We start from the raw sequence: 57,671 nt of genomic DNA, 5'->3' as shown, positions 1-57,671 counted from the left end.
TTCCGCTATTTTGTTCAGTGTTAGATCTTGTTTAAGTAATTCATTAAAATTAAGTTCCCATACTCGGCCTCGCTTTACTATTCTTCTATGGAAATCCCTTATATCAAAAGGAGATTTTTCCCCTTCCTTAATTATGTACTCAAAACCGCAATTACACTTTATGATACCTTGAATTTTCCTATCTGAATTATTTACTCTAACATTCACATTTTTTATATTCTCTTTTAAATAATTCTTGCAAAACGGGTTCATACAAACCCAAGGTCCTTCACCAAAAGGTTTAAATGAGTTCTCCTTTTCAAAATAATTTTTGGCTGATCCACTTAATAATCTCATTAATAATAAGTGTCTTATCGGATGTAACGACCTATTTTCTTCAATATTTATTAAACTAGGAACCCAAGAAAACTTGTCACTTATCTTGAAAAATGAATCTAATAACTCTAGAAAATCTGTTGGATAATATTCAATTATTAACTTTTGTAAGTATTCTCTTCGCTTTTTAATGGGATATGCAAACCCTTTCTTACCTAATAAATCTACATATTTGCTAATATAATACTCTTCAGAAAACGATTTGTAATTCATTCTAATAATGTATTCAACGTCCTCTGCTAGATCGATCAAATATTTCATTAGTTCCTCACTATAGCTCCTAAGTGGTTCTCTAATATCTTCAATTGTTGGAATTAAATAATTTATAAAGCCCATCTCGGATATTTTTAACGAATACTCTAATAACGGAGTCTTATGCCTAGTACAAACAAAAATCCCTGGAATTTGATGAATCCTGTTCCAAAATCCTTCACCATTTGACTTAAGCTGTTCCTTTAAGCATTCTGCACAATAATATAAATATTTCTTGTTTTTTACATTGTATTTACTGTAACTAAATAAAAAAATATATAAATTTTTAAAATCACTTTTATAAATTTTCTCATTCCATTCTTCACTTTTAAAGGGTTTTACAAACGGTATCACTGTATGCTGGTTAATAAAATACTCTTTAGTAAATTCTTTCGAGAATATATTGATTTGGGATACTAAATGAGCGAGTCCCATTGGTAATTCTAAATTAATATTTACCTTCTTTCCAAATAGTTCTTTATTTGTATGTTTTCTACTCAAGTTACCTACATGAATGTGATAACGAGCTATTATACTGTAATATAGTTCATCTTCATATGGCGTTGGAAAATAACCTATCATATCCTTACTCCTCTTATTTATTACAATGTTTTTTCAGTAAAGCTTTTTTCATAAGTAAAAACGCTACCTAAAGTATATTTCAATTAGTAATGATGTCTGTCATCCCAAATCTGTTCCATAAGTTTGTCCATCCCATTTCCCTTAGTATTTTAAAAAGACTGCTAGCTTTCACTAACAGTCAATTAATTAAACTTTATAGAATTCTCCACATTAGACTTACCTATTTTACATTTGTATTAGGTATGTTGTTTTTCTTATCCCAAATAATATATATGGTGAATGCTATAGGTCCAGTTAAAAAAACACAAATCAACCATATTAAATAACATTGCTTACTAAACTTATTTTCCAGATATTCATGTGTAATATATGATAACATTAAGATAATTAATATATATACTCCCACTATAAATAACTGATTTAACAAAACATATCCCCCCAATTAGCAACATGTATTTGATTGATTGACAAGATTAATACTACATACGCCTGTTTCTGGTAATTCTAATTCAACACGTTTCGACGCTTCTTCATCTCCTGATAAATAAGCTGTTATTGAACGAACCTGTTCGTAGCCGGTTGCCATTAAAAATGTTGGTGCGCGTCCATAACTTTTAGCTCCGACTATATAGAAGTCCTTTTCAGGTTGGCGTAGTATTTCTTCACCATGCGCTCTGACTGTGCCACAACTATGCTCATTAGGATCAATTAGTGGCGCTAATGCTTGCACACTTTCTGTTGCTGTATCAATAGATAAACGCAGTTCATTGTTCATGGTAAAATCAGGTCGATTTCCTGCATTAACAATAAGTTCATCGAATCCTGTAAGTACTTTTTGTTCTCCATTAATAGTACCTACAATATGGATATTCTCTTCTTTTTTCACCTGTGAAATATAGAAAGGTGTTACTACCTCAATCTTTCCTGTATCTACTAATTCATGGATGCGAATACCGAGTGCGCCACGTGCTGCCAACGCATCTTTTTCCTCCCCGCCATAGGCTTCTTCTACAGATCTTTTACGCATAATCCACACAAGCTTTGTTGAAGGATTATCTTTTTGTAATTCAGCCAAAGCTAATAAGGTATTGATCGCTGAATGACCACCACCAATGACAGCAACCTTCTTATTTGCATATCTCTTAGGATTCGTATTTATATCTGGAATACCATACTCAATGTGATCTGCTAATACTTTCTCATTTTTCAGCCAAACACCTGTAGAATTTGCTGGGTTTGGGTTCCCCCATGTACCCGTTGCATCGATAACTGCTTTTGCCTCAATAATATCGATGTCATCCTCTTTTTCAACATATATATTAAAGAACTGATTTAATCGATTTTTTGATTTCATTTTATCATTTAATTGTCTTGAAATACCTACTACTTTTGAGTTCAATCGGATACTAGGTTTTATTTGTGTTAACTCTGCCAAAGGTTTTAAATAAAGATCAATTAACTCATGCCCTGTAGGTATTGTTTCTAAGTTAGGTTCTACCCAATCAGACCCCTCTAATAATGATTTAGCAGCTCTATTGATGTTATAACGCCATGGAGAAAATAATGTGACATGCCCCCAAGTACGAATATTGTGTGCTATTTCATTGCCAGCTTCAAGTAAAATAAATGACTGGTTTTGCTCTACTAAATGAGCAGCAGTAGCTAACCCGATAGGACCTGCACCAATTATGACAATCGGTAAATTCTTATTGGAATTATTAACAGTCTCTTGGACTTCAATGTCCTGAACAGGAGTACAACAAGATTGATTTTGATTGATTACTTTTAGTGTTTTCATATAAACTTCTCCTCTTTTTTCTTTATATAAGCATTCCCTTATATAAAATATATTTTTTACGTCTAGCAGTAAGCTAGACGTAATTTATTTAAGCTTTTGTGATAGTTATGAACACACTTCCATTTCACACATGATTTTATCAATTTCTTTTATAGCTTTTTCAAATTGCAACCATGTAGAAGTGCCGTAACGATCCATATCTCCTTTAAAGAAGAAATCAAAAGCAAACTCTTTAGCCTGTATCAATGTGTATTCTCTACTATTCATTATTAACTTTAAATAAGCGATAAAATAATCTTTAGTTAATTCGCTAGCATGGTTTACTGTCATTATTGCATCCTCCATTCAACGGATTGAATAATTGCTACGACAGACAGTATATTTAGGATCACTTGTTAGCAAGATGTCGGTGAGTATCCAACTAATACTAAACCTAGCTCACCATTCTCTTCTTCTGCATGGATCGTAACATCTGTTAATTGCGGTGCAATATCAGGATGAATTGCGACTTCGATACCTTCAATTGTTTGAATTGCATCTTCTTCTGCTGGTGCTTCTAAGCCTACACCTAAATTAACCCCACAGCAGCCTGCAATACCAAAGAAACGAAGCGTTTTAACCTCTGAATCAGCTAATACCTGTTCTAAATAATTTTTACCTTCTAGACTCATTTTCATTTGATTTTCTCTCCTTTTAATTCATGTAAGCCTTGTGTTCCAACCGGTGGCGTTTTTACCCATGGAATGGCCACAAATTGATTATTGCTGATGGATCTAACTTCTTTTAGCCATTTCGTTTCAGCTTGTTGTTTTTGAATTAATGTTGGACTTGTTGTATAGATAGATGAAAACGTTTGATTAACAACCCACCAATCAACAGATAATCCAGCACGGTGTAAATCTTCTTGTAAGCGCGAAGCTTCATAAACAGGTGTTGCTTCAGGAAGAGTTACAATGGCAACACTCGTATAAGAGGCATCACGCAACCTTGGTAACAGGTTAGAAACAGCTGGAGGAATATCCCCTTGTGAACGGCTTATTTCCCGATGATAAGCTTCTGTTGCGTCTAGTAAAAGCAACGTATGCCCTGTTGGTGCGGTATCAATAATAATGACTTCATCTTGATGATTTTCTACAACGTTAGCAAATGCTTTGAATACAGCTATTTCCTCTGTACAAGGAGAAGCCAAATCCTCTTTCACAAATGCTAAACCTTCCTCATTCATCGTTTCACTTGCCTTTGCAAGCACTTCTGCTTCATAGTTTGCCACTTCTGCTTTTGGATCAATACGACTGATCGTTAAATTATTAACGTTGTCATCTCCGAATGTCCAATCGAGGTGTGCGGCGGGATCTGTTGTAGTTAAATGTACATGAGTATCCTCTTCTGCTAATCGTAATGCAATATAAGAAGCCACAGTTGTTTTTCCAACCCCACCTTTCCCCATCGTAAAAATGAGTTTCGGTTTACGTTCTAAATAATCTGCAATCATTTCTTCTATCTCAGGAATCTTAGTTTCTTCATTTGATTCATCTGCATGTATAACTTCTTTGTCAGTCATCCATGCTTGCATACGCTCAATACTTGATAATGAGTACGGTACAAAAGGTAAGTAGAAATGCTCAAATTGATTTAGTTCTTCAGGAATTCTTGCTATTGCATCAGCTTGACGCGCAATGAAAGCCTCTTCGATATCATCAGTAGAATTGGCATTGCTCATATATCCATTAATTAGTAGAGTCTGATTTTGAATGCCTATTTCAAACAATTCGTGAGAAGCACGTGCAGCTTCCTTTAAAGGATTTTCTTCTGGGCGTGTCACTAACATTAACGTTGTTTGATTAGCATTCTTTAAACGTTCAACTGCCTCTTTATAGACTTCACGTTGTGGTTCTAGCCCTTTTAAAGGACCTAAACATGAAGTGCCAGTCGTGTTATCGTCTAGAAACGTAGACCATGCAGAAGGCAACTGTAATAATCGTAACGTATGCCCTGTAGGGGCTGTATCAAACACCACAGTGTCAAAATTCCCAATCACTGAAGTATCAGTCAATAGTGAAGCAAATTCATTAAAGGCAGCAATTTCTACTGTGCAAGCACCAGAAAGTTGTTCCTCCATATTTTGTAATACCACTTCAGGTAGTTTTCCACGGTACGGACCAACCATTTGCTCTTTGTAATGTTGTGCTGCCTGTTCAGGGTCCAAATTTATCGCAAATAAATTGTCTATGCCTTCAATTTTTGTTGGACTATTAGAAAGCGTTTGGCCAAAAATATCTTGTAAGTTGGATGCGGGGTCTGTACTAATTAAAAGTACCTTTTTCCCTTCCCTTGCAATGGCTATTGATAGGCTACAAGCAACCGATGTTTTCCCAACGCCCCCTTTCCCCGTGAAAAACAGGAATGGGGTGTCAGGGAAATGAATTCTTGTAAAGCGTTCCATCTTACGCATCTCCTTTTAGTGACAAGCGTACTTTTGGCTTTTGTAGTAATTCGTCTTCTGAAAGTCCTGACCACTGTGAAAATTGTTCATTTGTTGGATAGATTCCTTTGCAAAGTAATTCTCCATCCACAAACGTTGCAGGTAAGGCATCCATTCCTTCTGACACTAATAGTTGATTGATTGCTTCGTTTTCTACAAAAGCATTTGGCTCGTTTGTAAGATTAAATCTTTCAGCTTCTATGTTTGTTTTCTTTAAATTATTCATAATAAATGACATTCGCAATAATTCTGGGTCTATAGAAGGTCCACATAAGCCTGTAGAACAGCACATTGCTGGCTCATAGATATGAATTTTTTTCAATTTATTTCAGCTCCTCAGCTACAAATTGTTCAATGCGTTTACCAATTGCATCACGAACATTTTGGAATACAGCCCACTTCTCTTCATCAGTACCTGTCGCTTTCGCTGGATCTTCAAATCCCCAATGCTCACGACGAACGTGAGGAGGTGTCATTGGGCATTTATCAGCTGCATCCCCACATAAAGTGACAACTAATGTTGCATTGTTTAATGTCTCAAAATCAATTAAATCGGATGTATGATTTGAAATATCAACCCCTACCTCCGCCATCGCTTTAGTAGCATTCGGATTTACGCCATGTGCTTCAATACCAGCACTTTTAACTGTCCAATTGGTAGGTAGTAATTTCTTTGCCCATCCTTCAGCCATCTGACTTCGACATGAGTTTCCTGTACATAAGAAATAAAGTGTATTTGTCATAGTAATTGCTCCTTATAATTTAATGGTTTTAAAGTATTTTTTCTGCCAACGTAAGGCAACCCATACAAGTCCAATGAGGACTGGTACTTCCACTAGTGGTCCAATAACAGCGGCAAATGCCACGCCACTATGCAAGCCAAACACACCCACTGCAACAGCAATTGCTAACTCGAAGTTGTTGCTTGCAGCTGTAAAAGAAAGAGCTGCTGTGACAGGATAAGATGCACCTACTTTACGGGAAGAGAAGAATGACACAGCAAACATGATCACAAAGTAAATAAATAATGGAATAGCAATTCGCACTACATCAAGTGGCAGTTCTACTAATTGCTCACCCTTTAAAGCAAACATCAACACAATCGTGAACAGCAGTGCAATTAAAGTAAGTGGTGAAATTTTCGGTAAGAACTTTTCTTCATACCACTGTTTTCCTTTTGCTTTAATTCCTATCCATCGTGTGAGGAATCCTGCTGCAAATGGTATCCCTAAGTAAATTAGAACGCTCTTTGTAATCTCCCACATAGAAATGGATACATTGAAATTCTCTAAACCAAACCAACCAGGTAATACATTTAAGAAAAAGTAAGCAAAAATTGAATACGTCACAATTTGAAAAATGGAGTTAAAGGCAACTAAACCAGCTACATATTCACGATCTCCACGCGCTAAATCATTCCACACAATCACCATGGCAATACATCGAGCTAAGCCAATCATAATGAGTCCAGCCATATATTCTGGGTAATCTTGTAAGAAGATAATCGCTAAAAAGAACATGAGGAACGGGCCGAGTAACCAGTTTTGTAAAAGTGATAGTAATAGCACTTTCCAATCCTTAAACACTCGCCACATTTCTTCATACTTTACTTTCGCTAATGGTGGATACATCATGACAATTAACCCTATAGCAATCGGTATGGACGTTGTTCCAATAGACATGGACTCTAACGCTTCCCCAACATTAGGCATGGTGATACTTAATACAACACCTATTCCCATCGCAACGAATATCCAAAGGGTAAGGTAACGATCTAGAAAAGAAAGCTGTTTTGTTAAAGATTCATTACTCATTTATATTTCCCCCTACATGGCAGCAATCGGTTTCACAATTGCACCCCTTTAAAGGCTGAATTTGTTCTAAAATGCCCTTCATCAGTGGCGTTTGATTCTCTACTAAACGGTAATGTTTCCAAGTCCCTACTTTCCGTTCCGTAATAATGCCTGCCTCCTTTAATTTTCGTAGATGTTGACTAACGGCTGGTTGTGATATTCCTAGCACATCCACAAAATCACATACACATACCTCCCCGTTTTTCATGCATGCAAGTAATTTAATGCGATTCAAATCCGCTGCTGCTTTTAGTTGTTTTTCAATTAGTGTGTTTTCCATTTATCTGCACTCCTTATATAACTGTTTTCTTATATATTATTTTAAATAAAATCACCTCGTAAGAAGGTGACATAATCAGTATATAACTATATTCTTATATTATGATTTAATGTTTTGAATTGCAACAGATATTTACCCATTTTAAAAAAATTTTTATACTTTGTAAAAAGCGTACGTTCAGTTACCTAAACGTACGCTTTAAAAGATTAATTTATCTCCATTAATTTTTCTTTAGTAACGAGTTATGGAGAAGGTGTACAACACAAATTTGATTTAGCCATAGCTTTATTTAAGAGTTCAATTGAACGTAAAACAGTTTCTTTTTCGAAGTCATTCAAATGTGAAAAAACTTCATTTAAATAATTGTTTATCATTTCATCAATTGTAGTAGCGAGAAATGTACCCTCCACAGTTAATGACAAAATGTACACTCTTTTATCTGATGTTAGAGGAGTTTTTTTGACAAGATTCATCTTAATAAGAGTTTGAATCTGTCTACTAAATGTAGTAATATCCATACCTATTGCCTCTGCTATTTGTTGCATAGAAGGATTATTTTGTTTGTCGATCTCATATAGAATATGGCTCTGTATTGGTGTGATGTCAATTGATCCTACAGTACAACATGTTTTATTTAGTAGAGCAAACTTTTGAGTTAAAACTTGAAAAAGTTCACGTTTATTTTCCATTTAATCATCTCCTATAAAGACATATATATTATTTATTTGCAAAATACAACTAAAATATATTTAACTTTTTTTGAAGATGTTTTTCCTACTTCAAAAGTTTCTACTTTTCATGTGGTGAAGTAACTTTTTCACAACATACTCGGCATCTTCTCCCACACCTCTTAAAGTTGCAGATGCAAATGATCGTTGTCCTTCTAGTCCCACAAAATATAATCCAGGGATACTGCTAATACCTGCCTTTTGTAAAGGCATTCCTTCCCCATCTAATGCACCAAGTAATTTCATATAGGGTAAATGTGGTCTGTATCCTGTGGCATAGATAATGGTATCTACAGGCTCCCTTTCTCCGTCCGGCCAAATAACTCCATCTTCATAAAAAGAAGTAAACATTAAACGTTGTTCCGGACTCCCCTTACTAATTCGATCTTTATATCCTCCTATATCATTCACAGCATTTGATCTGGGTGCCGTTTTTCCAAAGCGCCAGAAAGGAAAGGTATCAAAACCAAATACCTTCAACCAATAGTGTATGTCCCGTCCAAGTAGACGTTGTTTTACAAATTTTATTGGCTGTCGTACTGAAAGAGTAGTTTGGCTAACCTTAGACAATTCAACAGCAATTTGCACAGCCGAATTACCTCCTCCGATTACGATTACCCTTTGGTTGTGATATGGCTGTGGATTTCGATATTCTGAAGAGTGAAGTGTTTTCCCTTGAAAGACTTCTCTTCCTTGAATGTTAGGAATAAAAGGATTATTAAATGAGCCTGTAGCATTTATGATTGTTCTAACTTGAAATTTATCGCCTGTGACAGTTCGAACAATAAAACCTATGTTATTTTTCTCAATCATATCTACTCTCTGATTAATTAAAACAGGTAATTGGAACTTTTTTTTATAATCTTGTAAGTATCGAATAACTTCATCCCTTTTCGGATAGAGATTCTGGTTTCCAGGAAACTTCATGCCGGGCATAGAGGAAAACCCTGCTGGAGAAAACAATTTAAGACTGTCATAATAATTTGGCCAAGAACCCCCGATCTGATTACTTTCTTCTAATATTAAAAATCGTAGACCTTTTTTCAGTAAATGATAGCCTGCTGCAAGTCCAGCCTGCCCTCCCCCAATAACGATTGTATCAAGAATCCCTTTCATTTTTTATCCCCCTTCATTATTTGCATTTTGCAAATATAAATTCATTAAAAATAATAGCTGTAATTAATAAAACTAAGTAAAACACAAAAATATTCTATCCTTAATAAATATATATAGCAATTTTATTTGCAATTTGCAACTATTATTCAAACTAATAATTATTATATTCAATAGCTAACCTCTAATTTAATGATCTACATTTCTTTTTCCATACATATCCAAAAAAATTAACTTTTTTCAAGCTTAGGCTTTTGCATATACTTTTCTGGTCAAAAATAATAAATTGCATTAAATAAATAAAACATTCAAATAACTGTTTGACTATTTGAATGTTTAAGTTTATTATAAAAACAATCAAATAATCGTTTGAACGTTTGAATGATAACTGGAGGAAAATATATGAAAGAAATATGTGAAATCACCTGTATTCATGAGGATAAAGTAAACTATGTTCAAGACAAGTTAAAAGAAAAAAAATCAATGGATGTTGCTAAAGTTTTTAAAGCACTTTCGGATGATACACGTGTAAAAATTGCCTATGCGCTAACACTAGAAGATGAATTATGTGTTTGCGATATCGCTAATATTATTGGGTCAACAACAGCAACTGCGTCGCACCATTTGCGTTTACTACGAAATTTAGGATTAGCTGAATATCGTAAAGAAGGGAAATTGGTTTATTACGCTATTCATGACCCATATTTTAAGAATTTAATCAGTGTTGCATTTGAAGAACATAAAGAAGGTGAAATTAATGACTGAGGAAAAACAGGTATTCCGCGTGAACGGTTTCTCTTGTGCCAACTGTGCAAGTAAATTTGAACGTAATGTAAAAGAAATACCTGGTGTTCAAGATGCAAAGGTGAACTTTGGGGCATCTAAAATATCAGTTACAGGCGATGCGACCGTGGAGGAGTTAGAAAAGGCTGGAGCTTTCGAAAACTTAAAAGTAACGCCAGAAAAACAAAAACGTGTTACTCCACCCCAAACAGATACTACCTATAGAATTGAAGGCTTCTCGTGTGCAAACTGTGCAGGTAAATTTGAACGTAATGTAAAAGAGCTTCCAGGGGTTCAAGATGCAAAAGTAAACTTCGGTGCTTCTAAAATTTCCGTAACTGGCGAAACAACTATTGCGGAACTTGAAAAAGCTGGAGCTTTTGAAAATTTAAAAGTATCAATGGATACACCTTCATACAGATCTAAAGCTCCATCTTCTGACAATAGTGAGGGGCAAGTTGAAAAGAAAGTACCATTTTACAAAAAACATAGCACACTTTTATACGCAAGCTTATTTATCGTATTCGGTTATCTATCTCAATACGTAAACGGTGAAGAAAATCTTATTACCTCCCTATTATTTATAGCTTCAATTGTAATCGGTGGTTTCAATCTATTCAAAGTTGGTTTCAAAAATTTAACTCGCTTTGATTTTGACATGAAAACATTAATGACGGTAGCTGTCATTGGTGCTGCATTTATAGGAGAATGGGCAGAAGCATCCATAGTTGTTATCCTATTCGCTATTAGTGAAGCTTTAGAGCGTTATTCAATGGATAAAGCACGTCAATCAATTCGCTCATTAATGGATATTGCACCAAAAGAAGCTTTAATTCGTCGAAATGGTCAAGAAATCATGGTACACGTAGATGATATAGAGATTGGCGATATTATGATTGTTATACCTGGGCAAAAAATTGCAATGGATGGCATCGTGGTTAGCGGTCTTTCTGCAGTCAACCAAGCAGCTATTACAGGGGAATCAGTACCAGTTTCAAAAACAGTAGATGATGAGGTATTCGCTGGAACACTAAATGAAGAGGGTTTATTAGAAGTTAAAATTACAAAATACGTTGAAGATACAACGATTTCAAAAATTATACATCTAGTTGAAGAAGCTCAAGGTGAACGCGCTCCTTCACAAGCATTTGTTGATAAATTTGCGAAATATTATACACCAATTATCATGGTCATTGCAGGGCTTGTAGTAATTGTTCCCCCACTGTTCTTCGATGGTAGTTGGGAAACTTGGGTTTATCAAGGTTTATCAGTACTTGTAGTTGGATGTCCATGTGCGCTTGTTATTTCAACACCAATTTCAATTGTTTCAGCTATAGGTAATGCTGCTAAAAAAGGGGTTTTAATTAAAGGTGGCATTTATTTAGAGGAAATGGGTTCGCTTAAGGCAATTGCTTTTGATAAAACAGGTACGCTTACAAAAGGTGTTCCAGTGGTTACAAACTTTGATGTAATGAATACCCAAAAAGATTCAAAAAAGATTCTAGCCATAATTACGGCTTTAGAATATCGATCTCAGCACCCTTTAGCTTCTGCGATTATTAAAAGAGCCGAAGAAGAAAATGTTTCATTCAAAAATATCAACGTTGATGCTTTCGCAGCCATTACTGGCAAAGGAATAAAAGGTGAAGTAGATGGTACTTTGTATTACATCGGTAGCCCAAAATTGTTCCAAGAGTTAAATGTACCTATTCCAGAGAATTTAGAAGGAAACATCCTTAAGTTACAAAATGAAGGCAAAACTGCCATGATATTAGGAACTGAAAAAGAGATTCAAGCAATCATTGCCGTAGCTGATGAGGTACGTGAATCTAGCCAAGAAATTATTGAGAAATTGCATAACATGGGTGTTAAGAAAACAATCATGTTAACTGGTGATAATAAAGGGACTGCGAATGCAATTGGTCATCATGTAGGGGTTTCTGAAATTCAAGCTGAATTAATGCCTGAAGACAAACTTTCCTATATAAAACAACTTCGAAAAGACTATGGCAATGTTGCGATGGTCGGTGATGGTGTCAACGATGCTCCTGCTTTAGCAGCTTCTACAGTCGGTATCGCCATGGGTGGTGCTGGTACAGACACTGCATTAGAGACTGCAGATGTTGCTTTAATGGCAGATGATCTACGGAAATTACCGTTTACAATAAAGCTAAGTCGTAAGGCCTTAAATATTATCAAGGCAAATATAGCATTTGCCATTTTAATTAAACTAGCTGCATTACTATTAGTTATTCCAGGTTGGCTAACACTTTGGATTGCCATTGTCTCAGATATGGGAGCAACATTGTTAGTAGCATTAAACAGCTTACGTTTAATGCGTGTTAAAGAATGAATTAACGCACTTTATTCAATAGATGGGCTTTTTATATGAAAGTCCATCTTTTTATTTCTAGTACTTTACTTTCTTAAAATAGCACTTAATTCATTATAGAAAGAAGAGATAAAAATGGAACTGGTAAATGTTTTTTCATTGATTCTGTTTGCTTTGTTTTTATTTTCCTATTCATTAAAGCTAGTTATTCTAAATAAGAAATCAGGGATAAAAGCAAATGTGTTAGGAAAAGGAAATAAGGGGACATCCGTCGATTCTTCCGAAATGTTTGTTAAAATTTCAACTTTCGTATGGGGAATTGCATGGCTTTTAGAGTCAATATTTGATAATTCGATTGATAATATTTTACCTAAACTATTCACCAATGAGGTTATGCATTACTTTGGATTAATGACAATTACCATTGGTTTACTGTTTTTTATTTTATCAATGATAACAATGAAAACCTCTTGGAGAGTTGGTATAGATAAAGAAACAAAAACCTCGCTAATCACCAATGGTTTATACAAATATAGTCGAAATCCTGCATTTGTTGGATTCAATTTAATGTTTATAGGTCTATTTTTGACATTCCCTAACTTAGTTACATTAATTATTTGTTTACTAAATATAGTTTCAATTCATAACCTTATTCTTCAAGAAGAAAAACACTTAGAGAATATGCTTAAAGTAGAATATCTCTCGTATAAGAATAAAACCCCACGATACTTATTTTTTAAATCTACATAAGTAAAGAAATTTTAAAGGTGAAACTAAAACAAAGCACAGACTCTTAATGGCTGTGCTTTGTTTCGTTGTTATCCATTATTCAACTATTATCTTTCCAAAATACATATTCATTCCACAATGAAACGTATATATACCCGGTTTTTCTGGTGTGAATTCGACCAAGTTATCACCTTTATCAAGATCTTTTTCTATTTGGAAATCCTCTATTATTAAGTATGATAAGCATCCACCTGAAAAACTCTTTTGAAAATGAAGTTGAACTGGGATTCCAGCTTTTACTTTTACATTCTCAGGTGTATATCCAAATGGCTCTACCATTATGACGGCTTCCTGATAACCGTCTTTTTGCTCTGCTTTTACTTCATTTATTTTTGTAGAAGAATCGTCTGAAACCGGAGTTGTATCACCCAAAAGATCTCTGAAGTAATGAGAAATGGGTTTAAAGAATACAACAGAAACAACTAATAATACGGCAATTACACAAAAAATAACTTTACTCCATTTATTTTTATTTGATATTACCGTTATTGTATCTGTTCCCTTAACTTCTTGTCTAATTAATTTCAATATAAGAATCATGACAATGATAAAAATTGCATCCACAAATATCATCATAACGACAGGATCTTGAGAAAAAACCATTACCCCCAACATTGCACCCATCATGCCGCCCATGATACCTGCTAATAGTCCATCTAATGAAGCCAATAAACTAAAGGGACGCCCAATAACATATCCAATTATCATGCCAAAAAGTACTGAGGAGATTACTGGGACAGTCATTTTCCCTACTAATATTACTCCTAATATGGTTCCTACTACTATGCTAGCCATCATAGAAACAGCCATTGCAATCATCATAGCAGTCATTTCTGATAAGAACGATTTGGCACGATAGGTAGAAAAAATGACGTAACCGGTTAACAAAAAAATAATACTAAAACTAAATATATATATCATAAACAAATTCCCTTCTATCCTATCCAAGCATTTAAAGTTTCGAATAATCCTGACAATATAAAGAAGATTGCAGAAATATTCCTTGATACATTATGGAATGAATACAAAGTCTTCTTCATTGGATTTAATAACCGTTCACTAATAGTCAGTAGTATCACATATAAAATGAGTGGCATTGCTGTTCCAATTGCAAAAAAAATGGGACCTATCAAATTAAATTCTCCATTTCCTGTCGGCAATAACAAGACAAAAAATAACCAAAACAACGTAGGACAGAATAAAAAACCCATAGCCAACCCAAAAGAAAGAGATGTATTTTTCAATTTCAATCCTTTTTGGACTTTTTGGAAGATACGTTGTGATGCAGAGGAATGTACTGAAATATTTCCAAGGAGAGCTAATCCAATTAGAATAAGAGTAAGGCCAAATAATTTACGGAAAAACATTGTTCCAATGAAAGGAATATCAGCAACTGTACTACCGATGAATACAGACATTATGCCTAACAATATGTACACTAAAGATTTGCCTGTAATATAACTCCCTACATTCAACCACCTTTTATTTTTTTCAGTCTCATATGTAATCAAAGCAACAGCAGTAGAATTAGATGTAAGTTGACATGGTGCAGTTGCCCCAACCAACCCTAATAAGAAAGCCTTCATTCCCCATACATCTAGTTTTAGTGCTAATGTATAAATTGGTTCTGCTACTAAATTGGCTAACTGACTTAACCACACATGTATCTGAAGAAGTACCTCATTCATTTAAATTCCCCTCTTCAACTGTTCTTACAGGACAATTTAAGGTGTTGAGGAAATGATTTCATTATTTCGGAAAATGTAAGGACTTTACCTCCGAATCCTTTTACAAAGTTCTCTGCATATTCTTTAGTCTCAAATACCAACACTTGTGGGTAACAACAACGAATATGGACAGTAGTGTCTAAAACAAACCAAGCTAGATGAGCGCTAATCGTTGTCCCTGTTAAAAAATCGGTACAAATTGCTTGTGCTACCTCATCACCTAACTGTCGATGCCGCAGTATTCCACAATGGCTGCAACAAGCATTTTCACGTTCTCCATTTAAAAGAATTATCCTGTAAACCAATCGATCATCACACTTACGATGACAATACACACACTCGTCTTCCTCAACACGATGTATAGATTGATCCCTTATAAGTGTAATCCCACCATATGTCTTCATAATAAGCCCTTCTTCAATCAGAGGTTTTATATCTCGATGTATTGTCATCTCTGATACCTCAAGTGTTTGACTTAATTCTGAGATTTTCAAATTGTGTCTATATAGAATCATGTCACGTATAAGTTGTTGTCTCTCTGAAAGCATAGTTTCCTCCTGAATGTTATAACTTAACAAGATATAACATCATTTTATTACAGCAATTAGAATAATCAATATAAACCTCGGGATATTTTGTTACATAGTTATGTCAATTATCTATAAAATCTTCTGTAGATGCTCCCCCCACATGAATATGAGAGGTTGCATAGTATGTATTGAACTAAAAAACAGAAGCACAGTAGTTTCAATTACTGTGCTTCTGTTGCTAAATAGAAGAATAAATATTGCTTTGATTACAAACTTGTTCACTGTTCAAGTTCTTCTAGTCAATATGATTTGCACAGCATGCAACGTCTTTTTCCAGACAAAAAGTCATCTCATTATGAGCATTGGTGGATGGTTAATGATAGTAATGGGTGTGCTACTCTATTTTGACATGATGACAAAAATTATTGCTTGGTTTACTCCCTTCTTTGGTGGATTCACAGGATTTTAATTTTTCGATTTCAAAGATGAACAACACCATTATGACTACAACAAAAAAAGCCGTGTTTTCAGCTATGAACACGGCTTTTTGGTATCATTCTTTATATCAGAATTTTTGCTTCGCACTTATTATCTGCCTTTTTATTTCTATCTCTAACCCAGAATAAAATCTTTCACTGATTCCTGCTTTTCGCATTATTTTCCAAACTTCAAGTTCTTCATCTTTTAATTGATCTATAGCCCAACTAATACGCCTCTTTTGAAAATTGGTCGTATTTTCTTTAACACTCTCAATATACTTCATCGTATTGGGCAGTTTATTTACTCTTTTTTCTAACAACGATTTATTATTAATCATTTTACCTATACTGCTTACGGTTATTCTAACTGGTTTTTCTTTAGCACTTATATCTTCCACTGCTTTTTTTACCATGCCCAAGATGTGAAGGTCTCTCTGTACCCAATCAACTCTTTTATTAGTAACCCTATTTACTTTAACAACTGGGGAATGTTCCTTTAACCATTCCTTATCATTTCTATAAATTCGCATATAAAGTGATGGGTCTTTTTTTCTAAGTTCTGTTCTTGATAATATGGGGTATTGGTTAATTAAATCAAGCCATTTTTGCTTCAAATCACTTTTAATATGATTTTCCTTGTTCATAGGCTTACTATTTCTTTGCTTAGAATACTTAATAATTGTTTTGGTGTCGACTTTTAATATTTTTGAGCATGCTTTATAACTCAACTGTTCTATTTCAACCAATTGATGGAGTTTGCTCAACCAAGTATCACCTAACATCTTAATACGCCCTATATTTGTTTTATCCTCTTCTGTTTTATCTGGCCCCTTACGAGAATAAACAAAGCCACAGGCACAGGAGAAGGTTCCTACCGGCCTTTTAGTATCATAGCAACGAGTAACCTTTAAATTAGTTATTACAGGCTGTAGAAAGTGTTCTGCCGCAGGATTCAAACATAGATATGGCTCTTCACCAAATGGACTATATCGTTTATTTGCATACTGTTCAATTGTATCAACCGATTCACCTAAAAAATAAATGAACAGTAAATGCCGTACAGGATGAAAAGACTTTCGATGTTTTCTTGTTATTGCCCTTAACCAACACTGTCCTTCTACACCACTTGGAAATGATTGCATCAATATTAAAAAATCGACCTTAAACTTCTTAATAAAGTCTTCTTCTAATCGCCTTTGGTCGATTGTGCCGTTTGATTTTACATACCCTTCGCGATCCAATAGGTAATGATAAATCTCTAATAAATTTAACTGATCAAATTTATAATCCTTTTGATTTAAGTTGCTACTTTCTACAGCAAAATGACGTAGCAAATCAAAGTTTACTTTTGAAACATCACTTTTATTGCCCTTCTCTAAACTGTTTTCAATGTTTGAATAAAAATACGAAGAGTTTCCTTGCCTAATTAAGATTGAACTGTCTACAAGCAAGACAGAATGCTTTAAACAAATAAATACACTTGGTAATTGGTGATATGTCCGCCAATATGTTTCTCCATTCACTTGAATATCTTCTTCAAAGCAGTTAGGACAATAGCGAAAATACATAGGCTCTTTTACTGTCCCAGCCATTTGACCTGTTGAATAATGCAAGGAAGTATTGCCACAGCCATATAACATTTTATTTCGAACACTCTGTTTTATTTCTTTTGAAGTAAAATTTGTATAGTAGTTATACAATGTATGATAATTTATCCATTCATCAATACTCGAATTTAAAAAAGGATTTACTTTTTCTAATAATATCTCTAAATCAGTAGGTAAATCAGGAATAATATATGCTTTCTTTTTTCCAAACAAATCTAAAGTTGAATGTTTATTACTTAAATTCCCTGAACGTTTATGGTATCTAGCCAACACACTATATAATAGTTCATCTTTATAAATTGAAGGAAAAAATGCTAACATCTATTTTATTTACACACCCTTACATTATTAAGTCATCTAAAGGATTTTTAATATATCCTTCTTCACATAATGCCTCATAAGCAGAGCGTTTATTCTTCTTTCCTATATCAACTATTGATTGAAGTTTATTTACTGAAATATTGCCTTTCGCTTCATTTTTCTTTTCTTTCTTTCCCTCAATGTATTGGAGTGATAGAGTCATTAGTTGTGGAATTGTTGACTCAGGTGAATTTTTCAGTGCATATTTAGCAGCGTTTTCAGCAATTTTTTCTGAAACATCTAAATTAATTAAGGATAGGATTAATTTTTCTAGTATTGGAAGTTCTTTATTTGTACGATCTTGTGCCATCTTTTCTTTTTTCGCCTGAACCCTGGCCTTAAGGTCTAATACTGGCAATCTATTTAGAATATAATCTTCAATATCCATTGGAACAATATCTTCGTATTTTGCAATGTCGCTTTGATTTCCGGATTTAAGAGCCTCCAACATAGGTTGAAGAAGTTTCAAATCTTCTTTCACTACCTTTTGTATAAGTTTAGGGGTTATTTTTTCAAGGCCAGAATTGATTGCCCTCGCTTGTGCGAGTAAATACAACTTAACAGCAACATCCACAATTCCTTGGCTCTCTTCGTAAATCGTGTTTAATAATTCTTCTGTCAGTTCCGTATATTCATTCGTCCACTGATAATCCCACATACTTGTGATTAATACTTCCCAATCATCATCTTGTTTCATTTGCTGCCATACCATGTCGCCTTGGCCACTGCTTCTACGTGCTTGTCTGAAATCCTTTTGTAATAATGCCTTGGCTTTCATGGTTCCAATAAACATTACTGGTACTCCTATTTCATTCACTAGCGTTACAAAAAAATTCATCATCATTTCTGATGCAGCACCTGATGCAGATAACGAGTGCTGAACCTCATCAATGATTAGAGCGCCTATTGAGTGTAAACGAGCGACTTGCCCCATACGAGTTACCATTGAACTAACTGAATTTGATGGCTTACCATACTTTTCAAAATAATTAGTACCTGTCAACGAATCAACTTTTTTGAAAAAGTCCATACAAAGAGTTTTTAATGATCCATCATGTGGACAATCCAATTTTAACCATACAATTTGAATCAAATTGATTGGATTTTGATGCAATATTACTTGCGGATAAAGAGATAGTACCCTTTCTATCGCAGATGTTTTACCTATTCCTGGATATCCCATTAAAGTGAAACTTGAAGCAGAAGAACGTATATCTGGCGGTAATCCAATTTCCTCTTTATTAACAAGCTTGTTGTGTAAATCAAGTAATGCTTGAACATGTTTTTTATGTAATGGATTTCGATTAACATATCCATACCTAATGAAACCTGAAAAACGCTGTTCTAGATTTAAGGTTTGATTTATAGGCTGATAAAATCTTGATAATCTTAGTAAAGCATGGTAACGATGATGACTTGATAAATTTCTTTCACTATTATGAAACATAGGTATAAAGCTAAGTTGATCAAACGCTTCTTCTTTAGAGAGTATCGGAGGTAACGCTTCAATAAGGGGATTCCCTTTATAATCAATTATTTCTTGTTCACGATACTCTGCCAATAGAACTTCAATACCACTCTCTAATTCAATTGTCTTCCCATTTTTCATTCCTTCTTCTTCCTTCTTTGCTTTTTAAATAATTCCATTATCGTAGATGTTTCAGTTTTTTCATCTTTCTGCTCAGAAGGTGCAAAAGAAATAATGTTTTTATCATTATCAATCTCAGTTACACCTATTTGAAATGCCTCATACTCTCTTCGTAAACTTTTTTCAACTTCCCGATTTTCTCTAATATTTTTTATTTTTTCCGTTTTAGTGATTTTATTATTTTCATCTTGATTTGGTGTCTTAATTGCCTCATCCACTATTCCTTCAATTTTAGAATAAAAATTAATTTCTTCTTGTAACAAACTATGACTTTCAATTTTATATGTGTTTTGTTCAATCATTAATAATTGTTCAATTTCTTCAAGTACTTTATTTTTGTATCTCTCCTGATGATCTAAAAGGAAGCAACTTTCAAAAAGTGATTTATCATTAATGTGCAGATAAATAATGTCCATGTTTCGAGGATCGTATGAAATATCAACTGTCCAACTTTTCTTTGTTCTAGCTTGTACAAACCAAGATTCCTTTATAGCTGTTTCACAGCTAAATAACCTATTTTTAAACTTTATTCCCTTTGAGGTTACTGTAGCTGTATCTCGTGGCAATAAGTAAAACTTTATAGTATTAGGATGTTCCTTCCTTAGCTTACCTGCTCTATTTTTAATGCCCCAATTCCAGAGTTTAAGAGGAGTCGGTTTTACATTTTCCCGTATCATCTGCTCATCTCTTAGATAATCCTTCATATAGTGATTTTTGTTATAAAATAAAACAAAATTGATTAGAATTTTTGTATATTGATCTATAGTTAACTTAGCTTCTAAACGATAATCACTAGCCCCACGTTCCCTAAAATCACTCTGTATGTAACCTGGTAAGAACGGCTTTATTTTACTTTGTGAAGTATCGAACAATTTTTCCACAATTCCCTTCCAATCTGGTCGAAAAGCAGGATTATTCTCCACTACCAAATCCAACCCTTCAATTAAACTATTCACGTTATATCCCTCCAACTCACCTCTATCCCCTAGAATAATTTCAGGAAGATGCGCAGATGGCCACATTTCATTTGAAATTTCTATACCATATCTACTGCAATATTCCTTTTTATCTGATGCTGCATTTGCTATTGCCATCATCATTCCTGCCCAAGAAGGACCTTCAAATCCGATATACATTCCTGTAATCATATGTGTATATACGTCCACCACAAAATATATAATTGGTTTACCTACAATATAATCAGAATTAAAACTAGATACCAGATACACATTACCAATAGTCGCATCTATTTGATATCGTGATCCTGGCCCCATGACTTCATAAGTTGAAGATCCTAATATTGCTCGATGATCTCGTTCAAATTTTTTCTCACCTTCTCGACTTACTATTTTTTGTTCAATACCAAATTCTTTGTTGTGCCAATATCTAAATTGTCTTAATGAAGGAATTTTATTTTCATCCTGTATTACTATATATTTTGTTCCGTTTTCGTAACGAACTTCATCTGCATAGAACTCCTTTATCATCATTTTATATGCGAATGACAATGAGTTTCTCTTGCTTGTAAAATAGTACCTTTTAATCGATTTACGAAATATTTCCCTTGTTTCATCGGTTACATTTATTCCTACACTGTTAGTGGTTCTAGGTTTTCCCCTTTTCAAAGTACCACTTTTTTTATTTCTTCCCTTACCTCCAGAGTTACTATAATCCGGAAGCAAACTATTCATAGTTTTTCCTCTCTGCCAGTACTTTCTCAAATATTTATAAGCAGTCATTTTTGTACATACTTTATTATTTACAAGTTCATTTATTAGCTGCCCACGTTCTTTTTTCTTATAAATTGAAGGTTCATCATTCACTAAGTTTTTGATAATTGCCCACGCTGTGTCTCTCTTTTGTTTCATTCCCTCAGGTAAATTAATGTGGTTAATTAGTATGTTTGTGTGATCAGATTCGAATTTGGAGTATGAATTTTCTATAAATCCTTGATGTATATCTTTAACTTTTAAAAGGAATGGTAAGGCATTGGAATCTTCTATATCAATTGCATATGTAACGATGTTACTTTCATCAATCCAAAGTAGACGATATACTTTATTACACGTCAAGTCTTTAATTAATTCATTAACTGATATTGTAATCAATGTTATCCTCCTTAGAAACATTCATAATAATTTGATCTAAAGTTAGATTGCTTGGGTTAATTTTCTTACTCATATCAATCGAAATATATTTTCGAGCTATAAAATGTTTTATATAACTTAAAGATGAGCCTGTTTCTAAGTTATAATCCTCATCAAATTTATTACAAACTACTAATAAACTCTCTTCGCTATCTTTTTTTAAAATCAATAAATGCAATAATAAAGTAGAATAGCTTATATCTTCTTCTGCTAAATAATAAGATTTATGTATCCATAGAATATTGTTTGCTAGTTGTTTAGGAATTTCCTTTTCAGTTATGACCCCCCAACTTATTCCTTGTATCTCCCAATACTCTCGTTCAATTTCAAACTTTTCAATTACTCGTTTATCTTCAAGTTGTTCACTTGGTTTTACAGTTCTAGCGATATATTTTCTTTCAGAGTTTTTTACTACTGTTATAAAGAAATCTGTTGTCATATCTATCGGTATACCTGAACTATTATCTTTAGAGTGCTTAATTCCTTTCTCTTCAGCTATACGAATAGTTGTTTCAACATTTAAAGGAAACTGTTCTCTTATGTCTACCACTGTATCTTCCCAATCTAATAAGAGAAAAAAGTCTCTTTCCAAGTTAGACAACAATTCATGCTGTCTCTTCGCGGTCCACCCTATTAATCGAGAAGCATTTCCTTGTGACGATATATCTTGTATTTTAATCCAAGGTATATAATTTGATAGTTCCCCTTGACCTCGTCCTTCTTTAATATAGTCATTTCTTTTTTTCTCAGACCAACCGTATTTCCTTTTAGACATGTAAAGCACCGCCTCGTCGACATAATTATGGTTCAAAAAAATAATTTCTAAAATTATTATAACTTTTTGACTTACTTGTAGTTTAATTTATTCCATTTTATAAAAGTATTTATATTACAATCGTTTACACATAAAAAACGTCCTTTAAAGAGTGGACGTTTGCTAATTTTAGTAAGAAAAATACTATACTTTCTTCGATTCACATTATGTTTTTAACAGCCCTTGATTATATACAATCCACTTCTCCAATTCTCTTTCTACCGCTCGATTTTGCCATTCAAACCAAATCCCAATACACTCACTACAATGACTGTCAACACCGATTTTATTATGCAAATCCTTACATGTAAAAATGGTCTTTTTACGACACTTATAACAGTAGATTTCAATCTCTTTATAAAATTCCATAAATATTACCTTTCATTTTATTTATATTCATTTCCATTAAAGGGACAAAAAATACATAAAATCATTAAGGTATTCTTTTGTATTAACTAAATAAAAATGTTGTTAAGTTGTTAAAAATTTCAATTGAAATTTTAGAAAAAAGATTGAGTATTTCTATAGGGTAGGTTATTTAATATGAACCACGACCAATAACCCTAGATATAAGAGTTATGTAATAGAAACCAATAAAAAAACCTCCATGGTATTTGGAGGTTTTAATAATCTATTTATATTTAATTTACTTCAACTTGCCCCATCATACCATTTTCTTCATGTTCAAGGACATGGCAGTGGAACATGTATATGCCCTTATTATTAAACTTCACTGCTAATTTAACTGTTTGACCAGCTTCAATTGAGACAGTATCCTTCCACCCTTTTAAATTTAAAGGAGGTTCTTGACCATCAATCGACACGATTTTAAATTGAGTGCCATGTATGTGGAAAGGATGTGTCATACCACCCATCATATCAGGTTTATTATAAATTTCCCAAATTTCAGTCTCACCCTGCTTTTGAGTGAAATCAATGCGATTCATATCAAACTGGTTTCCATTTATAGAAACCATTGTCCCCATACCAAATAGTTCAAGCTTCTTAGAAACTGGTAAATTTTTCTCTTCTTCAGTAACACTAAAATCATTTAATTTTTCTGAAATTTTACTTGTACTTGTAGTCTTTTGTTCAATTTTAAATGGTAAAAGGGTAGTACCTTCATCATTTATTAATGCTATATCAGTCTTGTCATCCATTTTTGAAAAGTCCACTATTACCTCTGCTCGCTCACCTGGTGTTAAGGTAATTTCTTTCATATCAGTTGGTTGATTTAAGAAACCACCATCAGTAGCAATTTGTTGGAATGTATCTCCGGTATTCAATTTAAAAGTATAATTACGAGCATTAGAACCGTTTAATAAACGAAGTCTTACTTTTTCTTTACCAACTGTAAGTTTAGGATTCAACGTACCATTAATTAATAAAGTATCTCCAATTGTACCATCTTCATTAAGGACTGCTTGATAATTTAATTGCTTTTCTTCAGTAAATTGTCTATCTTGGAATACTAATGGAAAATCATTCACACCATATTCATTTGGTACATTGATTTCTTGTGAGTTTTCATCATCTATATAAATTAAACCAGCTAAACCTTTATATACTTGCTCTGCTGTAGCACCTTCTGGATGTGGATGGAACCACAGCGTAGATGCTCCCTGATTAACTGTAAAATTTACATCTTCTGTTACACCTGGCTCTAGGACTTGATGTGGGCCGCCATCACCATTTCCAGGGATTTCTAATCCATGCCAGTGAAATGTTGTTGGTTCAGATAAATCATTTTTAGTTCTAAACGTTACCGTTTGATCTTTATTAATACGAATGATTGGCCCTAAAAAGGAACCATTATATCCATATGTCTCTGTTTTAGTTCCCTTAAAGATTTCTGTTGTTCCTTGTTGAGCAGTAATATCAACAATTCCATTTTTAGGTTCAATAATAGGTGGGAGCGCAAGCTCATTTTCCCCATTTGAATTATTTAATGCTAATGGATTGTTATGACTCGCATGACCATTTTCCATGCTACTATCTTTATTATCCATACCCTCCATGTTTTTCATTTCTTCATCACTCATATTGGAATGGTCCATACCAGACATATTAGAATGGTCCATATTTGAATTATTATTAGATTCCGAATTACCCGCACTACATCCTCCAATTATAATAGCGCCTACTAATAATGAAGTAATCAAAAGTTTAGATTTCATTATGTTTCCTCCTTTTATTCTTTACATAGGCACTATAACAAATAAATATGGAGAATTTATGGATTTGAAATTAAATGAGACAAATATTAACCACTCTATCTAAGAAAACTTTGAATAACTTTTTTTATTTCTTAACTTTCCAAATCAAAATGATAATTGAAATTAATAAGATACTTATTACAATTTTCCATATTAAATTTACTTGCATAAAACCATATACTGCACCTGCTTCAAAGATTAAAGCTGGTATTTTTCCAATCGTACTAGCAAGCGTAAATGTGCCTAAAGACACCTTAGAAAATGCACTAGTAAAAGTCACAAGACCTGATGACATAAAAGGTAAAATCCTTAAACTGACAATTATCCAAAATGCATCAGAACCTTCCAACTCCTTTAATTTTAAAAGTTTAGGGTGCAATACGAACGGTCTTTTCCATTTATTGATTCCTTTTCTATATAAAATAAAGCTAATAACTGCACCAATTGATTCACCGATAATAGAAATCAGCAAACCGTTGAATACTCCAAAAAACACAAGGTTAGTGGCTGTAACAAAAACACTTGGTAGTACACCTATAATACTAACCAAAGTATTTATCATTAAACTAACCAAAATTGCAAATAATCCAGATTGTTCTAGTAAATGAAGTAATTTTTCTTCCATGATTAAACGCTATCTTTTTTAACCTATTACTTGCATATAATGAACTATTGTTAATAAACAACAACTGCCTGTTCGCCTAATGCTTCATAACTATTAAAAAATGCTCCCTTATCCAATGTTATAATTCCCTTACGTGGATCCATTACTTCCACAGTAGTATCTCCCACAGATAATAGTACCATTGTATGTAAATTTTGATACATTTGATGGTATTCACCTGTTTCTTCAATAATCCATCCCCCTTTAACCTTTGGTGGTGAGAGGTCCAATGTTACCCATGTAATAACTGGTATTCCCTGTCTAATATAATTTGTTATTTCTTTTATTGTTCTTCCACTAATATTTTTTGCTTGTAAATCTAACTTTCTCTCTGTGATAAAATTATTAGCTGCTTTGACAATTGGTTCGGCAAAAACATATGTACCCGTTTCTAGATTACTTGGCTCGCCGCCATATGCTTGATTAGGATTTGGCCCATACTTTTTTTTCATTTTGTATTCAAAAGATTGTTTAGGTAAATAATTTTGATCCATTTCTAATTTAGATGTTTCTGCACCATAGTAATTAAGTACTGCTGTAAGAGTAGTTATTTCACACCCATTTGGTAGTTCAGGATTTTGTAGAATTACAGGTACTCCAAATCCTTTATTATGATTTACTGCATATGTTTGAACCAATATGGATTGTGTAGATGACGTATACGTAAATTTTTTTTCTGTTAAATACATCCCTGTTGTAAAATTGTCTGGACTCCCTACTTTTACTGTATAAGTTTCATTTGGTTGTAAATTATAAAATTCTGCCTCACCTTTATCCAAACTAATTGTTGAATCTATTTCTTTCCCTTCTTCATCGAGTAATTCCACATATAGATCATTAAGTGGATCTCCACTAAAATATTCAACTGTTAAAACTGCTATTTTATTTGAATTGATATTTTCGTTTGTACAACCCTTTAAAAAAACTACTAATACTCCCAAAGTGAAGATAATTCCTCTCTTTCTAATTTCCCACGCCTCCTCAGTTATTGTTATATTATTAAAAATGAATATAACGAATAATTATGGAGAAATTATGGATTAAAATTAAAGGATATTATAGAATTTCTAAAACTAAAAAAGATGTCCAATTTGTCAAAATTGACTCGTCGAACATCTTTAAGTATTTAATTTTTATGGAGAAGATAATTCACTTTCCGTTAGCCATTTATGATTTTTTATTTTTTCACCATTAGTAGAAGTGTAGTCAACCACATACACAGTAGTTTCTTCTGCGGAATCAATTTTTGCAGTTACCCCTTCCATACCCTCCATATGATTAGCATTTATAATAACCTGTGTTCCTGGTTCAAATGGCTCTGAACCAGCACCTTCTATTTCTTCTTGAATGACCCACTTATGATTTGTTACTCGATTTCCACCATTTGTAGGAGCGTAAGATATAGTATAGACTATTGTATCGTATGCCCCTACAATTGTTGCTTCAGCTCCATCCATGCCTTTCATGTGATCTGCATGAATTATTGCTTTTGTCCCAACTCCAAACTTAGGATTTTCAGCTTCTTTTAAACCTTCAGGAAGTTCATTTGAACTAGGATTCATTTCAGAATGGTCCATACCTTCCATATCTTTCTCGGCCATTTCATTTGTCTGCATTTCTTGTTGACTTTCTTTCTTATTTGTATTTCCTGTACATGCAGAAAGCATTAATGCAGCAACTATAGTAACAAGACTCATTATAATTTTTTTCTCCATCATAGTCCTCCTACTCGCAGGCTTGAATTTTTGTATTCCCAATCATCATAAATTTACTTTAGGGATATTTCATACGAGTTTTTCTTTATTTAGAATCACCAAGAAAATTTAATATATACATTTTAAAGATACCTTCCTTATTCATTTTTAAAACCTGGATTGTCAAAAATGTTGAAACAGCAAAAGGGGTAAGGAGCTTTTTTTAAATTAATTCATATAATGAGATTAACCAATTTTTTAAGGAGTAGATAACCATTGATAACGAAGCTTTTAAAACATTTTCTGATTCTCAATTATTAATTGAATCTATTGAAAAACTAGGTGATGAATTATTTGCATTAACTGTGGAAATTGCATTGAATGTCTTAAAGACTGTAAGTAGTGAAGATGGCCAATTTACAAGCGATTTTTCTTCGCCATCAAGTTACTTGCAACAACAGATAGATTATTTGATTTCTGAATTAAAAATGGTAAACGAAATTATACAAAGTAATGAAAACGAAGCAAAATAATATTTGTGATTGTATCCATATGCTTCAAAATTAATACCCTACTTTTATTTGAGACTAAACATTTTTTATTTCACCGTCATCTTATTTATCAAAAAATAGAGCTTATCTAAATATATAGATATACCTTATGCCCTGTTAATAATAACTGGGCATTTTCAAATAAGTATCATTGTATTTAATTTGACAACTCCATTTGTATATCAATTACAAAATCAAAGCTAATTACTTAATTATAAACTTGCCAACCATACCAAGCTCCTTATGTCCTGGAATAGTACAAACAAATTGATATTCTCCTGTATTAATGGGAGTAAAACTCATTTTTTCTGTATTTTTAGGCCCAACATGGAGATGAATCATATTCTCCTCCTTTTTGTGATGTACATGATTATTACTACTAATAGTATTTGATGTTGGTATTGTAACTTCAATATCATGTTCTATATTATCTTTATTAATTAATTCTAATGAAACCGGTTGATTCTTCTCCAAAATTACTTCAGAGGGCGAATACTTCATATTTTCTGTTTCTATAGAAATAATCTTAATCTCTTTCTTTTCTAATTTATTTTGAGCGTTCGAGTGTAGATTATGATCCACTAAAGAAGAGTCTTTAATAAAGTTTATTTGTTTTTCGGCAAAAGGAATGCCCCCAAAAAAGTAGAAGAGTATAAAAACCGAAAAGAAGAAGGGTGTTAAAAAGCCCATTTGACTTTGGAATGTTTTTTGACTTTTACTTGGAAGTAGCGCAAATAAAAAAATAGTGAAAATTGATAGCAACAGAAAAATTCTTATTAATACAATGGATTGCCCGCCATCCACCATTTCACCTAACATTGCCCCCATCATACCAGCCATTAAACCTGCCATTAAACCTTCTAACATAGGTAATAATCCAAAGTTGCAACCACTTAAAAAGCCAATGCTTGCACCGAGAATAATTGAAATAATCGTTGAGTAAAACAAGTTCCCTTGAAAGGTAACTCCAAAAAGTATTCCTAATGTTAGCCCTACATTCATACTAAAAAACATTGAAATAGTCATACCTTGCATAGGCTTAATAGTCTTTTTCATAATTCTTGAAACCATTATGACAATTAACAATAAAAACATTAGTGATACTAAGACAAACATTTGATAAAATCCCACATATCCATCCTTTAACAATTTAATTAGCCTGTCTAAAATACACACCGTATACCTTATATAGGTATGCTCGAAAGAGAGTATTTATTTTATTATTACTTGATTTAAGTTTTATTTATCTTCAAGTAACATCACCTAGTTATTATTGCAGTGAGATTACACCGAGTATATTAAGTCACCAATTTTAATATTCTGCACAAATCAGTAATATAAATGAAAAATTTAGTATCTCTATTCCATGCTATTCTTACTTTAATCAAAAAAGCGATTGCTTTTCGAAAGGAGTAAGTTTAGTGAAAAAGAGATGGTTACTACCGGTTTTTGCGTCATTTGTAATTTTTTCAGGAATAGGTATGAATGATGCTGAAGCAGCATCAGTTACTGATTTGACGAGTACAGCGAAAGATTATATAGGAGCTCCTTATAAATATGGTGGGAATGATATTAATACAGGTGTAGATTGTTCAGCATATACAAAGTTTATATTTTCTAAGTTAGGTATTTCTTTAGAGCGCACATCTAAAGACCAATATCAGCAAGGTACTTCTGTTTCTAAAGATAGTTTAAAAGCAGGTGACCTCGTATTTTTTAATACTTCAGGCAACGGCATATCTCACGTTGGAATATACATAGAGAATGGTAATTTTATATCAGCTACTCCAAGTTCGGGTGTTAGAATTGATAAATTAAACGATCCTTACTATTGGGGTTCTCGTTATATAGGTGCAAAACGTATTGCAAACTTTACTACAAATGAAATAGCTCAAGCAGAAGTTAAAGGTGAAGAGATAGACTTTTCCATTTATGCCTCACGTGGAGCAGTAGCCATACAGCTTGCTAAAGCTTTAGCATTAGATACAAGTGATACAAACTCAAGTTTCCCTGATGTTAAATCATCTTCTGAACAAGCTGGAGCTATAGTAGCACTAAAAAAACTTGGAATTTTTAATGGAGATAGTAATGGTAAATTTAACCCAAATTCACCGATTACTCGCGGTCAATTAGCAAAGGTTTTAGTTGAAGCATTTGATTTAGAACAACAAGGAGAACCAAAGAATTTTACAGATGTAACGAGTACTCATTGGGCCAAAAATTTTATAGCAGTTCTTTCATCAAATAAGATTACGCAAGGTAAAGGTGATGGCACATTTGGCGTAAACGACAAAGTAACATTAAATCAATTAAATATCTTTATAGAACGATTAACTCGATAAATTTTGTTCGAGGACTTAAATTAAAAATGGCGGCTCATTTATTCAGAGCCGCCATTATAACCTTCCCAGAACTTCTTAGAGTAAAACTAATTTATTAACTCTTCTTTTCCTATCCGTTTTAAAAATTTGAAAAACGTTTCTCGTTTTTTTCCATTCTGTGAATATACATTTATAATCTTTTCTATTTTATCGTACAATTCATCTGGTGTTAGATTCTCTTGCAACAAAGATCCCACCTCTGCATCTTTCCCTTTTGCTTTTCCTCCAACATATAAATTGTAATGGTCTTTAATTTTCATAATCCCTATATCACTTAACATTGGTTCACCGCAACCAACAGGGCAACCTGTGTATGCAACTTTAAGAGTGAATGGTACAGCTTTTCCTGCTATACGATTATTTATTTCTTTTGCTACTGGCATCCCCTCTTCTTCTTCTCCTTTGCAAAAATTACATGTTCTCAAACTCTTTACAAAGTTGCCAACTGGATAACAAGATAAATTAACACGGTTGAATTCTTCAATTATTTCTTCTTTTTTATTTTCCGGAATTTCTAGATAGAGTTGTTGGAAGGTTGTTAACTCAAGCTGTGCGTCGTCTTCCATATATTTGGTGATCGTTAAAAGTTGTTTAGAATTTAGTTTTGCCCCAAATTCTATTCCCCCATTAACGGCAATTTTAATTTTTTTATCTTCATTACTCATACCAATTTTCCTCCATACTTTCCCAAACAATTAATTTATTTTGCTCTTTACCTACCTAAGGATGGTTTATCTGATGAAAATAGTAAGTTAAATTATGTCAGTTAAACTATTGCGTATTTCTTTATAAGTAAACCCAATAGAGTAAAGTTTACAATTGAATTAAAGGGTTATTTATTATCTAATTTTACTCTTTGTAAGCGTAATGCATTTAAAACTACAGATACAGAACTAAATGCCATCGCCGCACCTGCTACCCATGGAGCAAGTAGACCTATTGCAGCAATAGGAATACCCAAAGTATTGTAGGCAAATGCCCAAAATAGGTTTTGCTTAATATTCCGCATTGTTTTTCGACTCATTAAAATAGCATCTGCAATACTATTTAAATCGCCACGAATTAACGTAATATCAGCAGCTTCCATGGCAACATCCGTTCCTGTACCAATGGCCATACCGATATTTGCTGTGGCCAATGCCGGAGCATCATTAATACCATCTCCCACCATCGCTACATTTTTCCCTTGTGCTTGTAGCTTTTTCACCTCGTCTGCTTTACCTTCAGGCAATACTTCAGCGATAACTTGATTCACGCCTACTTCTGTTCCTATCGCTTGAGCTGTACGTTCATTATCACCAGTCATCATAATGACTGTAATGCCCATATTCTGTAGTCGGTGGATTGCCTCTTTTGACGTATCTTTAACTGTATCAGCAACAGCTACTAAGCCTGCATACTGACCATTAATGGCAGCAAGCATTGCTGTTTTACCGTTTCGCTCTAACTGCTCCATTGTTGGTAAAATATTATCAATATTGATTCCGTATTGTTGCATTAATTTTCGTGTACCAATGACAACTCCTTGACCTGACACAGTTGCCTGCACACCATAACCTGGAATAGCCTCAAAAAATTGAACTTCTCCTAATGCTATGCCACGTTTTTCTATGCCCTGTACTATAGCTTCTGCTAACGGATGCTCTGACTGTTTTTCAGCAGCCCCAATTAATGATAAAAAACGAGCTTCCTCCTGCTCTGAATCTAAAAGAACGTCTGTAAGAACAGGCTTACCATGTGTTACTGTACCTGTTTTATCTACAACCACTGTATCAATACTTTGTGTTTGTTCTAAATGTTCTCCACCTTTAAATAAAATACCAAATTCAGCTGCACGACCTGAACCTGCCATTATGGAGGTTGGCGTTGCTAACCCAAGCGCACAAGGGCAAGCGATTACAAGTACTGCAATTAAGACCTCTAAAGCTGGTGTAAATTCTCCTGGGCGAACCCAAATGATCCAAACTAAAAATGTGACAATTGCAATGCCAACAACAATTGGTACAAAAACCCCCGAAATTTGATCTGCTAAGCGTTGAATTGGTGCTTTTGATCCTTGAGCATCCTCAACCACTTTAATGATTTGTGCTAACGCTGTGTCACGACCAACCTTTGTCGCTGTCATTTTAATAAATCCATTTTTATTAATCGTCGATCCAAATAATTGATCGCCTTGCTTTTTATCAACTGGTAAACTTTCACCTGTAAGCATTGATTCATCAACAGCTGTTGTTCCCTCTATTACCTCACCATCTACAGGTATCTTTTCACCTGGTTTCACTAGAATAACATCGCCAATGATAACTTCTTCTAAAGGAACCTCTTTTTCTACACCGTCACGTACAACAATAGCGGTTTTAGCTTGAAGTCCCATTAGTTTTTTTATGGCTTCAGATGAGCGTCCTTTTGCTTTGGCTTCAAATAATTTACCTAATAATATTAATGTAATTAATACAGCACTCGTTTCAAAATAAAGATTTGGACCATGATGCGACCCTATCGTCACAATCGCTTGATAAACACTATAGAAATAAGCTGCTGATGTCCCCATGACCACAAGTACGTCCATATTAGCACTACCATTACGTAAAGCTTTATATGCCCCTACATAGAATTGCTTACCAACAATAAATTGCACAGGAGTAGCCAATACCATTTGGATCCACGGATTCATTAGAAATTCTGGGACATATAAAAATGATGTAAAGGAAAAATGTCCAACCATCGTCCAAAGCAGCGGTAAAGAAAGAATAGCCGATAAAATAAATTTTCGTTGTTGCTGTTTAATGGCCTTTTCTCGATGGTCCACTGTTTCCTGTTCATCAGCCTTTTGATGAGCCCCATAGCCCAATTTCTCCACCTTCGCAATGATGTCTACGATTGACACTTCAGATGGATTAAACTCAATCATTGCTTTTTCCAGGGCTAAGTTAACATTGGCAGAAGAGATACCACTTAACTTATTTAACCCTTTTTCAATGCGAGTTGCACAAGCTGCACATGTCATACCTGTAATATCAAGTTCCGCCTTTTGTTTAACAACCCCATAACCAAGTGCTTCTATTTTTTTTTCGAAATCTTCTTCACTTAATTTTGCTGGATTGTACTTAATAGATGATTTTTCAAGCGCTAAATTAACAGTCGCTTGTTCCACACCATCCATTTTATTTAAACCTTTTTCTATACGAGTTGCACAAGCTGCACAGGTCATTCCTGTGATCTGAATGCTCGCTTCTTTTAATGTATTACTCATGATGCTGTTCACCTTCCTCATACCCAATAGGGGTATATATTTTTGAAAACAAGAGAGTGCATTTATGCACTCTCAAAAATATTATTTTACCTCATATCCCTGTTCTTCTATTGTTTCCTTAATTTTCTCAAGCGATACTTGGGATTCATTAAACGATACTTCAACTTGTGCATCTTTTAAATTCACGTTTACTTGATCAACACCTTCTAATTTCCCTAAACTTTTTTCAACAGTATTTACACAATGACCACATGACATTCCAGTTACCTTTAAGATTCTATTTTCCATAAAAATCCCTCTCTTTTGAAATATTTTTATAAAATGTAAAAGGGTATTAATAATTTTTTTATATTTCCTTTTAACTTTCGAATTGTGATTTTAACTTATATTGGCTTCATCACTTTTAATGCAGTTTATCATTATCAAACAAGCTTTCTTTAAACGATAAATTTGTAATTACATCATCACCGTAAATTATCAACCTCCTCTAAACACACATTCATGTTACCATACCCCAGTTAGGTATGTAAAGTGGTGTTTTAATTTACTATATGCGTCACTAATTATGCAGTATATGTTAAATATCACGTTTATTTAACATTCAAACACTGTGACTTAATTAAATTTTTTAGCAGTCCATCAAAAAACTCTGCTCCTAAATAAGCAGAGTTTAAAACATTTTCGCGTTAGAAGAATTACTTTTATTTATCATTGATTCTTCATTTATAAAATCAAATCTTCTACACAGCCATTTTTTTACATACTTCAGCGCATCGGTAACATGTTTCTGCACATTCTTGGCAATGTTTATGATGTTCATGTTTTTTACAAACATCACCACATGCCTGACAAATCTCAGCACATAATTGACAAATTTGCTTTACGAATGGACTACCAGACTGCATCGATTTAGCAGAAAATGCACAAATATCGGCACATTCTCTAAGGGTACGAATGCACTCCGCTAACATTTTAACATCATCTTCTTCTAGACATTCATGATAACATTTATTACATTCCTTCATACACTCTAGACAAGCTTTAATACATTCTTCATAGCTCATTTTCAATTTTAAATACCTCCTGTTAATTTAGTCTGTCTTATTATAACCACTCCTATTTACTATATACCCCATTCAATCATAACTAATCTTCCCTATTGATATTAAACGGGTCTTCGGAATATATAGTGGAATTACTTTCTTAATAGTTTAAAAACAACTGGTGTTTAAATCGGATTTTCTGGTGGGATGTTAGGATAATCAATAGTATTATATAAAAGTATCAATCACATACGAGTGATACTTTGGGAAAAAAATAAAATAGTCCAATTTACTTGACCGTGTACTATGGTACACGGTTTATAATATTCATGGGGTGAAATAAGATGATTTATCGCATTAGTGAGTTTGCAGATAAATGTGGAGTTAATAAAGAAACGATCAGATATTACGAGCGAAAAAATTTATTACAAGAACCTCACCGAACGGAAGCTGGTTATCGGATATATTCATATGATGACGTTAAGCGTGTTGGGTTTATTAAACGAATACAGGAACTTGGTTTTTCTTTAAGCGAGATTTATAAATTACTTGGTGTTGTAGATAAAGATGAAGTTCGTTGTCAAGATATGTTCGAATTTGTTTCTAAAAAACAAAAGGAAGTGCAAAAACAAATAGAGGATTTAAAACGAATTGAAACTATGTTAGACGACTTAAAACAACGATGTCCAGATGAAAAGCAATTACATTCGTGTCCAATAATAGAAACATTAACATGAGAGATTAATTAACGAAAGGAGCTTTTTTATGAATAAATTTAAGGTAAACATTTCAGGAATGACTTGTACGGGTTGTGAAAAACACGTAGAATCAGCACTTGAAAAGATAGGTGCTAAAAATATTGAGTCTAGTTATCGTCGTGGTGAAGCAGTATTTGAACTGCCCGATGATATTGAGGTTGAAAGTGCAATAAAGGCGATTGATGAAGCAAATTACCAAGCCGGAGAAATTGAAGAAGTATCATCACTAGAAAACGTGGCGTTAATTAATGAAGACAATTATGACCTTCTTATTATTGGTTCTGGTGCTGCTGCCTTTTCTTCGGCAATTAAAGCTATAGAATACGGTGCAAAAGTTGGAATGATTGAGCGTGGAACGGTTGGGGGAACCTGTGTGAATATTGGCTGTGTTCCGTCAAAAACTCTTCTTAGGGCAGGGGAAATCAATCATTTATCAAAAGACAATCCGTTTATAGGTTTACAAACATCCGCTGGAGAAGTGGATTTAGCTAGTTTAATCACGCAAAAGGATAAATTGGTGAGCGAACTTCGGAATCAAAAATATATGGATTTAATTGATGAATATAATTTTGATTTAATTAAAGGTGAAGCAAAATTCGTTGATGCTAGTACGGTTGAGGTCAATGGGGCAAAGTTATCTGCAAAACGCTTTTTAATTGCAACAGGTGCATCGCCTTCGTTGCCCCAAATTTCAGGACTTGAAAAAATGGACTATTTAACTAGTACAACACTTCTTGAGTTAAAGAAAATACCAAAACGATTAACTGTAATTGGTTCAGGATACATTGGAATGGAGCTTGGACAACTATTTCATCATTTAGGTTCAGAAATAACGCTTATGCAAAGAAGTGAGCGACTTTTAAAGGAGTATGATCCTGAGATTTCAGAGTCAGTTGAAAAAGCGTTAATTGAACAGGGTATAAACCTTGTCAAAGGGGCAACTTTTGAGCGTGTTGAACAAAGTGGAGAGATAAAAAGGGTTTACGTAACAGTAAATGGCAGTAGAGAAGTCATTGAATCAGATCAGTTACTTGTTGCCACTGGAAGAAAACCAAATACGGATTCTTTAAATTTAAGTGCAGCAGGTGTTGAAACTGGAAAAAATAATGAAATCCTGATCAATGATTTTGGTCAAACAAGTAATGAAAAGATTTATGCAGCAGGAGATGTGACTTTAGGACCACAATTTGTATATGTAGCAGCCTATGAAGGTGGAATTATTACTGATAATGCTATTGGTGGATTAAACAAAAAAATAGATTTATCGGTAGTTCCTGCTGTTACGTTTACGAATCCGACGGTTGCAACGGTTGGTTTAACAGAAGAACAAGCAAAAGAGAAAGGGTATGATGTGAAGACATCTGTATTACCTTTAGATGCTGTTCCAAGAGCAATTGTAAACCGTGAAACAACCGGTGTATTTAAACTAGTAGCAGATGCAGAAACACTAAAAGTATTAGGGGTTCATATTGTATCTGAGAATGCAGGAGATGTCATCTATGCAGCATCATTAGCTGTTAAATTTGGCTTAACGATAGAAGATTTAACAGAAACCCTAGCACCATATTTAACAATGGCTGAAGGGCTAAAATTAGCTGCACTTACGTTCGATAAAGATATTTCGAAATTATCTTGTTGTGCAGGCTAAGGGAACTTTTTTACAACTCCCTATTCAAGTGAACCAGCTAATGCTTTAAGGGATTTTCTAAGTGCATTTGTGGTCACAAAAATAATTTAACACTGATGATTTCGACATCAAATCTATAATTGATACCTTAACACCGCAGAGTAATAAAGGATGAATAATATGTCAGACTTATTATCCCTACCAGACATTAAAACAATAGAACCGCCACAAGAAAATGAAACCGATATGATGTTTAAAGTTGAAGCAGTCGGACCACCTGAACGTTGTCCTGAATGTGGTTTTGACAAGTTGTACAAACACAGTTCAAGAAATCAACTAATTATGGATTTGCCCATTCGTTTAAAGCGAGTGGGCTTACAATTGAACCGTAGACGATACAAGTGTCGTGAATGCGGATCTACCTTCTGGGAACGCCTAATATCTGTAGATGAAAAGCGTAGTATGACCAAAAGGCTTTTAAAGTCCATTCAAGAGCAATCCATGTCTAAGACCTTTGTAGAAGTCGCAGAAAGCGTTGGTGTTGACGAGAAAACCATTAGGAACGTTTTTAAGGACTATGTGGCACTCAAAGAACGTGAATACCAGTTTGAAACTCCTAAGTGGCTTGGGATAGACGAGATACATATTATCCGTAGACCTCGGCTTGTATTGACTAATATTGAACGCAGGACTATTTATGACATCAAGCCTAACCGTAACAAGGAAACAGTCATCCAACGTCTTTCAGAAATCAGTGACAGGACTTACATTGAGTACGTCACAATGGATATGTGGAAGCCCTACAAAGACGCAGTGAACACTATCCTTCCACACGCTAAAGTTGTCGTAGATAAGTTTCATGTAGTTAGAATGGCTAATCAAGCCTTAGATAACGTCAGAAAGTCTTTGAAAGCCCATATGAGCCAAAAAGAAAGACGTACCCTTATGCGTGAAAGGTTTATCCTTCTAAAGCGTAAACACGATCTAAATGAACGTGAATCATTCCTCTTAGATACTTGGTTAGGTAATCTTCCTGCTTTAAAAGAAGCCTATGAACTCAAAGAAGAGTTTTACTGGATATGGGATACTCCTGATCCAGATGAAGGTCATCTTCGTTATAGTCAATGGAGACACCGTTGTATGTCCAGCAACTCTAAAGACGCATATAAAGACCTCGTGAGAGCCGTAGACAACTGGCATGTCGAAATATTCAACTACTTTGATAAAAGGCTCACTAATGCTTATACGGAGTCAATTAACAGCATTATTAGGCAGGTAGAGCGAATGGGTAGAGGTTACTCGTTTGATGCCTTACGAGCCAAAATCCTTTTCAATGAGAAGCTCCATAAAAAGCGTAAGCCACGATTTAATTCAAGTGCTTTCAATAAAGCTATGTTATACGATACTTTCAATTGGTATGAAGTGAATGATCACGACATTACAGACAACTTTGGTGTCGATTTTTCCACACTTATTAAGAATTTGGAGAAGGGTGATTTATAAGCCCTTTTCCACCATAAAATCCGAATACCCTATTAAACTAAGAGAAGCTTCATGAGACCTATCATCATACTAATTATGATTCCCATTCCTATGATTGAATAACTAATTACTTTTAAGTCATCTTTTTTTTGCAATCGACAGTATTTTTTATAACTAACTTCTCCATTTGCGAACATAAGACCAAATTGATCAGGTTTAATTGAATAAAATACACCATTCTCGTCTTCTAAAATTAGTTTTGTTATAAGGTTCTCCCCGTTCGATTTTTGATTATGAGTATTGCTTCTCGAGCCTTCAATCCTCACCACTTTGTATATGGAGTTCCCCAAAATCTTTTCTGTTATATGAAAAGCTTGATCTTCTATAAAGTTGTTATTTATACACACTTATATCCCCCCTCTGTTCACTAAGCTTCTGATATACTATATGTAAAATTTAATATATAGTTTTAACTAATCAGGAAATTGGAATCTTTTTTTTACAATATAATAAAAATTCGTCAAATTATATTTGACGAATTTTTTGCTTCATCTTTACTTATTCGATTTTGAGCAATTGTGCATTTATTGCACATATAATCGTACTTAAGGACATGACAGCAGCTCCAATTGCAGGTGTAATAACAATACCTACACTATATAAAACGCCTGCAGCTAGTGGAATTGCAAGAATGTTATAACCAGCTGCCCACCCTAAATTTTGGACCATTTTTTTATGACTAGCTTTCGATAGCTTTAATGTATTCAGAATGTCCTCTGGATTGCTGTTTACCAGTACTACATCTGCAGTTTCAATGGCCACATCTGTGCCTGCACCGATCGCAATACCTAAATCTGATTCAGCCAGTGCAGGCGCATCATTAACACCGTCACCAACCATTGCAACTTTCGAATTTTCTTCTTTTAGTCCTTTCACCTTATTAGCTTTTTCATGGGGTAATACTTCAGCAATAACTTTCGTCATGCCTAGTTTTTCACCAACATATTTTGCTACACGCACGTTATCACCTGTCATCATAACGGTTTCAATACCTAAATCACTCAATTCTTTTATAACCTTATAAGAGGAATCCCTTATTATGTCTGCTAAAGCAATCATGCCTAAAAATACATTATCCTTTAATATAAAAATAACGGTTTTACCTTGTTGTGCAAGTTTTTCGTAAGTACTTTCATCGAAGCTAATATTTTTTTCTTTTAAAACATTTGGACTAACAATTGCAATTTCAGACCCGTTAACATTAGCCACTAACCCTTTACCTGTTAAATTTTTAAAACCTTTTACTTCAGATACTTTTATATTTTGCTTCTTACCCTCTTTTACAATTCCCTTTGCTATTGGATGTTCAGATTGAATTTCTACAGAGTAAGCAAGCTTTAATAATTCTTTTTCGCTAACCCCTGTAACTGGATGAATATCCGTTATACCAAAATTACCTTCAGTTAAGGTACCAGTTTTATCAAACACAATTCTATTGATTTTAAATGCGTTTTCAAATGAAGTACGATTCCTAATTAATAAACCCTTCTTAGCAGCAATAGATGTAGAACGTGATGTTACTAAAGGAGTAGCTAGACCTAAAGCATGAGGACAAGCAATTATTAAAACTGTCACCATTCTTTCTAATGCAAAATCAAAGTCATCTGTTGACCACCAATAAACCAGTGTGATAATACCTGCAACAATAGCGACATAGAATAACCATTTAGCGGCTGTATCAGCAAATCCTTGAGCTTTTGATTTAGTTTTTTCTGCATCGCTTACTAATTGGATTACTTGTGCAAGATAAGTGTCACTGCCTGTTTTACTAACATTTATTTTTAGTACACCCTCTCCATTAATTGAACCCCCAATGGCCTCCATACCTACCTTTTTTTCAATAGGAATTGATTCCCCAGTTAACATCGATTCATCAACTGTAGAGTGTCCTTCAAAAACTATTCCATCAATGGGAATTTTCTCGCCTGGTTTTACTAGTATTTGATCACCTGGTTTTAAATCTTCAACAGATACTTCAATAAGGTTGCCTGATGCATCTAACTTATGAGCTTCTTTAGGCATTAATTTAATTAACTCTTCTAATGCTTTTGAAGCACCCATTATTGATCTCATTTCGATCCAATGTCCAAGAAGCATAATAACAATTAAGGTTGCTAATTCAAAAAAGAAGTCACTTCCTTCAATGAAAAATGCTGTTAGTGAACTATAGACATAAGCTGTTACGATAGCAAGAGTAATTAATAGCATCATCCCAGGAGTTCTATTTTTCAATTCACTCCATGCTCCAAGTAAAAATGGTTTTCCTCCATAGAAAAAGACTATTGTTGAAAGTAAGAATAGTAATAATGTGTCACCAGCAAAATTTACTTTATATCCAAGAAGCATCTGAATCATCATGGATAAATATGATATTGGAATCGTTAATACTAAAGATACCCAAAACCTTTTCTTAAAATCAGAAATCGAATGACCATGGTGTTTGTTGTTACCCTCGCTTTGATTATGTTGATGATGATTGTGTTCATTATTTTTCTTATTGTTAGGGCTGTAATTTTCATGAACATCTTGCATATGATTTGTTATTGGTTCATGCGAAACATTATGATTGTGGATGTGGTCTCTTTTTTCTTTTCTCTCCATCAAATATCACTCCTCTAAATATAAATCAGATGTGTACTATTTTTTTAGTGAATGTTCCCTCATTTTTCTTGAATTCATTTCTCCTAGGTTTCCTAGAAAAAATATTTCTTATTTAATCTTAATTTACCCCAAAGTTATGCAAAAATTATGAATTGTAATTTGAATAAAATTATTATTTAACAAAAAAAGAATGAGGATAAAAATGTACCTCATTCTTTGTCTTAATTTATATTAATTTCTTCTTTCGAATAAACTTTAAATAGATGAATAGGACGAAAATAAACATTACGCTAAATTTTGTGTACACCGATGCATCCTGATTTAAATTCGAGTCCTCTGTGTCTTTATGAGTTACATTTTTATTTATTTTACTATTGGCATTTTCTAACTGAAAAGATGCGATAGTATCCTGATTTTGATTTAATAGCTCTAAATGACCCTTTCCAGAGATTCTTTGACTAACTGTTTCATGTTGTAAAACTATATAATCGAGTTTTTCTTTGGTCTTAAAGGACATTTCATCAATTTTATATATTTTTCCCATCGGAATATTCCTAGACTCAAAATTCTCAAATGCATAATCAAGAAGTTCTATTGTATCGTTATAGGCCATGTCTTCTGTTTGCGCTTTAAGCGTTACGACAATAACCGATATATCGTTTCTTGTTGCTGTTGTTATAAGAGTTATTCCTGATTCATCAACATATCCAGTCTTTCCACCCGTTATTCCTTCATAAGGTCGCTCTCTCATTAATTTATGATGACTATAAAGAGTAGTATCCCACGATTTGCCATCCCAATTAAGTTCCTTTAGACCAAAAATTTTACGAAACTCCTTATTTTGCATTGCGTATTTCGTAATTTTTGCTAAATCTTGTGCAGTAGTTTTATGATCTGGATCATATAGTCCATGGGGATTTACAAAGTTCGTATTTTGTATTCCAATATTCTCTAAATATTTATTTATACTAGTCGAAAACTGTTTTACAGACCCATCCAAATGCTCAGCAATAGCAATACCTGCATCATTACCAGAATTCACAAGTAAGCCTTGAATAAGCTTTCTTAGATTAACCTTTTCTCCTTCTTCTAAAAAAACCCTAGTTCCTTCAACTTCTCTAGCATTTTTACTAATTGTGACAATGTCTTCTAGGTTCCCTTTTTCAATTGCATATATTGCAGTTGCTATCTTTGTTAAGCTAGCAGGAGCCATCTTCTGATTTGGATTTTTTTCATATAAAATTCGCCCCGTTTTTTCATCTATTAATATAGCAGCTTCACTGCTAATCAAAGGAGATTCGACCTTCATTGCGCCATGAACTCTATAAACAAAATTTGAACCTAGTATTAAGAAGATTACTACTAAAATCGCAACCTTTTTTATTAAATGTGTTTCCATATTATTATTCTCCTCATAGTAATCTACACATGTATCTTAGAAAAAATATGTGGAGAAAATATGGAGAACAAGTTACGTAATCTAAACTTAACACTTGTAACAATAGTGATTTCTATTAATGTTTGAAAAGCAATGTACTTTTATTTGTTTCTAAATTATTTATATTTACATTCCCCAATAAGTAATTGTGTCAAAAATTCCAATAATAAAAAGAGTAACTCCGGCTATTTTTTGAATAAACCTACCTACTTTAATACTTTTCTTCATTACTAATCCCTTAATATCAAAGTACCATATAAAAAATAAGATGATGACAAGAGGTATTGATGTTGCCAATCCAAATATTGCAGGTAACACTAATCCATATGAAGTCGACATAACGGTTGGCATTAGCCATACAAAATAGAGTACAAACATTGTTGGACAGAATGCAATTGCAAAACTAGCTCCTAGAAAAAAGGAACCAATATAACCTTCTTTTAGTATAGTAGGAACGTTCTTTGAAATTCGATTTAATATTCTTAACTTTATTGTCCCCATTAACACAAGTCCGGTAAGTATTAATAGAGGACCAATCAATTTTCGGAAAACCGGAAAGAAATTAATTATTTTGTTTTCAAATGTTTGTCCAAATGCCCACGCCAACAAACCAATTGCACTATATACTATGACTTTACCCATAATAAACGAAACGATCTCTCTCCAATTACTACCTAATTGGATAGTACGATTACCATATAACGTAATAGCGCTAATATTTCCAGTCAGTTGACATGGAGCAAATGCACCTATCAACCCAAGGAGGATAGATATAATGATTGGGGAATGCTCATATGAATTTAAGAATACAGAAACTGGTTCACTTATGGTTTGACTAATTTGAGACATCAAATTATACATCTCAATCACCCTTCAATAACCTTATTTTATTTTTAATTCCCCTTCTGAAGCTAATTTATCCCACGATTCCCCTTCGTTCTTAGAAAGATAGAAGTTAAGATTATTTGTTACAAAAGTAATTTCTTCTCGATTAGTAGGATTAGAAGCGATATAAATAATTGGGTCTTGCATTATCTCGTTTGGGAGTTGTATATTTTTTTCTTCTTTACTATCCAATGAGAATGATCTAAGGGAAACAGAATTTGAGTCATAGTTTGTATAGTAACCCCCATTCTCATTTAAAGTTACGTATGTAACCATTTGAGTAGACTTAAGTAATTTAAAGTTAACTCCATAGTCATTCGAAACAAAGATTCCATCTTTACTACCAATTGCAACTATTTCTTTTTTGGAAGGGTGAGCTGATAAATTAGAAACAAACTCGGAATTAAAGCCATTCATAGCTGATTCAGTCCAAGACTTCCCTTCATCAATTGAATAATGCAATCCACCACTCATATTCTCTGTAGGTGTTTCATTAATGACATAGATTGTATTCGAATCATAACCAGCTGCAAGATAATGAAAATCAATTTCGCCGTAAAAGGCTAATTGTTCTAGATTTGCTCCTTCATCTGTACTTTTTATAACTCCTAAAGGGTTTTTAAGGTTTGAGCCTTCCTCAGGATGTCCACTTGAATAGAAGCCATCTTTGACCGCCTGAAAGCCCATATAGTCATGTTTTTGGCTGTTCGCTTCTTCCCAACCCTTTACACCATATTTATACAATCCTCTATGTGTTGCAATTACAAAATCACTTTTACCATTTATATATCCCAAACCATGTATATGTTCAATTTTTGGGTTATCCACTTCTTCAAATGAATAACTATCTTTTTCTTTTGAATTACAAGCACTTAAAACTAAAACAATAACTAATAGACCTAACCAAATTTTGTAATTTTTCATACTTTTCTCCTTTTAACTCCATTTATACCCTATTCCCCAAACCGTTTTAAGGAACTCATCGGTAGGAAAGTCAGATTTACTTAATTTTTCTCTTAGATTTCTTATATGTGAATCAACAGTCCGCGTATCTGTATCTGTTTCATATTCCCATGCAGCATGCAGTAATTCCTCTCTTGTAAATGTCTTAGAAGGTCGAGATATTAATGCTTTTATAATTAAAAATTCTTTTAAAGTAAGTTGCACACTTGAATTTTGGTAGTGTAGAGAATATGTTTCTTTATCTAAAACAAAATCTTTAAAAGTGATATTTTCATTATCCTTTTCAAATCCGACAATTCTACGCAAAACAGCATTGATTCTTGCTATTAACTCTCTTTCATCGAATGGCTTGGATATATAGTCATCTGCACCTAATAAAAGTCCCTTAGCTAAATCAGATTTATCAGCTCTTGCAGTTAGCATTATAATGGGTACTTTTGAAAATTCACGAATAGATTCACAAACATCCCATCCATCCATTTCAGGCATCATAACATCTAATAAAACGAGATCGATATTTTCTTTCTTAATTCTCTCTATTGCCTTTATTCCGCTCTTTTCTTTAATACAGGTATATCCATGTGGAATTAAAAATAATTCGACTAAATCGAGCATTCTTTCTTCATCATCCACAATCAAAATTGTCTGCATATTTAACCTCCATGTGTTATATGATCACCGTAAATGTACTTCCTTCTCCAAGTTTACTTTTGACTTCAATGGTACCATTGTGTGCTTCTACTAATTCCTTCACAACAGCAAGTCCAATTCCTGAACCACCATATGCACGAGAACGTGATTTCTCAACACGATATAGCTTCTCAAAAATGAAGTCAATTTCTTCTTGTGGAATGCCAATACCTGTATCAATAACCTCAATTCTTGTTTTCCCTTCATTTTTACAAGCCTTTAATGTTACCTCTGTATTTTCCTTTGAATATTTCAAAGCATTATCCAATAGGTTTATGACAATTTGCTCTAAACGTAATGGGTCAGCATATATTTGAAAATCTTCAGTGCAAACAAAGTTCAACTTAATATTCTTGAGATCATATGAAGGAGCAACAAGTTTACATATTGCTTCGAAAAAATATCGAGCAGAGAAAGATTCTTTCATGACAGTAAATGTGTTTTCGTCCATTCTAGCCAAGTCTAATAAATTTTTTACCAATTCCTTCATTCTATTGGACTCTTCAACAATAATTTCAAGATACTGTTCTCTTTGTTTCTTACTTAGACTCTCTCTCATCGCTACTTTTGAATATCCAATTAAATATGTCAACGGTGTACTTAATTCATGAGCCACTGACGCCAGAAATTCATTCCGGTCTGTTTTTAAACGTTCTAAATCATTGGCTAATTTCTGAATTGAACTTGCTAACTCACCAAGCTCGTTTTTACTTTTAATTGCAAGCTTTACATTAAACTCACCTTTGCTTAATTTCTCTGTTGCCTCTTTCATCCGTATTAAAGGTCTTGTTATAACTTTTGACAGAACCGCGTAAACAATAAAAAGTACAATAAAACTTGTAGCACCTGCCATACCAAAATGTTCAGTTAATTCATGAACCATCTTATTAAGAGAACCAGTACTTTGTAGCATTAAAACGTATCCAGATTGATTTGTATTTGAGATATAAGGATGCACACTCATAATATAAGGGGATTCTTTCCAGTTAGAAGTCAATAATTCATCTGTTTCTACGTCTACGTTCTTTATTAAAGAAACTATTTGTCCACTTAAAGATTCACTAATATCTGAACTACCAATGATATTTCCTTTATTATCGGTAATGATCACCGCACGATCTTTACTTTTTTCCATCAAAACGATATGTTTTATTGTAGTTTCAGAAAAATTTTCAATTAAAACATCTCTATGATTAGCACCATTCGCCAATAATGTATAATATTCTTCTTCAACTCTCGAATTAATTATATTTCGATGAAGATAAAACATAAGAAATAAATCCATTATTAGCACTACAATAAAAAAACACGATGCTAATTTTGTAGAGATTTTGTTCACTAATTTTTTCACCTCTCTTATTAGTCTAAAAAATTATTACTTAGTCTGGTAAAATTTGTTCCATGTAACTCTTTATATCCTGTTCTTTCATTTCTCCAGTGATTATTTTTTCTATTTTACCCTCTGAATTAATAAGAATAGTCGTTGGTAATGGATTTATATTATATGCTTCCATTACACTTTTGTTTTTGTCAATTAATACCGGAAAAGTTAAACCTTTTCGGTCAATATAATTTTGAACCACGAAGTCGGATTCTGCTATATTTATAGCTAATACCTGTATACCTTTTTCTTTATATTCCTTATAATATCTATCTATAATTGGGAATTCCCTTTCACAGGGTTTGCACCAAGTCCCCCAAAAGTTTAAAAAGACACCTTGTCCTTTGTATTCCTCCAAATTATGTTTATCACCATACATATCAACTAGAGTAAAATTTGGAGCATTATCCCCTATTTGTAATACTTCATTTTTTTCTTTAGTTAAAGTTGTATATACTGTAAATAATATTGCCCCAAATAATACAATTAATATAATTGAACGCATAAGAAATCGTCTCTTTTTTTTATCCATAATTAAGTTTGGTTCCTTCCCCTCTTATATGATATAAAACTAAAAGCCAGTAAATCCTCCAAAAATAGGTGTTAAAAACGCAATAATTTTAGTCATCATATCAAAGTACAATAAAACCCCCATCAGAATCATTATTGCACCACCTATTTTCATAAACAGTCCATTTTTTCTTTGAAGAAACTTCATTTTTCCAATAAATAAGGACATTATTAGGAAAGGTATAGAGAAACCTAGCACATAAAATAACATGTACAACATTCCTTGCCCGGGGTTAGACACTCCTAAAGCTATTACTCCGGCAAGAATTGGTCCAGTACAAGGTGTCCATCCAGCTGCAAAACCCATACCAATAAGTACTGAGCCAAAATATCCTTTGGGCCTTTTTTTAAAACTAATCTTTTTTTCCGATTGTAAAATATCGAATTTAAAGAAACCTAGAATAACTAATCCAAAAAAGACCATGAAAATTGCTCCAAATTGCCTTAGTAACTCTTTATACTGAATAAAAATCTTTCCGATAAAAGAAGTTGAGAAACCTAATGCCATAAAAATAATAGAAAAACCAAGTAAAAAAAGCAGGGTATGTATTAAGACTTTCGTCTTAAGATCCCTTTCTCTTCTTTTAGTTCATTAAAGGATATTCCTGTTATATAAGATAGAAAAGCAGGATACAATGGTAATGAACAAGGTGATACAAATGATAATAATCCAGCCCCAAATGCAAGTATTAAATTTAATTGTTCTAACAAATACTCTCACGCAACCTTTCTACAGAACATTTAAAAATAAAGTATAGACTATAAATGTGGAGAATATATGCATATGTTGATACATATCAAAATTAAGAAGTTTATTTTTGATACCTTTCTACAACTCATTAATTAATAGCAATTTTTTTTTAAAAAAAGTTTTAATTCCTGCTCTAAGGATTATAATTCAACGGTAATAATGACAAAACAAAACCCTGGCACAGTAGACAATGTACCAAGGTTATTTTAATGTACCTACTTTATATATATATAGTTAGAAAAATGAAAGGTTTGAAAGCCATTTTGAAAAAACAAAAACCCTGATACAGCATCATACTGTATCAAGGTTTATCTTATTTATATACAATAATATAGTTAGAATCACTCATAGAAATTGTTTGAATATCCAGTATACAACTTTTTTGTCCAGTATAAGACTTTATTGTAAAGTATACAACTATTTTGTCTAGTATAGAACTTTATTGTAACTGAACAATTTCACAACTTTTTTAACATAAAACCCTTACTCAACAGTCACTGATTTTGCTAGATTACGTGGTTTATCCACATCACAGCGGCGGTGTAGAGCAGCATAGTAACTAATTAATTGTAGTGGCACTACAGATACAAGTGGTGTTAGTAATTCGTGTACATGTGGAATTACTAGACGGTCACCATCTTCGTCAATGCCAGCCATTGCGATAATACATGGATATGCCCCACGAGCAGCTACTTCTTTAACATTACCTCGGATGTTTAGCCCGACAGATGCTTGTGTAACAAGTGCAAACACTGGAGTACCTTCTTCGATTAAGGCAATTGTTCCGTGTTTTAGTTCTCCACCAGCAAAGCCTTCTGCTTGGATGTAAGAGATTTCTTTTAGTTTTAATGCCCCTTCAAGGCTTACATAGAAGTCCATATTACGGCCGATGAAGAATGCGTTGCGTGCGATTTTTAAGTAGTCTTCTGCGATATCTTCTAATACATCTTTTGAATCAATGATTGTTTGGATGCCATTTGCAGCAATCGCAAGCTCTTGTTTTAAATCAAATTCTAAGCCTTTGCCATTTGCCTTTGCCGTTACATAGGCTGCTAAAGCAAGAACCGCTACCTGTGCAACATAAGCTTTTGTAGAAGCTACTGCAATTTCCGGACCTGCATGTAATAACAATGTATGATCTGCTTCACGTGATAGTGTGGAGCCAGGTACATTTGTAATTGTTAATGTTGGGTAACCAAGCTCTTTAATTTTCACAAGTACTTGACGGCTGTCTGCTGTTTCACCTGATTGTGTTATAAAGATAAATAATGGTCTTTCTGAAAGTAATGGCATATTATAGCCGAATTCACTAGAAATATGAACCTCTACTGGAATACCCGCCATTTTTTCGAAATATTGCTTACCAATTAATCCTGCATGGTAGCTTGTGCCTGCTGCGATAATATATAAACGATCTGCAGCTCGTAATGCCTCTAAAATCTCTGCGTCAATCGTTAAATCGCCATTGTCCCCTTCATATGCTTGAATAATTTTACGAATAACTGTAGGCTGCTCATCCATTTCTTTAAGCATATAGTGAGGATATGTCCCTTTTTCAATATCACTCATATCAAGCTCAGCTGTATATGGCGCACGCTCTACTACAGAACCATCTAATTTTGTAATTTCAACACTTGCTTTGTGTACGATAACTACCTCTTTATCGTGAAGCTCTACGTATTGATCTGTTACTTGTAGCATCGCCATTGCATCTGAAGCTACAACATTGAAGCCTTCACCAATTCCAACTAGAAGTGGCGATTTATTTTTCGCTACAAAGATCGTATCTGCCGCTTCTGCATCTAATAGTGCAAGTGCATATGAACCATGTAATAGAGATAGAGTTTTACGGAAAGCATCAGCTGTGCTCAAACCTTCTTTCACAAATAACTCTACTAATTGGACGATAACCTCTGTATCTGTATCAGATTTCATTGGAATGCCTTTTAAATATGTTTTTTGTAATAAATGATAGTTTTCAATAACGCCATTATGCACAAGTGTAAAGCGTCCTGATGCACTTTGATGTGGGTGAGCATTTAAACGATTTGGCACACCATGTGTTGCCCAACGAGTATGACCAATACCAATTTTTGCTGCAACTTCCTCATCTACCGCTTCACGTAAGTCGGCAATACGTCCTTTTTCTTTAAAAACCGTTACGCCTTCTTCATTGCGAACTGCAATACCCGCTGAGTCATAGCCACGGTATTCTAGTTTTTCTAAGCCCTTTAATAAGATTTCCTTTGCATCTGATTCCCCAATATATCCTACAATTCCACACATAATTTTTCTTCCTCCGATAATGTCAATTTAATGCAATGACAAATTAGACCTCATCTTATCAAACTTTTTTGAATGGACAAGCTATACTTTATTTTTATAAAAAATAAAGCCTCCTGTACATGCAAACAAATTACTGATTCAGCCATTCTGAACCGAGCTCTTTCGATATGTGAAGTTTCTTCTATTTATCTTTTGCTTTTAACTATACCTTTTTCATTTTCTGTACATTCAATCACTTAAATGCTTTCAAAATGAAAAATGACAATCGGGTATGTCGATCGGGAGGCATCCGCCGAATTTTCGATAATCCTCCACCTCGTCTGCTGAAGATCTATTCGTCCGATTTCTTCAGCTCAGGCGCTATAATTGTTTTCCGATTTTACGCTTTCTTCCCCTCCTTATGCGCTCGTTAAAGAACAAGGTCGGACCTCATCTTCAACTTCTCCATCATACTCAATCATATGCTATCCGTCAAATTTTCGTTATAAAAAAGACCTATTCATAATGCTTTTTCGTGACAATTATGTAAACAAAATAATATTAGCTATCATAAAAGAGTTACCAATTGATATGATCAAATAACATATGAATTCATTTACAGGTCAACGCCAGAGCCATAAAAAAGCACAAGCAACTTCATGCTTGTGCCCGCTTTTTATTTACTACCCAATAATTTAACGATTTCTCTATTAAAGGCTGGGAGGTCATCTGGTGTTCTACTTGTTACAAGCTGCTTTTGACAAACAAAGACTTCTTCATCATGGAATATTGCCCCAGCATTTTCTAAATCTACTTGAATGGATTTATAGCCTGTTGCATCACGACCATTTAAAGTCTTAGCTGTAATGAGCAGTTGTGGTCCATGACAAATGGCAAAGGTAGGCTTCATATCATCCATAAAGGATTTAACAAATGCCACTACACGATCATCCGCGCGTAATATATCAGGAGAAAAACCACCAGGGATAAAGAGAGCATCGAATTCTATAGCTTTTACCTCATCAATGCCTTTATCGATTTTTACGGTCGCTCCATGTTTCCCCTTTACTTCCTTACCTGCTTCCGTATCAATTGTTACTAGCTGATGTCCAGCCGCTTCTAAAGCTTCTTTAGGACTTGTAAATTCAATGTCCTCGAACATATCCGTAATAACTGTAGCAATTTTAGCCATATCAATAAAACACTCCTTGTTATTGTGACTCCTTATTACTGTTCCCCATCTCACTTATTTAAAACATTTTTACAAATAAGAAAAACCCGATCTCCTGTAAATGGAAATCGAGTTTCTAATTAACACTATTCTGTTAAACCCATTTCTTGACGTACAACGTCCGCAATACGCTCAACAAAACGCTCACAATCATTTTCTGTTGCAGCTTCCACCATAACACGTACTAGTGGCTCTGTACCTGAAGGACGTACTAAGACACGACCATTGCCTGCCATTTCAGCTTCTACATCTGCAATTACAGCTGCAACCTTCGTATTATCCGTCACAGCATGCTTGTCTGTTACGCGAACATTAACAAGACGCTGAGGGAATATTTTCATGTCAGCAGCAAGTTCTGAAAGCTTTTTACCTGTCGCTTTCATAATATTAACAAGCTGAATTCCTGTAAGTAAACCATCACCTGTTGTATTAAAATCTAGAAAAACGATATGTCCTGATTGTTCGCCACCTAAATTGTAATCATTGGCACGCATTTCCTCGACAACATAACGATCTCCTACAGCTGTCTGTACACTTTGCATATCATTGTCTGCTACAGCTTTGTAGAAGCCCATGTTGCTCATTACTGTTGAAACAATTGTTTGCTTCTTCAAACGTCCAACCGCATTTAAATGCTTACCAATGATAAACATAATCTGGTCCCCATCAACAATTTTACCGTTTTCATCTACAGCAATTAAACGGTCGCCATCACCATCAAATGCTAAACCTACATCTGCATTTTTATCTAAAACAAATTTAGCTAATCCCTCTGGATGTGTTGAGCCTACACCATCATTAATATTTAAGCCAGTTGGGGAAGCACCCATTGTAGAAATGTCAGCTTCTAGATCCGCAAATAGATGTGTAGCCAATGATGATGTTGCACCATGTGCACAATCTAGTGCGACATGGATACCATCAAATTCTTCATCCACTGTTTGCTTTAAGTATTGAATATATTTTTGACCACCTTCGAAGTAATCACTTACAGAACCTAATTCTGCGCCGATTGGACGTGGTAATGTATCCTCTTGAGCGTCCAGTAGTACTTCAATTTCCTCTTCTTGTGCATCAGTTAGCTTAAAGCCATCCGGACCAAAAAATTTAATGCCATTATCAGCAACTGGGTTATGTGAAGCTGAAATCATGACGCCTGCATCTGCGCTCATAATACGAGTAAGATATGCCACACCTGGCGTTGAAATAATACCCAGACGCATTACCTCTACTCCAATTGATAAAAGACCAGCAACAAGTGCACCTTCAAGCATTTCACCTGAAATACGTGTGTCACGACCAATTAAAACCTTTGGACGGTCAGTTGCATCCTTTGTTAAAACATAGCCACCTATACGACCAAGTTTAAATGCAAATTCCGGTGTTAATTCACTATTCGCGACGCCACGGACGCCATCTGTTCCAAAATATTTACCCATTCTACTTATTCTCTCCTTCAATGCAAGACTGTGCCTAATGAATAAATTCATTAGATACTTGTCCGCCTACTTTTGGAAAAGTCTGTTTTGTTCATTCATTGGTAATTATTAATATTCCTATCAGCCAGTTTGTTTGGTGAAAGAATAATTCCTACTCACCAAAACAAACTCCGATTGGATTTTTGATTTAGAATCAAAATAAAATTATAGTCACATATTGTTTAAGAATCAATATCTTCCGTTTCCTCAGTTGGCGTATTTTTATCAGTAGTAGTGTTATCATCAACCTCATCAGTTTCTTCAGTTGGAGGTGGCGGTAACTGTGGCGTTTCCTCTGTAGAAGCTGGTGTTTTCGGTTGTTCCTCTTTCTCTACCTTTGTAATATCTGCCTTCACTTTTATTTTTTTGTCAGATATTTTTGTTACACCATCTGGTAATTTTACATCAAATTCATATGTTTTGGACTCTGTAATTTTTGACAGGTCAACTGTAATTGGTATTTCCGTTAAACCATCAATAATTGATTTTCTACCAAATACTTTAATCATTTTCGGTGTAAATGTTAATGAATTAATCGTAATGTCTTGTGCCGCTTGCCCTGTTTCCCTGAGCACAACAGGTATCTCTCGACTATATTCTTCGATATCTACTTGAACCTTAACTGTTTCAGGTTCAATTGTCACATCTAACTTATTTAAATCTCGATCTAATACTTTTACTGCTGCCTCCTGTGAAAATGACTGAGTAAGACCTTGTTCACCTGTAACAGTAGCTTTTACATAGCTTATGCTTTCAATAGCACTTTTTGCACCCGTCACGTAAACGGTAGGAGGATTGGCTGTCATATCTTTTAATATATAACCTTCTTGGATGAGACGCTTATTCATTTCAGGGTCAACACGGAATTCCTGTGTGACCTTTTCCTCAATATTCACATGAACTGTTGCAGGGTCTAATGTAACCTTTAACTTATCAGAAATATTTTCGTATTTTAGCTTTACATCATGCTCTCCAATCAATAAATTGCTTAAATCAACAAATATAGAAAAGTCTTTTGCGGCTTTTGCTTTTAAAACCAGAGGCATTGGACCTTCAATGGTAACATCGACTGTTTCAGGTAAGCCTGATACAATAAGATTTTCATTATCGTAATAAACATCTACTGGAACATCACGAATGACATCTGTTTGTTCGTTCGTTGTTGTTTTACTTATTGGAGATAGCTCAGTACGAACTGAGAAAAAAAGCAAAAATGCTAAAAATAGCGCGATGATTCTTAATACCCAAGGGCTATCCATCATTTTATCCATTCTTTTTCCCCCTCCAAGTCAACTTAGAGGCTGCATTAGATTCCTGTGCTGAACCGAACCACATTTTGCGTAACAGTGTTTCGAACTCCTCTAGAGAAAGATTGCGATGGAGATTACCGTTTAATGTAAGACTAATTGCACCCGTTTCCTCTGATACAACAATTGTAATAGCATCTGTAACTTCACTTAAACCAAGTGCAGCACGGTGACGTGTCCCTAGCTCTTTTGAAATAAACGGACTTTCAGAAAGTGGTAAATAACATGCTGCTGCCGTAACTTTATCTTTTTGCATAATAACCGCTCCATCATGTAGCGGCGTATTAGGTATAAAGATATTAATGAGAAGTTCTGACGAAATTTCAGCATTTAGTCCTATACCTGTTTCAATATATTCATTAAGACCCGTTTCTTTTTCTATAGAAATTAACGCACCAATTCGTCTTTTAGCCATATAACTAACAGACTTCTTCATAGCCTCAATGAGTCTTGTTTGTTCTTCTTCTTCTTGACTAGATGAACGTTGGAATAGCTTTCCTCGGCCAATTTGTTCTAGACCACGTCTGATTTCAGGTTGGAATATGATAATAATCGCTAAGAAACCAAACTCAATGACCTGTTGTAACATCCAGCCTAGTGTTTGTAACCCTAAAAGGTCTGTTGCAATTCGTGCAATAATAATGACGAAAATTCCCTTAAGTAATTGGACAGCCTTTGTACCTTTAATGAGGGTTAAGACTTTATAAACAACGTACCAAACGAGCAGTACATCAATGAAGTTAATAACAATATTCACAGGAGTTAAATCCGTGAAATGTTCGATAATTTGCACGTGGCATCCCCCACTTTTCATTGCGAATCCATACACATTCAAGTATATCACATTCTTAACAAATGTAACTTTTTTCAAATAAAAAGTCTACTCTAAAGAGTAGACCTTTCAGCCTCTCACGTGCACTATTTTTTAGGACGTATAGAGTGTTATTTAGTTTCTTCTTTTTCCTCAAATGTCATGGCCGTCTTTACAGAATTTTTAATCGTATACCAAAGCCATTCAAATACTTCGTCAATTTCCTCAATTCTTCCGGAAACTACCGCCGAAGATGCCATATATTGCCCGTTAATTACTGTGACGTTGCCATCAACTTCACCTTCAACAATCAAATCGCCGTTTTTCACAACAATATCACCCTTCACCACTTCTCCTTCAGGTACAATCACCGTTTGACCATCCACAACTAAATTTGGTTGTTTGGTTACGGAGAAATGCTGATCATCCATGAAGCTACCTAATAATGTAGCACTCATAAATAAGCAAAATACTGCTGCTGCCACAAAAAACGGATGCCGGCGTATCCATTTTTGTATACCTACTCGACTTTTTGGCTTAGGTAAACGAGCCATTACTGCTGCTTCAAAATCCGGAGGCGCTGTAATATGGGAAGCACTCTTCACAAAGGCGATTGTTTCACTCAATTCTTGCATCAACTGTTTACAATCATTACATGTATGCAAGTGTTGTTTCAACTCTTGCTCATGCTCACGACTAATGTCACCGTCTAAATAATCATGCATATAGTCTATAATATGCTCTGGACAAGTATTCATGACGCTCCCCCTCCTACAGATTGTTTAACTGTTTACGTAATGCCTCACGTCCGCGGTGAATCCTTGTTTTCACCGTTCCAAGCGGCATATCTAAAATCTCGCTAATCTCTTGCAACGATAACTCTTCTATATACTTCAATACTATAACTGAACGGTATTTATCCGGCAAACGTCCAATTTCATATTGAATGCGATCTTGCAGCTCCATTTGCTCTAACTGCTCCTCTGGTAGCTGGTCGTCTGCTGCGATTTGCGAATACATATCAAGCCCTTCTGTACCAGCTACTTCTGCATCTAAATAATAATCCGGTTTCTTTTTTCGAATACGGTCAATGCAGAGGTTTGTCGCTATGCGATAAAGCCACGTCGAAAACTTTCTTTTCTGATCAAATGTATGCAAGTTCATATAAGCACGCACAAAAGCCTCTTGAGCAATGTCTTCGGACTCTTGTTTGTTGCCTAACATTCGATAGCATACTTGGTACAGTTTGTGCTGATAGAGACTCACAATATCGGCAAATGCGTTTTGATCGCCTTTAAGCACTTGTTTTATTCTCTTATTTACTAACGCATCCATCGTGTTGACTTCTCCACCTTTACAACTGTCTTATACTATACGACCCATCGATAAGAAAAGTTTCGTTTTAATTTAATTATAGCAAAAGATTTTTATGCAATGTGGCAACAGGCAATTTTTTGTAAAATTTTCTTTAAACTAGTGTTTCTCCAAATAATGATCCCATTAATGCAACAGCTACATTTGCCGTTGTATTCTTCTCATCTAAAATTGGATTTACTTCTACAAACTCCGCTGATGTTACCATCCCAGATTCCTGTAGCATCTCCATTGCTAAATGACTTTCACGATACGTAATTCCTCCTGGAACAGGCGTACCAACCCCTGGAGTATATAGCGGATCTAATCCATCTAAATCAAGAGATAAATGTAAACCATCAACATTACGCTCTTTTAAATAAGCGAGTGCATCTTCCATGACACGCGTCATTCCAAGTCGGTCAATCTCATGCATTGTATAAACTTTGATGCCTTGCTCTTTAATCAAATCACGCTCACCAGGATCTACTGAACGAGCTCCGATAATAATAACGTTCTCTGGTTTAATTTTTGGAGCATAGTTGCGAATTTGGACTAAACGTTCGTGACCTAGTCCGATACTAACCGCTAATGGCATACCATGGATATTACCTGAAGGTGTTGTCTCAGGTGTATTTAAATCCGCATGAGCGTCATACCAAATAACACCAAGGTTTTTATAATGCTCACCTAGTCCCGCTAATGTCCCAATCGCAATACTGTGATCTCCACCAAATACAAGCGGGAACTTTTTCTGTTCCACTACTTCATGCACACTATTAGCTAAAGCAGTACTAACCTCCACTACTTCCTCTAAATTAAGTAATTTTTCATCTACTGCGGCATCCGCTTGCTTTTGGCTAACACGAATATCCCCTTGATCTTGTACTTCGTGTCCAATAGCTTCTAAACGTTCTACAACCCCCGCATAACGGATAGCACTAGGTCCCATATCTACACCCCGACGTGCTTGTCCGTAATCTGTTGGTACTCCAATAATAGAAATATTAAGTTTATTCATGTTTTTATACCCCCTAAAAGTTATAAGATTATTGTAAAGCCTACATACCACTTGGCTCAACCCGACAAAAATGTGCATATTTATTCAAATTTAGAGAACATAAAAAAATCTCCTACTGTTTTCAGTAAGAGATTAGTTATCAGTAATTAATATAACACTTTTGAATGTATTTTATTCTAAAAAAGTGAGCCATGAAGGACTCGAACCTTCGACCCTCTGATTAAAAGTCAGATGCTCTACCAACTGAGCTAATGGCTCGTTAAAGAAAAAAATGGCTGGGGTACTAGGATTCGAACCTAGGCATGACGGAATCAAAATCCGTTGCCTTACCGCTTGGCTATACCCCAATAAGTGGCGGTCCCGACCGGGATCGAACCGGCGATCTCCTGCGTGACAGGCAGGCATGTTAACCGCTACACCACGGGACCAAATTATTGTAATTTAAAATATAATATAAAGAAAATGACCCCTACGGGATTCGAACCCGTGTTACCGCCGTGAAAGGGCGGTGTCTTAAC

General features: G+C 34.2%; 49 protein-coding genes, 3 tRNA genes and 2 pseudogenes (1 of these 54 running past the window's edge). 8 read left to right on the top strand and 46 right to left on the bottom strand.

The features are described 5' to 3' along the window. The 11 genes from RT445_RS01480 to RT445_RS01430 form a co-directional block, all read right to left on the bottom strand. Positions 1–1,209, bottom strand: the 5' portion of a protein-coding gene (locus RT445_RS01480; protein ID WP_009370511.1) for a TnsD family Tn7-like transposition protein. It extends 678 nt beyond the left edge of the window; only the first 1,209 of its 1,887 coding nucleotides appear in the window; the start codon lies at positions 1,207–1,209; its stop codon lies beyond the left edge, outside the window. Positions 1,210–1,651: 442 nt separating this feature from the next. Further along, a complete protein-coding gene (locus RT445_RS01475; RefSeq protein WP_009370513.1) occupies positions 1,652–3,007 on the bottom strand; it encodes an FAD-dependent oxidoreductase in 1,356 nt (451 codons plus the stop codon). Between the two features lie 105 nt (positions 3,008–3,112). Then, the gene (locus tag RT445_RS01470) at positions 3,113–3,337 is read right to left on the bottom strand and encodes a hypothetical protein (RefSeq protein ID WP_009370514.1); all 225 of its coding nucleotides are present in this window, start codon (positions 3,335–3,337) and stop codon (positions 3,113–3,115) included. 65 nt (positions 3,338–3,402) lie between these two features. After that, positions 3,403–3,684, bottom strand: a complete 282-nt coding sequence (locus RT445_RS01465) for a HesB-like domain-containing protein (protein ID WP_009370515.1) — start codon at positions 3,682–3,684, stop codon at positions 3,403–3,405. Next, positions 3,681–5,450, bottom strand: coding sequence for an arsenical pump-driving ATPase (arsA, locus tag RT445_RS01460; RefSeq protein ID WP_009370516.1), 1,770 nt, complete (start codon positions 5,448–5,450; stop codon positions 3,681–3,683). Before arsA ends, RT445_RS01465 begins: the two co-directional genes overlap by 4 nt. A 1-nt stretch (position 5,451) precedes the next feature. Further along, positions 5,452–5,811 (bottom strand): arsenite efflux transporter metallochaperone ArsD, encoded by a 360-nt coding sequence (gene arsD / locus RT445_RS01455; RefSeq protein WP_009370518.1) that lies wholly within the window; start codon positions 5,809–5,811, stop codon positions 5,452–5,454. Between the two features lies 1 nt (position 5,812). Then, on the bottom strand, positions 5,813–6,232 hold the full coding sequence (arsC, locus tag RT445_RS01450) for an arsenate reductase (thioredoxin) (RefSeq protein WP_016993624.1): 420 nt from the start codon (positions 6,230–6,232) through the stop codon (positions 5,813–5,815). 12 nt (positions 6,233–6,244) lie between these two features. Then, positions 6,245–7,303, bottom strand: coding sequence for an ACR3 family arsenite efflux transporter (gene arsB / locus RT445_RS01445; RefSeq protein WP_016993623.1), 1,059 nt, complete (start codon positions 7,301–7,303; stop codon positions 6,245–6,247). Then, complete coding sequence (locus tag RT445_RS01440; protein ID WP_036079775.1) at positions 7,296–7,622, bottom strand: ArsR/SmtB family transcription factor; 327 nt, start codon at positions 7,620–7,622, stop codon at positions 7,296–7,298. Before RT445_RS01440 ends, arsB begins: the two co-directional genes overlap by 8 nt. A 242-nt stretch (positions 7,623–7,864) precedes the next feature. Continuing rightward, positions 7,865–8,311, bottom strand: coding sequence for a MarR family winged helix-turn-helix transcriptional regulator (locus RT445_RS01435; protein WP_009374034.1), 447 nt, complete (start codon positions 8,309–8,311; stop codon positions 7,865–7,867). A 90-nt stretch (positions 8,312–8,401) separates the two neighbouring features. Next, on the bottom strand, positions 8,402–9,466 hold the full coding sequence (locus RT445_RS01430) for a flavin-containing monooxygenase (protein WP_009374035.1): 1,065 nt from the start codon (positions 9,464–9,466) through the stop codon (positions 8,402–8,404). A 399-nt stretch (positions 9,467–9,865) separates the two neighbouring features. Between RT445_RS01430 and RT445_RS01425 the strand changes: the two genes are divergently transcribed. The 3 genes from RT445_RS01425 to RT445_RS01415 all read left to right on the top strand — a co-directional run bounded on the left by RT445_RS01425 (position 9,866) and on the right by RT445_RS01415 (position 13,328). Beyond that, positions 9,866–10,228 (top strand): ArsR/SmtB family transcription factor, encoded by a 363-nt coding sequence (locus RT445_RS01425; RefSeq protein ID WP_009374036.1) that lies wholly within the window; start codon positions 9,866–9,868, stop codon positions 10,226–10,228. Further along, entirely contained in the window at positions 10,221–12,599 is a 2,379-nt protein-coding gene (locus RT445_RS01420) for a heavy metal translocating P-type ATPase (protein ID WP_009374038.1), read from the top strand. The genes RT445_RS01425 and RT445_RS01420 overlap by 8 nt, the downstream gene beginning before the upstream one ends. A gap of 114 nt (positions 12,600–12,713) precedes the next feature. Continuing rightward, positions 12,714–13,328, top strand: coding sequence for a methyltransferase family protein (locus RT445_RS01415; protein WP_009374040.1), 615 nt, complete (start codon positions 12,714–12,716; stop codon positions 13,326–13,328). Positions 13,329–13,403: 75 nt separating this feature from the next. Here RT445_RS01415 and RT445_RS01410 read toward each other — a convergent pair whose 3' ends face one another. Genes RT445_RS01410 through RT445_RS01400 form a run of 3 tightly spaced genes read right to left on the bottom strand, consistent with a single transcriptional unit; the run spans position 13,404 to position 15,642 of the window. Then, positions 13,404–14,288 (bottom strand): cupredoxin domain-containing protein, encoded by an 885-nt coding sequence (locus tag RT445_RS01410; protein WP_009374041.1) that lies wholly within the window; start codon positions 14,286–14,288, stop codon positions 13,404–13,406. Positions 14,289–14,302: 14 nt separating this feature from the next. Next, positions 14,303–15,055 carry an urease accessory protein UreH domain-containing protein gene (locus RT445_RS01405; protein WP_009374042.1) on the bottom strand — a complete coding sequence of 251 codons (753 nt, stop codon included), beginning with the start codon at positions 15,053–15,055 and terminating at the stop codon, positions 14,303–14,305. 14 nt (positions 15,056–15,069) lie between these two features. After that, a complete protein-coding gene (locus RT445_RS01400; protein ID WP_009374044.1) occupies positions 15,070–15,642 on the bottom strand; it encodes a DeoR family transcriptional regulator in 573 nt (190 codons plus the stop codon). A 337-nt stretch (positions 15,643–15,979) separates the two neighbouring features. Here RT445_RS01400 and RT445_RS01395 point away from each other — a divergent pair. Beyond that, positions 15,980–16,093, top strand: a pseudogene (locus tag RT445_RS01395) (cytochrome c biogenesis protein CcdA); the annotation flags it as partial. A 96-nt stretch (positions 16,094–16,189) separates the two neighbouring features. Here the strand turns inward: RT445_RS01395 and RT445_RS01390 are convergent. From RT445_RS01390 to RT445_RS01350, 9 genes are all read right to left on the bottom strand, one after another. Beyond that, entirely contained in the window at positions 16,190–18,031 is a 1,842-nt protein-coding gene (locus RT445_RS01390; RefSeq protein WP_036079778.1) for a TnsD family Tn7-like transposition protein, read from the bottom strand. A 19-nt stretch (positions 18,032–18,050) separates the two neighbouring features. Next, complete coding sequence (locus RT445_RS01385) at positions 18,051–19,679, bottom strand: ATP-binding protein (protein WP_036079781.1); 1,629 nt, start codon at positions 19,677–19,679, stop codon at positions 18,051–18,053. Then, the gene (locus RT445_RS01380) at positions 19,676–21,826 is read right to left on the bottom strand and encodes a Mu transposase C-terminal domain-containing protein (RefSeq protein WP_009374050.1); all 2,151 of its coding nucleotides are present in this window, start codon (positions 21,824–21,826) and stop codon (positions 19,676–19,678) included. The genes RT445_RS01385 and RT445_RS01380 overlap by 4 nt, the downstream gene beginning before the upstream one ends. Next, positions 21,807–22,640 carry a heteromeric transposase endonuclease subunit TnsA gene (locus RT445_RS01375; RefSeq protein ID WP_009374053.1) on the bottom strand — a complete coding sequence of 278 codons (834 nt, stop codon included), beginning with the start codon at positions 22,638–22,640 and terminating at the stop codon, positions 21,807–21,809. Before RT445_RS01375 ends, RT445_RS01380 begins: the two co-directional genes overlap by 20 nt. 680 nt (positions 22,641–23,320) lie before the next feature. Then, on the bottom strand, positions 23,321–24,856 hold the full coding sequence (locus tag RT445_RS01370; protein WP_009374058.1) for a multicopper oxidase family protein: 1,536 nt from the start codon (positions 24,854–24,856) through the stop codon (positions 23,321–23,323). Positions 24,857–24,980: 124 nt separating this feature from the next. Next, on the bottom strand, positions 24,981–25,520 hold the full coding sequence (locus RT445_RS01365; protein WP_009374061.1) for a TVP38/TMEM64 family protein: 540 nt from the start codon (positions 25,518–25,520) through the stop codon (positions 24,981–24,983). Positions 25,521–25,570: 50 nt separating this feature from the next. Next, a complete protein-coding gene (locus RT445_RS01360) occupies positions 25,571–26,500 on the bottom strand; it encodes a C39 family peptidase (protein ID WP_009374070.1) in 930 nt (309 codons plus the stop codon). Positions 26,501–26,692: 192 nt separating this feature from the next. Then, a complete protein-coding gene (locus RT445_RS01355) occupies positions 26,693–27,274 on the bottom strand; it encodes a YdhK family protein (RefSeq protein WP_009374071.1) in 582 nt (193 codons plus the stop codon). A 734-nt stretch (positions 27,275–28,008) separates the two neighbouring features. Beyond that, positions 28,009–28,935, bottom strand: a complete 927-nt coding sequence (locus RT445_RS01350) for a cupredoxin domain-containing protein (protein WP_051145745.1) — start codon at positions 28,933–28,935, stop codon at positions 28,009–28,011. Between the two features lie 290 nt (positions 28,936–29,225). Here RT445_RS01350 and RT445_RS01345 point away from each other — a divergent pair, with 290 nt between their 5' ends. Further along, on the top strand, positions 29,226–30,146 hold the full coding sequence (locus RT445_RS01345) for a C40 family peptidase (RefSeq protein ID WP_009374075.1): 921 nt from the start codon (positions 29,226–29,228) through the stop codon (positions 30,144–30,146). 86 nt (positions 30,147–30,232) lie between these two features. Here RT445_RS01345 and RT445_RS01340 read toward each other — a convergent pair whose 3' ends face one another. From RT445_RS01340 to RT445_RS01325, 4 genes are all read right to left on the bottom strand, one after another. After that, positions 30,233–30,850, bottom strand: a complete 618-nt coding sequence (locus RT445_RS01340; RefSeq protein WP_009374077.1) for an NAD(P)/FAD-dependent oxidoreductase — start codon at positions 30,848–30,850, stop codon at positions 30,233–30,235. 167 nt (positions 30,851–31,017) lie between these two features. Then, positions 31,018–33,438 (bottom strand): heavy metal translocating P-type ATPase, encoded by a 2,421-nt coding sequence (locus RT445_RS01335; RefSeq protein WP_009374078.1) that lies wholly within the window; start codon positions 33,436–33,438, stop codon positions 31,018–31,020. A gap of 81 nt (positions 33,439–33,519) precedes the next feature. Then, positions 33,520–33,726, bottom strand: coding sequence for a copper chaperone CopZ (gene copZ / locus RT445_RS01330; protein WP_009374080.1), 207 nt, complete (start codon positions 33,724–33,726; stop codon positions 33,520–33,522). Between the two features lie 452 nt (positions 33,727–34,178). Beyond that, positions 34,179–34,508, bottom strand: a complete 330-nt coding sequence (locus RT445_RS01325; protein WP_009374082.1) for a four-helix bundle copper-binding protein — start codon at positions 34,506–34,508, stop codon at positions 34,179–34,181. Between the two features lie 317 nt (positions 34,509–34,825). On the opposite strand from RT445_RS01325, the gene merR reads away from it, so the two are divergent. The 3 genes from merR (at position 34,826) to RT445_RS01310 (ending at position 38,369) form a co-directional block, all read left to right on the top strand. Then, positions 34,826–35,218 carry a mercury resistance transcriptional regulator MerR gene (merR, locus tag RT445_RS01320; RefSeq protein ID WP_001863748.1) on the top strand — a complete coding sequence of 131 codons (393 nt, stop codon included), beginning with the start codon at positions 34,826–34,828 and terminating at the stop codon, positions 35,216–35,218. Positions 35,219–35,246: 28 nt separating this feature from the next. Further along, positions 35,247–36,887 carry a mercury(II) reductase gene (merA, locus tag RT445_RS01315; protein ID WP_002440486.1) on the top strand — a complete coding sequence of 547 codons (1,641 nt, stop codon included), beginning with the start codon at positions 35,247–35,249 and terminating at the stop codon, positions 36,885–36,887. A 159-nt stretch (positions 36,888–37,046) separates the two neighbouring features. Then, the gene (locus tag RT445_RS01310) at positions 37,047–38,369 is read left to right on the top strand and encodes an ISL3 family transposase (protein ID WP_009374086.1); all 1,323 of its coding nucleotides are present in this window, start codon (positions 37,047–37,049) and stop codon (positions 38,367–38,369) included. Between the two features lie 537 nt (positions 38,370–38,906). Here RT445_RS01310 and RT445_RS01305 read toward each other — a convergent pair. The 19 genes and pseudogenes from RT445_RS01305 to RT445_RS01215 all read right to left on the bottom strand — a co-directional run bounded on the left by RT445_RS01305 (position 38,907) and on the right by RT445_RS01215 (position 57,581). Then, entirely contained in the window at positions 38,907–41,009 is a 2,103-nt protein-coding gene (locus RT445_RS01305) for a copper-translocating P-type ATPase (protein ID WP_009374088.1), read from the bottom strand. A gap of 226 nt (positions 41,010–41,235) precedes the next feature. Beyond that, positions 41,236–42,408, bottom strand: a complete 1,173-nt coding sequence (locus RT445_RS01300; RefSeq protein ID WP_009374089.1) for a D-alanyl-D-alanine carboxypeptidase family protein — start codon at positions 42,406–42,408, stop codon at positions 41,236–41,238. A 165-nt stretch (positions 42,409–42,573) separates the two neighbouring features. Beyond that, complete coding sequence (locus RT445_RS01295) at positions 42,574–43,308, bottom strand: urease accessory protein UreH domain-containing protein (RefSeq protein WP_009374090.1); 735 nt, start codon at positions 43,306–43,308, stop codon at positions 42,574–42,576. A 21-nt stretch (positions 43,309–43,329) separates the two neighbouring features. Further along, complete coding sequence (locus tag RT445_RS01290; RefSeq protein WP_009374091.1) at positions 43,330–44,256, bottom strand: F510_1955 family glycosylhydrolase; 927 nt, start codon at positions 44,254–44,256, stop codon at positions 43,330–43,332. 12 nt (positions 44,257–44,268) lie between these two features. After that, on the bottom strand, positions 44,269–44,946 hold the full coding sequence (locus RT445_RS01285) for a response regulator transcription factor (RefSeq protein WP_009374092.1): 678 nt from the start codon (positions 44,944–44,946) through the stop codon (positions 44,269–44,271). A gap of 16 nt (positions 44,947–44,962) precedes the next feature. Beyond that, the gene (locus RT445_RS01280) at positions 44,963–46,324 is read right to left on the bottom strand and encodes a sensor histidine kinase (protein ID WP_009374093.1); all 1,362 of its coding nucleotides are present in this window, start codon (positions 46,322–46,324) and stop codon (positions 44,963–44,965) included. A gap of 40 nt (positions 46,325–46,364) precedes the next feature. Further along, on the bottom strand, positions 46,365–46,898 hold the full coding sequence (resA, locus tag RT445_RS01275; protein ID WP_036075026.1) for a thiol-disulfide oxidoreductase ResA: 534 nt from the start codon (positions 46,896–46,898) through the stop codon (positions 46,365–46,367). A gap of 39 nt (positions 46,899–46,937) precedes the next feature. Next, positions 46,938–47,647 (bottom strand): annotated as a pseudogene (locus RT445_RS01270) (cytochrome c biogenesis CcdA family protein). Positions 47,648–48,170: 523 nt separating this feature from the next. Further along, positions 48,171–49,973 carry a glutamine--fructose-6-phosphate transaminase (isomerizing) gene (glmS, locus tag RT445_RS01265; RefSeq protein WP_312506591.1) on the bottom strand — a complete coding sequence of 601 codons (1,803 nt, stop codon included), beginning with the start codon at positions 49,971–49,973 and terminating at the stop codon, positions 48,171–48,173. Positions 49,974–50,628: 655 nt separating this feature from the next. Then, positions 50,629–51,144: a type 1 glutamine amidotransferase domain-containing protein gene (locus tag RT445_RS01260; protein WP_274794927.1), complete on the bottom strand. Its 516-nt coding sequence runs from the start codon at positions 51,142–51,144 to the stop codon at positions 50,629–50,631. Positions 51,145–51,269: 125 nt separating this feature from the next. Next, positions 51,270–52,622, bottom strand: a complete 1,353-nt coding sequence (glmM, locus tag RT445_RS01255; RefSeq protein ID WP_312506592.1) for a phosphoglucosamine mutase — start codon at positions 52,620–52,622, stop codon at positions 51,270–51,272. A gap of 221 nt (positions 52,623–52,843) precedes the next feature. After that, a complete protein-coding gene (locus RT445_RS01250) occupies positions 52,844–53,932 on the bottom strand; it encodes a CdaR family protein (RefSeq protein ID WP_274794930.1) in 1,089 nt (362 codons plus the stop codon). Further along, positions 53,925–54,761: a diadenylate cyclase CdaA gene (gene cdaA, locus RT445_RS01245; protein ID WP_274794931.1), complete on the bottom strand. Its 837-nt coding sequence runs from the start codon at positions 54,759–54,761 to the stop codon at positions 53,925–53,927. Before cdaA ends, RT445_RS01250 begins: the two co-directional genes overlap by 8 nt. A gap of 149 nt (positions 54,762–54,910) precedes the next feature. Beyond that, positions 54,911–55,537, bottom strand: coding sequence for an anti-sigma factor family protein (locus RT445_RS01240; RefSeq protein WP_312506593.1), 627 nt, complete (start codon positions 55,535–55,537; stop codon positions 54,911–54,913). Positions 55,538–55,550: 13 nt separating this feature from the next. Then, positions 55,551–56,114 carry an RNA polymerase sigma factor SigW gene (gene sigW, locus RT445_RS01235; protein ID WP_004225410.1) on the bottom strand — a complete coding sequence of 188 codons (564 nt, stop codon included), beginning with the start codon at positions 56,112–56,114 and terminating at the stop codon, positions 55,551–55,553. Positions 56,115–56,247: 133 nt separating this feature from the next. After that, a complete protein-coding gene (gene rocF, locus RT445_RS01230; protein WP_274794933.1) occupies positions 56,248–57,153 on the bottom strand; it encodes an arginase in 906 nt (301 codons plus the stop codon). 185 nt (positions 57,154–57,338) lie between these two features. Further along, positions 57,339–57,411: transfer RNA gene (locus RT445_RS01225), tRNA-Lys, on the bottom strand. Positions 57,412–57,425: 14 nt separating this feature from the next. After that, a tRNA-Gln gene (locus RT445_RS01220) sits at positions 57,426–57,500 on the bottom strand. 5 nt (positions 57,501–57,505) lie between these two features. Beyond that, a tRNA-Asp gene (locus RT445_RS01215) sits at positions 57,506–57,581 on the bottom strand. Positions 57,582–57,671: the final 90 nt, after the last annotated feature.

Origin of the sequence: Lysinibacillus sp. (genome assembly GCF_032093475.1) — a bacterium.
GTDB lineage: Bacteria > Bacillota > Bacilli > Bacillales_A > Planococcaceae > Lysinibacillus > Lysinibacillus irui.
The sequence above is the reverse complement of the archived record's forward strand: the minus strand, read 5'-3'. Positions and strand labels throughout refer to the sequence as shown.

Coding starts and splice junctions, on each gene's coding strand:
- RT445_RS01475 (WP_009370513.1), bottom strand. CDS start 3,007: ATGAAAACACTAAAAGTAATCAATCAAAATCAATCTTGTTGTACTCCT.
- RT445_RS01470 (WP_009370514.1), bottom strand. CDS start 3,337: ATGACAGTAAACCATGCTAGCGAATTAACTAAAGATTATTTTATCGCT.
- RT445_RS01465 (WP_009370515.1), bottom strand. CDS start 3,684: ATGAAAATGAGTCTAGAAGGTAAAAATTATTTAGAACAGGTATTAGCT.
- arsA (WP_009370516.1), bottom strand. CDS start 5,450: ATGGAACGCTTTACAAGAATTCATTTCCCTGACACCCCATTCCTGTTT.
- arsC (WP_016993624.1), bottom strand. CDS start 6,232: ATGACAAATACACTTTATTTCTTATGTACAGGAAACTCATGTCGAAGT.
- arsB (WP_016993623.1), bottom strand. CDS start 7,303: ATGAGTAATGAATCTTTAACAAAACAGCTTTCTTTTCTAGATCGTTAC.
- RT445_RS01440 (WP_036079775.1), bottom strand. CDS start 7,622: ATGGAAAACACACTAATTGAAAAACAACTAAAAGCAGCAGCGGATTTG.
- RT445_RS01435 (WP_009374034.1), bottom strand. CDS start 8,311: ATGGAAAATAAACGTGAACTTTTTCAAGTTTTAACTCAAAAGTTTGCT.
- RT445_RS01430 (WP_009374035.1), bottom strand. CDS start 9,466: ATGAAAGGGATTCTTGATACAATCGTTATTGGGGGAGGGCAGGCTGGA.
- RT445_RS01425 (WP_009374036.1), top strand. CDS start 9,866: ATGAAAGAAATATGTGAAATCACCTGTATTCATGAGGATAAAGTAAAC.
- RT445_RS01420 (WP_009374038.1), top strand. CDS start 10,221: ATGACTGAGGAAAAACAGGTATTCCGCGTGAACGGTTTCTCTTGTGCC.
- RT445_RS01415 (WP_009374040.1), top strand. CDS start 12,714: ATGGAACTGGTAAATGTTTTTTCATTGATTCTGTTTGCTTTGTTTTTA.
- RT445_RS01410 (WP_009374041.1), bottom strand. CDS start 14,288: ATGATATATATATTTAGTTTTAGTATTATTTTTTTGTTAACCGGTTAC.
- RT445_RS01405 (WP_009374042.1), bottom strand. CDS start 15,055: ATGAATGAGGTACTTCTTCAGATACATGTGTGGTTAAGTCAGTTAGCC.
- RT445_RS01400 (WP_009374044.1), bottom strand. CDS start 15,642: ATGCTTTCAGAGAGACAACAACTTATACGTGACATGATTCTATATAGA.
- RT445_RS01390 (WP_036079778.1), bottom strand. CDS start 18,031: ATGTTAGCATTTTTTCCTTCAATTTATAAAGATGAACTATTATATAGT.
- RT445_RS01385 (WP_036079781.1), bottom strand. CDS start 19,679: ATGAAAAATGGGAAGACAATTGAATTAGAGAGTGGTATTGAAGTTCTA.
- RT445_RS01375 (WP_009374053.1), bottom strand. CDS start 22,640: ATGTCTAAAAGGAAATACGGTTGGTCTGAGAAAAAAAGAAATGACTAT.
- RT445_RS01370 (WP_009374058.1), bottom strand. CDS start 24,856: ATGAAATCTAAACTTTTGATTACTTCATTATTAGTAGGCGCTATTATA.
- RT445_RS01365 (WP_009374061.1), bottom strand. CDS start 25,520: ATGGAAGAAAAATTACTTCATTTACTAGAACAATCTGGATTATTTGCA.
- RT445_RS01355 (WP_009374071.1), bottom strand. CDS start 27,274: ATGGAGAAAAAAATTATAATGAGTCTTGTTACTATAGTTGCTGCATTA.
- RT445_RS01340 (WP_009374077.1), bottom strand. CDS start 30,850: ATGAGTAATGAAGATAAAAAAATTAAAATTGCCGTTAATGGGGGAATA.
- RT445_RS01335 (WP_009374078.1), bottom strand. CDS start 33,438: ATGAGTAATACATTAAAAGAAGCGAGCATTCAGATCACAGGAATGACC.
- copZ (WP_009374080.1), bottom strand. CDS start 33,726: ATGGAAAATAGAATCTTAAAGGTAACTGGAATGTCATGTGGTCATTGT.
- merR (WP_001863748.1), top strand. CDS start 34,826: ATGATTTATCGCATTAGTGAGTTTGCAGATAAATGTGGAGTTAATAAA.
- merA (WP_002440486.1), top strand. CDS start 35,247: ATGAATAAATTTAAGGTAAACATTTCAGGAATGACTTGTACGGGTTGT.
- RT445_RS01310 (WP_009374086.1), top strand. CDS start 37,047: ATGTCAGACTTATTATCCCTACCAGACATTAAAACAATAGAACCGCCA.
- RT445_RS01305 (WP_009374088.1), bottom strand. CDS start 41,009: ATGGAGAGAAAAGAAAAAAGAGACCACATCCACAATCATAATGTTTCG.
- RT445_RS01300 (WP_009374089.1), bottom strand. CDS start 42,408: ATGGAAACACATTTAATAAAAAAGGTTGCGATTTTAGTAGTAATCTTC.
- RT445_RS01295 (WP_009374090.1), bottom strand. CDS start 43,308: ATGTATAATTTGATGTCTCAAATTAGTCAAACCATAAGTGAACCAGTT.
- RT445_RS01290 (WP_009374091.1), bottom strand. CDS start 44,256: ATGAAAAATTACAAAATTTGGTTAGGTCTATTAGTTATTGTTTTAGTT.
- RT445_RS01285 (WP_009374092.1), bottom strand. CDS start 44,946: ATGCAGACAATTTTGATTGTGGATGATGAAGAAAGAATGCTCGATTTA.
- resA (WP_036075026.1), bottom strand. CDS start 46,898: ATGGATAAAAAAAAGAGACGATTTCTTATGCGTTCAATTATATTAATT.
- glmS (WP_312506591.1), bottom strand. CDS start 49,973: ATGTGTGGAATTGTAGGATATATTGGGGAATCAGATGCAAAGGAAATC.
- RT445_RS01260 (WP_274794927.1), bottom strand. CDS start 51,144: ATGGCTAAAATTGCTACAGTTATTACGGATATGTTCGAGGACATTGAA.
- glmM (WP_312506592.1), bottom strand. CDS start 52,622: ATGGGTAAATATTTTGGAACAGATGGCGTCCGTGGCGTCGCGAATAGT.
- RT445_RS01250 (WP_274794930.1), bottom strand. CDS start 53,932: ATGGATAAAATGATGGATAGCCCTTGGGTATTAAGAATCATCGCGCTA.
- RT445_RS01240 (WP_312506593.1), bottom strand. CDS start 55,537: ATGAATACTTGTCCAGAGCATATTATAGACTATATGCATGATTATTTA.
- sigW (WP_004225410.1), bottom strand. CDS start 56,114: ATGGATGCGTTAGTAAATAAGAGAATAAAACAAGTGCTTAAAGGCGAT.
- rocF (WP_274794933.1), bottom strand. CDS start 57,153: ATGAATAAACTTAATATTTCTATTATTGGAGTACCAACAGATTACGGA.